Annotated in this window: 51 protein-coding genes (1 of these 51 cut by a window edge); 21 read left to right on the forward strand and 30 right to left on the reverse strand. The window is 65.4% G+C overall.

Annotation, left to right across the window (positions count from 1 at the left end; translation table 11 throughout):
* The 3 genes from AC1D02_RS21715 to AC1D02_RS21725 all read left to right on the forward strand — a co-directional run.
* A partial coding sequence (locus AC1D02_RS21715; protein ID WP_477320544.1) for an energy transducer TonB occupies positions 1–342 on the forward strand: 342 nt, incomplete at its 5' end.
* A gap of 73 nt (positions 343–415) precedes the next feature.
* The gene (gene bfr, locus AC1D02_RS21720; RefSeq protein WP_477320545.1) at positions 416–886 is read left to right on the forward strand and encodes a bacterioferritin; all 471 of its coding nucleotides are present in this window, start codon (positions 416–418) and stop codon (positions 884–886) included.
* A gap of 2 nt (positions 887–888) precedes the next feature.
* Entirely contained in the window at positions 889–1,815 is a 927-nt protein-coding gene (locus AC1D02_RS21725; RefSeq protein WP_477320546.1) for a DUF3616 domain-containing protein, read from the forward strand.
* Positions 1,816–1,860: 45 nt separating this feature from the next.
* Here the strand turns inward: AC1D02_RS21725 and AC1D02_RS21730 are convergent, their stop codons facing one another.
* Positions 1,861–2,805 (reverse strand): PfkB family carbohydrate kinase, encoded by a 945-nt coding sequence (locus AC1D02_RS21730; RefSeq protein ID WP_477320547.1) that lies wholly within the window; start codon positions 2,803–2,805, stop codon positions 1,861–1,863.
* Positions 2,802–3,410: a glutathione S-transferase N-terminal domain-containing protein gene (locus AC1D02_RS21735; protein WP_477320548.1), complete on the reverse strand. Its 609-nt coding sequence runs from the start codon at positions 3,408–3,410 to the stop codon at positions 2,802–2,804. Before AC1D02_RS21735 ends, AC1D02_RS21730 begins: the two co-directional genes overlap by 4 nt.
* Before the next feature lie 147 nt (positions 3,411–3,557).
* On the opposite strand from AC1D02_RS21735, the gene purB reads away from it, so the two are divergent.
* The 4 genes from purB to AC1D02_RS21755 all read left to right on the forward strand — a co-directional run bounded on the left by purB (position 3,558) and on the right by AC1D02_RS21755 (position 6,819).
* Positions 3,558–4,937: an adenylosuccinate lyase gene (gene purB / locus AC1D02_RS21740; RefSeq protein WP_477320602.1), complete on the forward strand. Its 1,380-nt coding sequence runs from the start codon at positions 3,558–3,560 to the stop codon at positions 4,935–4,937.
* A gap of 189 nt (positions 4,938–5,126) precedes the next feature.
* Positions 5,127–5,651 carry a cytochrome b gene (locus tag AC1D02_RS21745; protein WP_477320549.1) on the forward strand — a complete coding sequence of 175 codons (525 nt, stop codon included), beginning with the start codon at positions 5,127–5,129 and terminating at the stop codon, positions 5,649–5,651.
* Positions 5,652–5,668: 17 nt separating this feature from the next.
* Entirely contained in the window at positions 5,669–6,220 is a 552-nt protein-coding gene (locus tag AC1D02_RS21750; RefSeq protein WP_477320550.1) for a YceI family protein, read from the forward strand.
* Positions 6,221–6,246: 26 nt separating this feature from the next.
* Complete coding sequence (locus AC1D02_RS21755; RefSeq protein WP_477320551.1) at positions 6,247–6,819, forward strand: YceI family protein; 573 nt, start codon at positions 6,247–6,249, stop codon at positions 6,817–6,819.
* Between the two features lie 126 nt (positions 6,820–6,945).
* On the opposite strand, the gene AC1D02_RS21760 is transcribed toward AC1D02_RS21755, so the two are convergent.
* Entirely contained in the window at positions 6,946–8,445 is a 1,500-nt protein-coding gene (locus tag AC1D02_RS21760; RefSeq protein WP_477320552.1) for a hypothetical protein, read from the reverse strand.
* A 273-nt stretch (positions 8,446–8,718) separates the two neighbouring features.
* Between AC1D02_RS21760 and AC1D02_RS21765 the strand changes: the two genes are divergently transcribed.
* From AC1D02_RS21765 to AC1D02_RS21775, 3 genes are all read left to right on the forward strand, one after another.
* Positions 8,719–8,988, forward strand: a complete 270-nt coding sequence (locus AC1D02_RS21765; protein ID WP_305506869.1) for a GlsB/YeaQ/YmgE family stress response membrane protein — start codon at positions 8,719–8,721, stop codon at positions 8,986–8,988.
* A 61-nt stretch (positions 8,989–9,049) separates the two neighbouring features.
* Positions 9,050–10,327 (forward strand): phospholipase D-like domain-containing protein, encoded by a 1,278-nt coding sequence (locus tag AC1D02_RS21770; RefSeq protein WP_477320553.1) that lies wholly within the window; start codon positions 9,050–9,052, stop codon positions 10,325–10,327.
* 117 nt (positions 10,328–10,444) lie between these two features.
* A complete protein-coding gene (locus AC1D02_RS21775; RefSeq protein ID WP_477320554.1) occupies positions 10,445–12,604 on the forward strand; it encodes a S46 family peptidase in 2,160 nt (719 codons plus the stop codon).
* 214 nt (positions 12,605–12,818) lie between these two features.
* Here AC1D02_RS21775 and AC1D02_RS21780 read toward each other — a convergent pair whose 3' ends face one another.
* Positions 12,819–14,294 (reverse strand): amino acid permease, encoded by a 1,476-nt coding sequence (locus AC1D02_RS21780; protein ID WP_477320555.1) that lies wholly within the window; start codon positions 14,292–14,294, stop codon positions 12,819–12,821.
* Between the two features lie 229 nt (positions 14,295–14,523).
* On the opposite strand from AC1D02_RS21780, the gene AC1D02_RS21785 reads away from it, so the two are divergent.
* Entirely contained in the window at positions 14,524–15,714 is a 1,191-nt protein-coding gene (locus AC1D02_RS21785) for a globin domain-containing protein (protein WP_477320556.1), read from the forward strand.
* 33 nt (positions 15,715–15,747) lie between these two features.
* On the opposite strand, the gene AC1D02_RS21790 is transcribed toward AC1D02_RS21785, so the two are convergent.
* The 12 genes from AC1D02_RS21790 to AC1D02_RS21845 form a co-directional block, all read right to left on the reverse strand.
* Entirely contained in the window at positions 15,748–16,605 is an 858-nt protein-coding gene (locus tag AC1D02_RS21790) for a GIN domain-containing protein (protein ID WP_477320557.1), read from the reverse strand.
* Between the two features lie 106 nt (positions 16,606–16,711).
* The gene (locus AC1D02_RS21795) at positions 16,712–17,824 is read right to left on the reverse strand and encodes an NADH:flavin oxidoreductase/NADH oxidase (protein ID WP_477320558.1); all 1,113 of its coding nucleotides are present in this window, start codon (positions 17,822–17,824) and stop codon (positions 16,712–16,714) included.
* 46 nt (positions 17,825–17,870) lie between these two features.
* On the reverse strand, positions 17,871–18,848 hold the full coding sequence (locus AC1D02_RS21800) for a succinylglutamate desuccinylase (RefSeq protein WP_477320603.1): 978 nt from the start codon (positions 18,846–18,848) through the stop codon (positions 17,871–17,873).
* Positions 18,848–23,548: an NAD-glutamate dehydrogenase domain-containing protein gene (locus tag AC1D02_RS21805; RefSeq protein ID WP_477320559.1), complete on the reverse strand. Its 4,701-nt coding sequence runs from the start codon at positions 23,546–23,548 to the stop codon at positions 18,848–18,850. Before AC1D02_RS21805 ends, AC1D02_RS21800 begins: the two co-directional genes overlap by 1 nt.
* A gap of 169 nt (positions 23,549–23,717) precedes the next feature.
* Complete coding sequence (gene astB / locus AC1D02_RS21810; RefSeq protein WP_477320560.1) at positions 23,718–25,058, reverse strand: N-succinylarginine dihydrolase; 1,341 nt, start codon at positions 25,056–25,058, stop codon at positions 23,718–23,720.
* 12 nt (positions 25,059–25,070) lie between these two features.
* On the reverse strand, positions 25,071–26,540 hold the full coding sequence (gene astD, locus AC1D02_RS21815; RefSeq protein ID WP_477320561.1) for a succinylglutamate-semialdehyde dehydrogenase: 1,470 nt from the start codon (positions 26,538–26,540) through the stop codon (positions 25,071–25,073).
* Positions 26,524–27,567 (reverse strand): arginine N-succinyltransferase, encoded by a 1,044-nt coding sequence (gene astA, locus AC1D02_RS21820; RefSeq protein ID WP_477320562.1) that lies wholly within the window; start codon positions 27,565–27,567, stop codon positions 26,524–26,526. The genes astD and astA overlap by 17 nt, the downstream gene beginning before the upstream one ends.
* A gap of 10 nt (positions 27,568–27,577) precedes the next feature.
* Positions 27,578–28,609, reverse strand: a complete 1,032-nt coding sequence (locus tag AC1D02_RS21825) for an arginine N-succinyltransferase (RefSeq protein WP_477320563.1) — start codon at positions 28,607–28,609, stop codon at positions 27,578–27,580.
* 32 nt (positions 28,610–28,641) lie between these two features.
* Positions 28,642–29,886 (reverse strand): acetylornithine/succinylornithine family transaminase, encoded by a 1,245-nt coding sequence (astC, locus tag AC1D02_RS21830; protein WP_477320564.1) that lies wholly within the window; start codon positions 29,884–29,886, stop codon positions 28,642–28,644.
* Positions 29,887–30,070: 184 nt separating this feature from the next.
* Positions 30,071–30,757 carry a transposase gene (locus AC1D02_RS21835; RefSeq protein WP_477320565.1) on the reverse strand — a complete coding sequence of 229 codons (687 nt, stop codon included), beginning with the start codon at positions 30,755–30,757 and terminating at the stop codon, positions 30,071–30,073.
* Positions 30,758–31,100: 343 nt separating this feature from the next.
* Positions 31,101–32,042, reverse strand: a complete 942-nt coding sequence (locus AC1D02_RS21840; RefSeq protein WP_477320566.1) for a GlxA family transcriptional regulator — start codon at positions 32,040–32,042, stop codon at positions 31,101–31,103.
* Positions 32,043–32,051: 9 nt separating this feature from the next.
* On the reverse strand, positions 32,052–32,969 hold the full coding sequence (locus AC1D02_RS21845) for a DMT family transporter (RefSeq protein WP_477320567.1): 918 nt from the start codon (positions 32,967–32,969) through the stop codon (positions 32,052–32,054).
* 155 nt (positions 32,970–33,124) lie between these two features.
* On the opposite strand from AC1D02_RS21845, the gene AC1D02_RS21850 reads away from it, so the two are divergent.
* The 3 genes from AC1D02_RS21850 to AC1D02_RS21860 all read left to right on the forward strand — a co-directional run bounded on the left by AC1D02_RS21850 (position 33,125) and on the right by AC1D02_RS21860 (position 34,749).
* Positions 33,125–33,553 (forward strand): MarR family winged helix-turn-helix transcriptional regulator, encoded by a 429-nt coding sequence (locus AC1D02_RS21850; protein WP_477320568.1) that lies wholly within the window; start codon positions 33,125–33,127, stop codon positions 33,551–33,553.
* Positions 33,550–33,831 carry a hypothetical protein gene (locus tag AC1D02_RS21855; protein ID WP_477320569.1) on the forward strand — a complete coding sequence of 94 codons (282 nt, stop codon included), beginning with the start codon at positions 33,550–33,552 and terminating at the stop codon, positions 33,829–33,831. Before AC1D02_RS21850 ends, AC1D02_RS21855 begins: the two co-directional genes overlap by 4 nt.
* Positions 33,832–33,915: 84 nt before the next feature.
* Complete coding sequence (locus AC1D02_RS21860) at positions 33,916–34,749, forward strand: HDOD domain-containing protein (protein WP_477320570.1); 834 nt, start codon at positions 33,916–33,918, stop codon at positions 34,747–34,749.
* Positions 34,750–35,014: 265 nt separating this feature from the next.
* Here the strand turns inward: AC1D02_RS21860 and secF are convergent, their stop codons facing one another.
* From secF to queA, 5 genes are all read right to left on the reverse strand, one after another.
* On the reverse strand, positions 35,015–36,037 hold the full coding sequence (secF, locus tag AC1D02_RS21865; protein ID WP_477320571.1) for a protein translocase subunit SecF: 1,023 nt from the start codon (positions 36,035–36,037) through the stop codon (positions 35,015–35,017).
* Between the two features lie 19 nt (positions 36,038–36,056).
* Entirely contained in the window at positions 36,057–37,931 is a 1,875-nt protein-coding gene (gene secD / locus AC1D02_RS21870; RefSeq protein ID WP_477320572.1) for a protein translocase subunit SecD, read from the reverse strand.
* Between the two features lie 58 nt (positions 37,932–37,989).
* Positions 37,990–38,325 carry a preprotein translocase subunit YajC gene (gene yajC / locus AC1D02_RS21875; protein ID WP_477320573.1) on the reverse strand — a complete coding sequence of 112 codons (336 nt, stop codon included), beginning with the start codon at positions 38,323–38,325 and terminating at the stop codon, positions 37,990–37,992.
* A gap of 354 nt (positions 38,326–38,679) precedes the next feature.
* Positions 38,680–39,819 carry a tRNA guanosine(34) transglycosylase Tgt gene (gene tgt, locus AC1D02_RS21880; protein WP_477320574.1) on the reverse strand — a complete coding sequence of 380 codons (1,140 nt, stop codon included), beginning with the start codon at positions 39,817–39,819 and terminating at the stop codon, positions 38,680–38,682.
* A gap of 7 nt (positions 39,820–39,826) precedes the next feature.
* Positions 39,827–40,849, reverse strand: a complete 1,023-nt coding sequence (queA, locus tag AC1D02_RS21885) for a tRNA preQ1(34) S-adenosylmethionine ribosyltransferase-isomerase QueA (protein WP_477320575.1) — start codon at positions 40,847–40,849, stop codon at positions 39,827–39,829.
* A gap of 102 nt (positions 40,850–40,951) precedes the next feature.
* On the opposite strand from queA, the gene recG reads away from it, so the two are divergent.
* Positions 40,952–43,003, forward strand: a complete 2,052-nt coding sequence (gene recG / locus AC1D02_RS21890) for an ATP-dependent DNA helicase RecG (RefSeq protein ID WP_477320576.1) — start codon at positions 40,952–40,954, stop codon at positions 43,001–43,003.
* Between the two features lie 290 nt (positions 43,004–43,293).
* Positions 43,294–43,941, forward strand: a complete 648-nt coding sequence (locus AC1D02_RS21895) for a hypothetical protein (protein ID WP_477320577.1) — start codon at positions 43,294–43,296, stop codon at positions 43,939–43,941.
* A gap of 4 nt (positions 43,942–43,945) precedes the next feature.
* On the opposite strand, the gene AC1D02_RS21900 is transcribed toward AC1D02_RS21895, so the two are convergent.
* From AC1D02_RS21900 to pyrC, 4 genes are all read right to left on the reverse strand, one after another.
* A complete protein-coding gene (locus tag AC1D02_RS21900) occupies positions 43,946–44,143 on the reverse strand; it encodes a hypothetical protein (protein WP_477320578.1) in 198 nt (65 codons plus the stop codon).
* A gap of 208 nt (positions 44,144–44,351) precedes the next feature.
* Positions 44,352–45,338, reverse strand: a complete 987-nt coding sequence (locus AC1D02_RS21905) for a Gfo/Idh/MocA family protein (protein WP_477320579.1) — start codon at positions 45,336–45,338, stop codon at positions 44,352–44,354.
* A 15-nt stretch (positions 45,339–45,353) separates the two neighbouring features.
* Positions 45,354–46,139: a DUF3025 domain-containing protein gene (locus tag AC1D02_RS21910; protein WP_477320580.1), complete on the reverse strand. Its 786-nt coding sequence runs from the start codon at positions 46,137–46,139 to the stop codon at positions 45,354–45,356.
* A gap of 5 nt (positions 46,140–46,144) precedes the next feature.
* Positions 46,145–47,209, reverse strand: coding sequence for a dihydroorotase (gene pyrC / locus AC1D02_RS21915; protein WP_477320581.1), 1,065 nt, complete (start codon positions 47,207–47,209; stop codon positions 46,145–46,147).
* A gap of 124 nt (positions 47,210–47,333) precedes the next feature.
* Here pyrC and AC1D02_RS21920 point away from each other — a divergent pair, with 124 nt between their 5' ends.
* Positions 47,334–47,576 (forward strand): type II toxin-antitoxin system Phd/YefM family antitoxin, encoded by a 243-nt coding sequence (locus AC1D02_RS21920; RefSeq protein WP_477320582.1) that lies wholly within the window; start codon positions 47,334–47,336, stop codon positions 47,574–47,576.
* Complete coding sequence (locus AC1D02_RS21925; RefSeq protein WP_477320583.1) at positions 47,573–47,842, forward strand: Txe/YoeB family addiction module toxin; 270 nt, start codon at positions 47,573–47,575, stop codon at positions 47,840–47,842. Before AC1D02_RS21920 ends, AC1D02_RS21925 begins: the two co-directional genes overlap by 4 nt.
* Positions 47,843–47,845: 3 nt before the next feature.
* Here AC1D02_RS21925 and AC1D02_RS21930 read toward each other — a convergent pair whose 3' ends face one another.
* From AC1D02_RS21930 to AC1D02_RS21945, 4 genes are all read right to left on the reverse strand, one after another.
* Entirely contained in the window at positions 47,846–48,535 is a 690-nt protein-coding gene (locus AC1D02_RS21930) for an amino acid ABC transporter permease (protein WP_477320584.1), read from the reverse strand.
* Between the two features lie 3 nt (positions 48,536–48,538).
* On the reverse strand, positions 48,539–49,261 hold the full coding sequence (locus AC1D02_RS21935; protein WP_477320585.1) for an amino acid ABC transporter permease: 723 nt from the start codon (positions 49,259–49,261) through the stop codon (positions 48,539–48,541).
* Position 49,262: 1 nt separating this feature from the next.
* Positions 49,263–50,186 carry an amino acid ABC transporter substrate-binding protein gene (locus AC1D02_RS21940; protein WP_477320586.1) on the reverse strand — a complete coding sequence of 308 codons (924 nt, stop codon included), beginning with the start codon at positions 50,184–50,186 and terminating at the stop codon, positions 49,263–49,265.
* Positions 50,187–50,332: 146 nt separating this feature from the next.
* Positions 50,333–51,058, reverse strand: a complete 726-nt coding sequence (locus AC1D02_RS21945; RefSeq protein ID WP_477320587.1) for an amino acid ABC transporter ATP-binding protein — start codon at positions 51,056–51,058, stop codon at positions 50,333–50,335.
* A gap of 197 nt (positions 51,059–51,255) precedes the next feature.
* Here AC1D02_RS21945 and AC1D02_RS21950 point away from each other — a divergent pair, with 197 nt between their 5' ends.
* From AC1D02_RS21950 to AC1D02_RS21960, 3 genes are all read left to right on the forward strand, one after another.
* Positions 51,256–52,521, forward strand: a complete 1,266-nt coding sequence (locus tag AC1D02_RS21950; RefSeq protein WP_477320588.1) for a dicarboxylate/amino acid:cation symporter — start codon at positions 51,256–51,258, stop codon at positions 52,519–52,521.
* A 76-nt stretch (positions 52,522–52,597) separates the two neighbouring features.
* Positions 52,598–53,869, forward strand: coding sequence for a metal-dependent hydrolase family protein (locus AC1D02_RS21955; protein WP_477320589.1), 1,272 nt, complete (start codon positions 52,598–52,600; stop codon positions 53,867–53,869).
* 19 nt (positions 53,870–53,888) lie between these two features.
* The gene (locus AC1D02_RS21960) at positions 53,889–54,971 is read left to right on the forward strand and encodes a type II asparaginase (RefSeq protein WP_477320590.1); all 1,083 of its coding nucleotides are present in this window, start codon (positions 53,889–53,891) and stop codon (positions 54,969–54,971) included.
* Between the two features lie 87 nt (positions 54,972–55,058).
* Here the strand turns inward: AC1D02_RS21960 and AC1D02_RS21965 are convergent, their stop codons facing one another.
* Positions 55,059–56,806 carry the 3' portion of an ABCB family ABC transporter ATP-binding protein/permease gene (locus AC1D02_RS21965; RefSeq protein WP_477320591.1) on the reverse strand. The gene runs 100 nt beyond the window's last position, so 1,748 of the gene's 1,848 nt are visible here — the last part of the coding sequence; the start codon falls outside the window, past its right edge; its stop codon occupies positions 55,059–55,061.

Consider the following 56,806-nt stretch of genomic DNA (forward strand, 5'->3'; position numbering starts at 1 on the left):
GCCGTGCCTGGCGCAGGCGCCGCACCGGCCGCCGCGCCTGCCGCGGCGCCGGCCGCGCCGCGCACCATCACGTCCGGCGTCGAATACCTGAAGGCGCCCCAGCCCGAATACCCGGCCGCCGCGCGCCGCGCCGGGGAGCAGGGCCGCGTGGTGCTGCGCGTGCTGGTCAACGACCAGGGCCTGGCCGAGCAGGTGCAGGTGCAGACCTCGTCCGGCTCCGCCCGGCTCGACGAAGCCGCCCGCCAGGCCGTGCTGCGCGCCGTGTTCAAGCCGCACCGCGAAGACGGCCGCCCGGTCGCGGTGTACGTGATCGTTCCGCTCAACTTCAAACTGGGCGGCTGAGCGACGCAAATTCATCCGTGCCGGTCCCGTGGTTTGCTATGATGTTCTTAATCTCACCACACGAAAGCACTCCATGAAGGGCGATCCGAACATCATCCGTCTGCTCAACGCGCAGCTGACCAACGAGCTGACCGCGGTGAACCAGTATTTCCTGCATGCGCGCATGTACCGCCACTGGGGCCTGGAGAAACTGGGCAAGAAGGAATACGAGGAATCGATCGGCGAAATGAAGCACGCCGACAAGCTGATCGACCGCATCCTGATGCTCGACGGATTGCCCAACCTGCAGGCGCTGCACAAGCTGCTGATCGGCGAAAACACCGAAGAGATGCTCAGCCTCGACCTGCAGCTCGAGCGCGCCGCCCAGGTCACCGTCAAGGAAGGCGTGGCGGAGTGCGAGAAGGCCGGCGACTACGTCTCGCGCGAACTGTTCGTGGTCATCCTGGAAGACACCGAAGAGCACATCGAGTGGCTGGAAACCCAGATCGACCTGATCGCCAAGATCGGCATCCAGAACTACCTGCAGAGTCAAATGGGCGAGTAGCCGTGGACGAGCGCTACGCCGGCTTGTGCGACGCCTCCGCGGCGGTCGCCATCGGTCAGGGCTGCTTCGCGGTGGCCGACGACGAGCTGGACGTATTGCGCATCTATCGCCGCGGCACGGCCGAAGCGGTGGGATCGGTCGACCTCGGCGCCTACCTTGGCAACAGCGGTCCCGATGGCAAGCGCGACGAAGCCGACATCGAAGGCTCGGCCCTGCTCGGCGCGCGCATCTACTGGATCAGCTCGCACGCGCGCAAGGGCAAGAACGGCGCGCTGGCGCCGCACCGCTGGCGCTTCTTCGCCACCGACATTCTTGCCGCGTCGCCGACGCCGACCTTGCTGCCGGCGCCCGCGCCTCCTTACGAATTGCTGCTGGCCGAGATGCTGGCCGATCCGCGCTTCGCCGAGCTGAAGGAGGCGAGCACGCGCAATCCGGAAGCCGACGGCGGCCTGAACATCGAGGGGCTGAGCGCCACCCGCGTCGGCGGGCTGCTGATCGGCTTTCGCAATCCGCTGCCGATGGGCATGGCGCTGGCCGTTCCCTTGCTCAATCCAGCCGCCGTGCTCGAGGGCGCCAGGCCCGACTTCGGCGACCTGATCCGTCTCGACCTCGGCGCGCGCGGCTTTCGCAGCGTCGAGCTGGTGGGCGACGACTACCTGATCGTGGCCGGCCCCAGCGGCGAAGCGTCGGCCAGCACGGCGACGCCGCGGTTCGCGCTGTTCCGCTGGGCCGGGCTGGGCGGGCCGGCGCCGCGGCTGGTGCGCAGCCTCGACGCCGGCGGCTTCCGGCCGGAAGCGCTGTTCCACGATCCGGTGGCGGACGAGATCGTGCTGCTGAGCGACGACGGCGACGAACAGATCGGCGGGCGCAAATGCAAAAAACTGCCGGCGGCGCAAAAATCATTCCGCGCGATGGCGTTCAAGCTGTAATGCAAAGCCGGAGTCGGGTCCGGCGGACCTGATCCCAGTTTCCCGTCAGCGCCAGCGCGCGACCCACTTGTCGTAGAAGCCGATGTCGCGCGGCACCGCGCCCGACACGGCGCAGATCGCGCCGGCGAATTCGTTGGCCCGCGCCAGCGTCTGCTCGAGCGGCCAGCCGCGCGCGCGGCCCAGCAGGAAAATCGCCGAGAACGCGTCGCCCGCGCCCACCGTGTCGATGACGAATGGCGGCGCCGGATTGTCGCGGTTGACGATCAGCGCGCCGTCGGCGCCGAAGTACACCGAGCCGCGATGGCCCAGCGTGACGATCAGCGCTTCGAGTTCGAACATGTCGAGCAGCGCGCGGCACGACGCATGCACCTCGGCGGTCGTCAGCACGCTGCGCGGGTCGATCTGGAAGTACCACTGGAACAGCGCCTGCAGTTCTTCCTCGTTGACCTTGACGATGTCGGCCGCGTGCAGCGACTCGGTGGCGCAGCCGCGATCGGTCTGGCCCTCGCGCAGGTTGACGTCCAGGAAGCGGGTGGCGCCGGTCGCGTCGAGCAGCTTGTGCAGGGTGGCGTGCGAGCGCGCCGCGCGCTGCGCCAGGGTGCCGAAGTAAAACGTCGCCGGCGTCACGCCGGACAGCGCTTCCATCGCGTGGATCGGGTCGATGAAATCGTAGGCCTGCTTCGGCAGGATCACGAAGCGGTGCCCGCCGGGCGCGCGCTCGACCAGCACGCGGCCGGTTTCTTCCATGCGGTCGAGCTGCAGGCCGGCCTCGGACATCGCGAAGCGCTCGAACTCGCCGCGCACCACGACGCCATTGCGGTCGTCGCCGATGCGGGTGATCATCAGCTGCGGCTCCATGAACGCGGCCAGGTTGCGCGCCACGTTGAACGGCGCCCCGCCGACCTGCTGCTCGGTGACGAAGTCGTCGACCAGCGCCTCGCCGTAGACGACGATCGTGCGCGGGCTCTCGCGCTCCAGGCCCGGGATCACTGCGGCACGGATTCTTTGAACGATGCGCGCTCGGACAGCTTGTCGAACAGCCGCGCGAGGTTCGGGTAGTCGCCGCGCCAGCCGATTTCCGGAAAGCGGAACAGCAGCCAGCCGAGGCAACAGCCGACGGCGACGTCGGCCAGCGTGTAGTGGTTGCCCTTGCAGAAAGGCGACTCGCCCAGGTCGGCCGACATCACCGCCAGGCCGGCCTGCACCTTGCCCATCTGGCGCGCGATCCAGTCGGGGCTTTGCTGCTCGGCCGGGCGCAGGGTCTTCTCCAGGCGCACCAGCACGGCGGCATCGAGCACGCCGTCGGCCAGCGCTTCCCACACCTTGACGTCGGCGCGGTCGCGGCCATTCGGCGGCAGCAGTTTGCACACCGGCGTGAGCGTGTCGAGGTATTCGGCGATCACGCGCGAATCGTACATCGGGCTGCCGTCTTCCATCACCAGGCAAGGCACCTTGCCGAGCGGGTTGGCCAGGTGGATGGTGGTCTCGGAGGCCCAGACGTTTTCCAGCTCGAAGGTGTAGTCGAGCTTCTTTTCCGCCAGGACGACACGCACCTTGCGGACATAGGGACTGGTAACCGATCCGATGAGTTTCATGGGCACTTTTTATGAATGATTGGAGGCCAGTATAGCATCGGCCAGATGGCCGATGGCGGGCTGGCGGCGCGATTTCGGTATGCCCGCAACATCGGCGGCGAACAGCGCCCGGTGGTAAAATCGCTGTTTTGCCCAGCCCCTCGCGCCATGACCTCCACCGCCCCGTACTCCACGCTGTCCGCCCTGTCCCCGCTCGATGGCCGCTACGCCGCCAAGACCGACAAGCTGCGCCCGATCCTGTCCGAAGCAGGCTTCATGCACCATCGCGTGAAGGTCGAAATCGCGTGGCTGCAGGCGCTGTCGCAGGCCGGCTTCGCCGAGATCAAACCGTTCTCGAAAGACGCCACCGCGCTGCTCGACAAGATGGCGGCCGACTTCACCGAGGCCGACGCGGCGCGCATCAAGGAGATCGAAGCGGTCACCAACCATGACGTCAAGGCGGTCGAGTACTGGCTCAAGGAACAGGTCAAGGACGTGCCGGAACTGGTCGCGGCGACCGAGTTCATTCACTTCGCCTGCACCTCGGAAGACATCAACAACACCTCGCACGGCATGATGCTCAAGGCCGCGCGCGATGGCGTGATCGTGCCGGCGCTAAAGTCGCTGATCGACAAGCTGCGCGAGATCGCCCACGCCAATGCGGCGCTGCCGATGCTCTCGCGCACCCACGGCCAGACCGCCAGCCCGACCACCCTGGGCAAGGAATTCGCCAACGTCGTCGCCCGCCTCGAGCGCGCGGTCAAGCGCATCGCCGCGGTCGAAATCCTCGGCAAGATGAACGGCGCGGTCGGCAACTACAACGCCCACCTGTCGGCCTACCCGCAGTTCGACTGGCCGGCGTTTTCGAAGGACGTGATCGAGCAGCGCCTCGGCCTGACCTTCAACCCGTACACCATCCAGATCGAGCCGCACGACTACATGGCCGAGATGTTCGACGCCATCGCGCGCGCCAACACCATCCTGCTCGACCTGAACCGCGACATCTGGACCTACGTCTCGCTGGGCTACTTCAAGCAGCGCCTGAAGGCCGGCGAGATCGGCTCGTCGACGATGCCGCACAAGGTCAACCCGATCGACTTCGAAAACTCGGAGGGCAACCTGGGCCTGGCCAACGCCATGCTCAAGCACCTGTCCGAGAAGCTGCCGGTATCGCGCATGCAGCGCGACCTGACCGATTCGACCGTGCTGCGCAACATCGGCGTCGGCTTCGGCTACGCGCTGCTGGCCTACGACAGCTGCCTGCGCGGCCTGAACAAGCTGGAAGTGAACGCGGCGCGCCTCGAGCAGGACCTGGACGCCAACTGGGAAGTGCTGGCCGAGCCGGTGCAGACCGTGATGCGCCGTTATGGCGTCGAGAACCCGTACGAGCAGCTCAAGGAACTCACGCGCGGCAAGGGCATTTCCAAGGATGCGCTGCGCGAGTTCATCCTGACCCTGGCGGTGCCGCAGGAAGCGAAAGACCTGCTGCTGGCGATGACACCGGCGAACTACGTCGGCATCGCCGCCAAGCTGGCCGCGGAGATTTGATATTGGGAGGTCAGGTCCGCCGGACCTGACCCCGGTTTTGTTGCCGCGGCAAGAAAAGTCGCGATAATTTCCGCTGCGCCGGCAACGGCGGGGTCAGGTCCGGCGGACCTGACCCCAAATTCACACCAGCAACACTTCATCCCAAATTGCGGTACTATTAGTCCTAACACGTACTAATTGGACTCGCCGATGCAGCGCTACACCCGTCCCGCCATCCTGCTTCACTGGCTGATCGCCCTGCTGATCATCGGCGCCTTCACGCTCGGCCTGGTGATGACCGACATCCCCGGCATCACCCCGACCAAGCTCAAATACTATTCCTGGCACAAGTGGGCGGGCGTGACCGTGCTGCTGCTGGCGACCCTGCGCCTGCTTTGGCGCCTGGCCAACGCCGCGCCGCCCTACCCGGACAGCATGAAGCGCTGGGAAAAGCAGGCCGCGCACCACCTGCACCTGCTGCTCTACGTGCTGATGTTCGCGGTGCCGCTGTCGGGCTATTTCTACACCCTGGCCGCCGGCGTGCCGGTGGTATATTTTGGCGTGCTGTCGCTGCCGGTCCTGATCGACGCGAACCCGGAGCTGAAGCCGCTGCTGAAAGAAGTACACTTCTGGCTGAACATGGGCCTGGCCGGCGCCGTCGGCCTGCACGTCGCCGCCGCCCTGAAGCACGTCTTCATCGACCGCGACGGCGTCATGAAGCGCATGCTGCCCTGATTTATTAGGAGAACAAGATGAACAAAAAGTACCTGATCCCCGCCGCCCTGCTTGGCGTCGCGCTGGCCGCCGGCGCCATTCCGCTTAAGGCCGACCTGGCCCACAGCAGCGTGGCCGCCGTGTTCAAGCAGATGAACGTGCCGGTCGAAGCGAAATTCAAGAAGTTCAGCGCGCAGGTCGACTACGACGCGGCCAAGCCGGAGAACGGCAAGGCCACCGTCGACATCGACACCGCCAGCCTCGACCTGGGCGACGCCGACATGAACAAGGAAGTGGCGAAGAAGGACTGGTTCAATTCGGCCCAGTTCCCGAAAGCGACGTTCACTTCGTCCTCGATCAAACCGAACGGCGCCGGCAAGCTGACCGTGGCCGGCAAACTGGCGATCAAGGGCAAGACCCAGGACGTCAGCTTCCCGCTGACCGTCAAGGCCGAAGGCGGCAAGCAGGTATTCGAAGGGACGCTGCCGATCAAGCGGCTGGCGTTCAATATCGGCGAAGGCGAATGGAAGGACACCAGCATGGTCGCCGACGACGTCGTCATCAAATTCCGCGTCACCGCGGCGCAGTAATCACCATCTCACACAAAGGAAACCGCATGAAAATGAAGCACCTGATCGCAGTCCTGCTTGCCGCCAGCGCCGCATCGGCGTTCGCCGCCCCGGAAACCTTCAACATCGACCCGAGCCACACGTTCCCGAGCTTCGAAGCCGACCACGCCGGCATGTCCGTGTTTCGCGGCAAGTTCACCAAGACCAGCGGCACCGTCGTGCTCGACCGCGCGGCCAAGACCGGCGCGCTGGACATCACGATCGACGCCAACACGCTCGATTTCGGCATCGAAAAGCTGAACAACCACGCCAAGGGCAAGGACATGTTCGACGTCGCCCAGTTCCCGACCGCGACTTACAAGTCGAATTCGATCAACTTCAAGGGCGACGTGCCGGTCTCCGTCAACGGCGAGCTGACCCTGCACGGCGTCACCAAGCCGGTCACCCTGGCGATCAACAAGTTCAAGTGCATCCAGCATCCGATGCTCAAGCGCGAATGGTGCGGCGCCGATGCGTCGGGCGAATTCAACCGCGCCGACTTCGGCATCGGCTTCGGCGTGCCGAAGTTTTCGCCGGAAGTGAAGCTGGCGATCCAGATCGAAGCGGTCAAGGCCAACTGAAGTCGACACCAGGGTCTGACCCGGAATTCGGGTCGTACCCACGAAAAAAAGCCTCGCGAAAGCGAGGCTTTTTCATTACTGCCAAGGGTCTGACCCGGTGTTCGGGGTCAGACCCCGGCTTGCTGCTTAGCGGCCGTCGCCGTCAAAGTCGCCTGGCATTGCGCGCTCGACCTTGTCCCATGCGGCGCGGGAAGCGGCCTTCGCTTCGTTCCAGGTCAGGCGCGACGAGCCCTTGACCGAGTTCCACTCGTTCGCCAGGTCGTTTTCGACGCTGTCGAAGCTCTGGCCCACATAACGGCCGCGGCTGTTGTAGCCCAGCTTGTAAGCCGGACCGTAGTCGTCATAGGTGTACTGCGACGAGTAGTAAGGCGCCTTGGTGTACGAATCGCGCCAGTAGCTGTCTTCCGCAGCAGGGTTGACCAGCGCGCCGGCCGCATGGCCTGCGGCACCGCCAGCCATGGCGCCGATTGCCGCGCCAGCGGCCATGCCGATCGGGCCGCCGACTGCGCCGACCGCCGCACCGGTTGCCGCGCCCGCGCCGGCGCCAACGCCGGTCGACAGGTTGTGCTCGCCCAGTTCATCGCCCGGTTTTGGATTGGCGACTTCAGCCGCACCGTGGCCAGCCATGCCGCCGGCGATGCCGCCGATGGCCGCACCAGCAGCCATGCCGATCGGGCCGCCGACTGCGCCGATGGCCGCGCCGGTAGCCGCACCGGCGCCTGCGCCGACACCTTTGGCCAGGCCGTGGTCGGCCAGGTCATCGCCAGCCTTTGGATTGGCTACTTCAGCCGCACCGCGACCAGCCAGGCCGCCGGCGATGCCGCCGATGGCCGCACCTGCCGCCATGCCGATCGGGCCGCCGACCGCGCCAGCGGCCGCGCCCATCGCAGCGCCGCTGCCGGCGCCAACGCCCTTGGCGAGGTGGTGCTCGGACAGGTCGTCGCCAGCCTTCGGATTGACCACTTCAGCCGCGCCTTTGCCAGCCAGGCCGCCGGCGATGCCGCCGATTGCCGCGCCAGCCAGGGTGCCGACAGGACCGGCAACCGAGCCGATCGCCGCGCCGGTGGCAGCGCCGCCAGCCGCGCCGACGCCGGTGCCGATGATGTGCTCGCCGGCGCTTTCGGTCCAGCTGCGCTCGATGTGCAGCGCATCCTCGTCCGAACGTGGGGTCACGCCCATCAGGATGCCGCCGTTCTTGATGCCCTCTTCATAGTGCACCACGCGCTCTTCCGGAATGCCGGCGCCGATCAGCGCGCCAACCAGGCCGCCAGCCACGCCGCCGGCGCCGGCGCCAGCCAGTGCCGCAGCGATAGGGCCGGCGACGACCAGGCCGATGCCTGGCAGGACCAGCGTGGTGCCGACGGCAGCGATGCCGGCCAGCACGGCGCCGATGGTGCCGCCGATGCCGGCGCCGATGCCCGCGCCTTCAGCTGCTTTGCTGCCCAGCTCGGTGTCGGTGTCGGCGAAATGGGTCTTCCGGGTGTCGTCCGACATCATCAGGGTGACGTCGTCCTTGTTGTAGCCGCGGTCGGCCAGCGAGCTGTAGGCGCGTTCGGCGCTGTCGCGATCACGGAAAAGGCCGGTAACCATACGGGAATTTTTGGCGTTCGAATCGTAGTTGCTCATTTTGTATTTCCTTTCGAATTATCGGTGGGGTCCCGCAAAAAACAGTGAGAAGTTAATTGCCAGTGCTGCAACATTAAGGCCGACGGCAAAAGCGCTCTGTTCGTTGACGCACCGAGTCGGCGACATTCCTAGCGGCATGTTTTTTTGATAATTTTGAATCGTCGTCGTTACGTTCGTTGCCGCACCGACCAAGGCATTTCCGACGACTAGACTTTTTAACAAGGCCAGCGATATTCAATGGTCTCGGGCTAAATTTATTTAAGGAGAATCACCATGTTATTCATCATCTGGATCGTCGTTGGCGGCATCTTGGGTTGGCTTGCAAGCCTTGTCATGAAAACGGACGCAGAGCAGGGCATGATCCTGAACGTCGTCGTCGGTATCGTCGGTTCTTTCCTGGGTGGCTGGTTGCTGTCCCCGCTGTTTGGCACCGGAACCATCAATTCGGACGACTTCAGCGTGACTTCGCTGCTGGTGTCGTTCCTCGGCGCTGTGATCCTGCTGGCCATCGTCAATCTGTTCCGCCGCGGCCGGACCCGTTAATATGCAGCACACCAAAATAACCAACGCTTCGGCGTTGGTTTTTTTGTTTTTGGACTAAACAATGAGAACCAAACCCGTGGTCATCGCCCTCGTCACCTGCGCCCTCACCCTGATTGCCGGCTTCCTGGCACTCAACCTGATGCCGAGCGAAAAAAAAATCGAACACCAGCTGGTGCGCAAGTACGACCTGGAAGATCCGCAGTTCCGGCGCTCGATGGGCGTGCTGCTGGGACCTCCTATCGTCGAGGGCAACAAGGTCGAGGTGCTGCTTAACGGCGACCAGATCTTCCCGGCCATGCTCGACGCCATCAAGAAGGCCGAGCGCACCATTACATTCGAAACCTATATCTACTGGTCCGAGACCATCGGCAAGGAATTTTCCGACGCGCTGATCGAGCGCGCCAAGGCAGGCGTCAAGGTCCACGTGCTGCTCGACTTCATCGGCAGCATCAAGATGGACGAGGCCAATGCCAACGCCATGAAGGCGGCCGGCGTGCAGCTGCAGCGCTATCACAAGCCGGTGTGGTGGAAGCTGACCCGCCTGAACAACCGCACCCACCGCAAGCTGCTGGTAGTCGACGGCAAGGTCGGCTTCACCGGCGGCGTCGGCATCGCCGACAAATGGCGCGGCGTGGCGCAGGACGCGGACCACTGGCGCGACACCCACTTCCGCATCGAGGGGCCGGTGGTCGGCCAGATCCAGGCCGTGTTTACCGACAACTGGACCAAGTCGACCGGGCGCGTGCTCGACGGCGACGCCTATTTTCCGCCGCTCGAATCGAAGGGCGTGCACCCGGCGCAGATGTTTTCCAGCTCGCCCACGGGCGGCAGCGAGAGCATGCACCTGATGTACCTGATGGCGATCACCGCCGCGCGTCACTCGATCCAGCTGTCGAACGCCTACTTCGTGCCCGACGAACTGACGATCAAGGCGCTGGTGGCCGCGGCCAAGCGCGGCGTGAAGATCCAGATCATCACGCCGGGCCCGATCATCGATTCGGACGTGGTGCGCTCGGCCTCGCGCGAGCAGTGGGGGCCGCTGCTGCAGGCGGGGATCAAGATGGCCGAGTATCAGCCCACCATGTTCCACGTCAAATCGCTGGTGGTCGACGGCCTGCTGGTATCGGTCGGCTCGACCAACTTCGACAACCGCTCGTTCAGCCTGAACGACGAGGCGAACCTGAACGTATTTGACCGCGCATTTGCCGAGTCGCAGCAAAAGGTGTTCGACGCCGACTGGGCCAAGGCCAAGCCGATCACGTACGCGGCGTGGGAAAACCGGCCGTGGAAGGACAAGGCGCTTGGCAAGGTCGCGTCGCTGATCGGGGCGCAGCTGTAAAGACGAGGCCCGTGAAATCCGAAATTCAGGTTGACTAATAAGTAGGCGGTGAGGATACTCTTGAACGCTCCGGCAACGATCCGGAGCAGTTCGATCACTCTAGAGAGACCACCGCGAATGAAAAAGACCCTCCTGACGCTCGCCATCCTGAGCACCTCCGCCGCGTACGCCGACGAAGGCATGTGGATGCCGCAGCAGCTGCCACAAGTAGCCAAGCAACTCAAAGCCGCGGGCCTGAAGCTCGATCCGGCCACCCTGACCAAACTGACCGAATTCCCGATGGGCGCGATCGTCAGCCTGGGCGGCTGCTCGGCGTCGTTCGTCTCGCCGCAAGGCCTGGTCGCGACCAACCACCACTGCGTCTACAACAGCGTGGCCGTCAACTCGACGCCGCAGCGCGACTTGCTGGCCAACGGCTTCCTGGCCAAGAGCTTCGGCGAAGAACTGCCGGCATCGCCGGGCAGCCGCATCTTCGTGACCAAGGAAGTGACCAACGTCAGCAGCAAGGTCGTCACCCCTGAAGTGGCCAAGCTGTCCGGCAAGGCGCGCGTCGATGGCATCGAAAAGAACGAGAAGAGCATCGTCGCCGAGTGCGAAAAGGATCCGGGACACCGCTGCACCGTGGCCAGCTACTACGGCGGCCTGGAGTTCTACCTGCTCAAGCAGCTGGAAATTCGCGACGTGCGCCTGGTGCACGCGCCACCGGCCGGCGTCGGCAAGTTCGGCGGCGACACCGACAACTGGATGTGGCCGCGCCACACCGGCGACTACGGCTTCTACCGCGCCTACGTGAGCAAGGACGGCAAGGCCGCCGACTACTCGAAGGACAACGTGCCGTACCAGCCGAAGCACTTCCTGAAGATCGCCAAGGAAGGCGTCAAGGAAGGCGACTTCATCATGGCGCTGGGCTACCCTGGCCGCACCAACCGCCACCGCCTGCCGTCGGAAGTGGCATCGACCTTCGACTGGAACTACCCTGCCTTCATCAAATCCTCGGCCGAATCGCTGGCGATCATCGACCGCGAGACCAAGACCGATCCTGCGCTCAAGCTGAAGTACGCCGGCCAGGTCGCGGGCATCAACAACTACTACAAGAACCGCAAGGGCATGCTGACCAGCTACGAAGGCAGCGATTTCCTCGCGCGTAAAACCAAAGAGCACGCGGACCTGAAGGCATGGGTCAACGCCAATCCGGCGCGCCGGAAGGAATACGCCGGCGACATCGAGAAGATCGAGCAGCTGATCGCCGAGCGCGATGCGCAGATGAAGCGCGACTACTACCTGATGTCGTCGTCGCCGCGCCTGCTGTCGACCGCGCGTTCGATGTACCGCCTGGCCAACGAAAGCACCAAGCCGGACACCGAGCGCAAGTCGGGCTACCAGGAACGCGACCTGAAGCGCTTCCAGTCCAGCGTCGAGGGCTTGGACCGCACCTACGACGCCAAGGTCGACAAGGCGCTGGTGATGAACAGCCTGACCAAGTACGCCGCGCAGCCGGCTGCTTCGCGCAACGCCAACTTCGACGCCGCAATGGGCATCAAGGACGGCATGTCGGCGGCCGACCTGTCCGCCCTGCTCGACCGCATGTACGCCGGCACCACGCTGGGCGACAAGGCGCAGCGCACCGCTTGGCTGAAAAAGTCGCCGGCCGAATTCAAGGCCAGCAACGATCCGTTCATCAAGGCCGCGGTCGCGATGTACGAAGGCGGCTTGAAGCGTGAAGCGGAAGACGAGGAACTGGGTGGCAAGATCCAGGAATCGTACGCCAACTACATGAAGGCGAAGATCGCCTACATGAACAGCAAGGGCCAGGCAGTCTACCCTGACGCCAACGGCACGCTGCGCGTCACGTTCGGCAAGATCGCCGGCCGCGATCACGGCGCCGACGGCACCGGCGCATGGACCGCGTTCACCACGGTCAAGGGTGTGGTTGCGAAGGCGACCGGCGAAGGCGAATTCAACGCGCCTGAACCGCAGCTGGCGGCGATCCGCGCCAAGGACTTCGGCAAGTACGTCGATCCGAAGCTCAAGACCGTGCCGGTCAACTACCTGGCGACCTTGGATATCACGGGCGGCAATTCGGGTTCGGCTGCATTGAACAGCAAGGGCGAGTTCATCGGCCTGGCGTTCGACGGCACGCTCGACTCGATCATCTCCGACTGGGACTTCAACAAGGCCAACACGCGCGACATCCAGGTCGACGTGCGCTACATCCTGTGGAACATGAAGCACGTGGACCACGCCGACAACCTGCTGAAGGAAATGGGCGTCGAATAAACGTCCGCAGCAGCCGGGGTCTGGTTCTGCGAACCTGACCCCATTTTAAAAGAATCCACGCATCGTGAGGCTGCGTGGATTTTTTTTGCATGGCTATTTGCGTCGGCCGCTGACAAAGACGGGGTCAGGTCCGGCGGACCTGACCCCAGGTATTGGGCAGCGGCTCAAAAAAAGCCACGCAAACACTTGGCCGCGTGGCTTTTCCAAGATGGGGTCAGGCGAGGGATTTGTTCAGGCGCGAATTGCGGATGCCGTAGAAGAAGTAGGTCAGCACCGCTATCGTCATCCAGATCGCGAACACGCGGTAGGTGGTCATCGACAGTTCGTGCATCAGGTACAGGCAGGCGGCGATGCTCAGCGCCGGCACCACGTACGGTCCGAACGGCACGCGGAACCCCTTGGTGATCGCGTCGCCTTCCTTCTTGCGCAGCACCGGCACGGCGATCGACACGACGATGAAGGCCGTCAGCGTGCCCATGCTGACCATATCCCACAGGAAGGTAGCATCGACCAGTCCCGCGACGATACCCACCGCCACACAGACGATGATGGTGTTGTGCACCGGCGCCAGCGTGCGCGGATGCACCTGCTGGAACGCTTTCGGAATCAGGCCGTCGCGGCTGATCGCATACAGGATGCGGGTCTGTCCGTAGATCGTCACCAGCGTCACGCTGAACACCGAGATGACCGCGCCGGCCGACAGCACGATCGCCGGCCACGCTTTGCCGGTGACGTTTTGCAGGATCACCGACAGGCCGGCTTCCTGCCCCTCGAACATGCGCGCCGGCTGCGCGCCGACCGCCGCCACCGCCACCAGCATGTAGAACACGGTGACGATGGCCAGCGCCGTCAGGATCGCCTTCGGCACGTTGCGGGTCGGGTCGCGCACTTCCTCGCCGGCGGTAGCCACCGTGTCGAGCCCGATGAACGAGAAGAACACCGTCCCCGCCGCCGCCGCCACACCGGCCATACCGCCCGCGGTCTTCTCCGACGCAGCGAAGAAAAACGGATGGAAGTTGTTGATGTCGAATCCGGTCAATGCAATCGCGACAAAGAAGATGAGGATCGCGAGCTTGATCAGCACCATGACGGCATTGGTGGTCGCCGACTCCCGCGTGCCGCGGATCAGCAGCACGCCGCACAGAATCACCAGCAGCACCGGCGGCAGGTTGATGTGCCCGGCATGGATTTCGACCCCGTTCGCGCCCGACACCACCATCGGCGAGCGCAGCGCCTCGGGGATCTGCCAGCCGACCGCGTTGGTCAGGAAGTTGTTCAGGTAGCCGGACCAGCCGATCGACGTCGCACTGGCCGCCAGCCCGTACTCGAGCAGCAGGCAGAACGCCATGATGAAAGCGGCGAACTCGCCCACCGTGGCGTAAGCGAACGAGTAGGACGAGCCGGCCGCAGGAATCCGGAACGACAGTTCGGCGTAGCACAGCGCGGTCAGGCCCGCCGTAATCGCAGCCATCAGGAACGACAGGACCACTGCGGGCCCCGCCTTCGGCACCGCCTCGACCATCGTGAAGAAAATGCCGGTGCCGATGGTCGCGCCCACGCCAATCATGGTCAGCGGAAACAGGCCGATGCTGCGGCCCAACCCGCCGGTGGCCGGCGCACGGCCGTGCTCAGATTCCTTGCGGTCGGTCGGTTTGGTGCGGATCAGCTTCTGGCCGAGTGTCAGGTTCACGGTAGTCCTTTGTTTTTACAGGATAATGTTGGCCGCCGCGGGTGCCCGACGCCAAAAACCAGACGATTATAGGGCCAGAGCTTTATCTCAGGCACATCTTTTGTCGGCCGAATTAAAGATGTATTTTAGTTACATGTATAGTAGAATGGCGCTGACATCAGGCACATCACGCCAGTGCTGCCGGCAATAACATGCATTTAAAATACTTGAAATAAGCAAAAGGAATATCATGATCTCCGCCGCATCCCGTCCCTACATCGACGCCAGTGTCGGCGTCCTGCGCGAACATGGCCTGACCATCACCACCGAATTCTACAAGCGCATGTTCGCCGCCCACCCGGACCTCTCCAACCTGTTCAACATGGGCAACCAGGCCAGCGGCGTGCAGCAGCAGTCGCTCGCCTCCGCCGTGTTCGCGTACGCCGCCAACATCGGCGCGCCCGAAGCGCTCGGCCCGGTCGTCACCCGCATCGTCCACAAGCACGTCTCGGTCGGCATCCGCGCCGAACATTACCCGATCGTCGGCCAGCACCTGCTTGGCGCTATTGCCCATGTTTTGGGCGATAGCGCCACACCGGAACTGATCGCCGCCTGGGCCGAAGCGTATGGTTCGCTGGCCAAGCTGTTCATCGAAGCCGAAAAGAACATGTACGAGCAGGCTGGCATCGAGCCGGGCCAGACCCGCGCGATGCGCGTCACCGAAGTCACGCAGCAGGGTTCGCAGGTGAAGTCGATCCGCTTCGTCGCCGACGACGGCGCGCCGCTGCCCGCGTTCAAGGCCGGCCAATACCTCAGCGTCACCGTCAATTTCGGCGACGGCCGCACCCAGCTGCGCCAGTACAGCCTGTCCGACGCGGCCGGCGACAGCCTGCGCATTTCGGTCAAGCGCGAGCCGGCCGGCCAGGCCACGCCCGCGGGCGAAGTGTCGAACTGGATCCACGATAATGTCGTCGCCGGTAGCACGCTGCTGGTGTCCCCGCCATGCGGCGAATTCACCATCGACACCGAATCGGACGAGCCGGTGGTGCTGCTGTCGGCCGGCGTGGGCATCACGCCGATGATCGGCGCGCTCAATCGCATCGCCCAGGTCAACCCGTCGCGCCACGTGATCTTCGGCCATGCCGCGCGCGACGCCGACCACCAGGCGCACAACGCCGATATCGCAGCGGCGAAGGCGGCGATGCCCAACCTGCAGGTGGTGAAGTTCTACGAGAATCGCGCTGGCGCAAGCGATGCGCTGGAAGGGCTGATGACGCTGAACGCCATGCCATCGTGGCCGTATGCCGAGACCGACGTCTACATGTGCGGCCCGCTGCCGTTCATGCAGGCGCAGTGGCTGGCGCTGGTGAAGGCGGGCGTGCCGCCGGCGCGCCTGCATCGCGAGGTGTTCGGGCCTGACCTGCTCGACCACCTGCTGTAAAAATCAAAGGCCGGCCGCAAGGACCGGCCGCTTTTAGTTCAGCACCGTCACGTTCTTGCCGGTGACCGAGCGCTGCGCAGGATTGCCGTACACCGTGATGCGGCCGGAGCCGTTGCCCTGGGCCAGAAGCATGCGCTTGACGGTGGCGATGATCTCGCCCGAGCCGTTGTTGGACAGATCTGCCTGTTCGCTGACGAGCCCGATCAGGTTGACACTGCCGGAACCGCTTGAGCGGGCGCTGACGGACGCCACGGCGCCGCCGATCTGCACCGTCCCGGAATTGTGCAGGTCCACGGTCAGCGCATTGCCTTTTACCTGGCCGAGGCTCATGCGTCCCGAACCGCTCAGGGACACATTGGCGTCGCCGGCATGAAGCGCGCTTGCGTTGACCTGGCCCGAACCGTTACTGCGCAGGTCCAGCCGGCCGACCCGCCCCGCCAGGTTCGCCACACCCGAGCCGCTCTTGCTGAAATCGAGCGGTGCGCCATTCAGTTCGCTGATCGACAGCCGTCCCGACCCGCTGGCATTGACGTAGCTCAGCGACGGCAGCGTGTAGGTCACGCGCATGCTGTTGTTGCTGCGCGCGCTGCCCTGCACCCACATGCGCATCACACCTCCGACCACTTCGGTGCGGATCAACGGCAGGAGGTTGCTGTCGGCATCGACTTCCAGCGAAGGCGCGACGCCGACGCGCACATTCACCTCCAGCGGGCCGCTGACATCGATGGCGCTGACGTTGCCGACCGCGCGCACGTCGTGGGCCAGCACGCCGTTTCCGGTCACGGTGTCGCTGCTGAAAACGGATTTGACCTGGACGTCGTCGTTGCCGGTGACGATGACGGCGCAGCCGGACAAGGCGATGAGGCAGCCGACGGTAAGCAATGAACGCATGATTTGGACCTGTCTATTGTTGTTGGTAGTGCGCGGACGATATCAGCCGCCCCGCCGGCCGGCATCCGGCGTGCGACGAACTGCAAGAATCGCGGTATGGACGGGATCAGCGCTGGCCGAGGCGGGTCTCGCCGAACAGCTGCTTGTACTCGCGCGGCTGCGAGCGCCAGTACTGCGGCGGCGCCTGCACCTGCGCGCCCAGCGCCGCGGCGGCGTGCCACGGCCAGCGCGGATCGAACAGCATCGCGCGCGCCAGCGCCACCATGTCGCACTGCCTGCTGACCAAAATCTGCTCGGCCTGCACCGGCTCGGTGATCATGCCCACGCCGATCACCGGCATGCCGGTCTCGCGCTTGATGCACTCGGCGAAGCCGACCTGGTAGCCCGGCCCGACCGGGATCTTCTGCAGCGGCGACACGCCGCCGCTGGACACGTGCATGAAGTGGCAGCCGGCCTGCTCCAGCTCCTGCGCGTACGCCACGCTCTGCTCGACGTCCCAGCCGCCGTCGACCCAGTCGTAGGCCGAAATGCGCACGCCCACCACCATCTCCGGCGGCACCGCGGCGCGCACTGCGCGAAACACCTCGAGCGGAAAGCGCATGCGGTTGGCAAGCGATCCGCCGTAGTCGTCGATGCGCTTGTTCGACAGCGGCGACAGGAACTGGTGCAGCAGGTAGCCGTGGGCCGAATGGATCTCGATGGCGTCGAAGCCGAGCGCGTGGCTGCGCTTCGCCGCGTCGACGAAGCCGTCGATCACGCGCCGCATGCCGGCCGCATCGAGTTCGTGCGGCACGCTCTCTCCTTCCCCGTGCGGCAGCGGCGATGGCGCCACGGTCTGCCAGCCGCCGTCGCCCGGCGCGATGTTGGCGCCGCCTTCCCACGGCACCGCCGACGAGGCCTTGCGCCCGGCATGGCCAAGCTGGATCGCCAGCTTGATCGGCGAATGGCGGCGGATGCTCTGCACGACAGGCGCCAGCGCGGCCGCGTGCTGGTCCGACCACAGGCCCAGGTCCCGGGGCGAGATCCGGCCTTCCGGCACCACGGCGGTCGCTTCGAGGAACAGGATGGCGGCGCCGGAGAGCGCCAGGTGGCCGAGGTGGATCATGTGCCAGTCGGTGGCCAGGCCTTCGTCGGCCGAGTACTGGCACATCGGCGCGATGGCGATGCGGTTGTCGAGTTGAAGGGGTCCGAGCGAAATGGGCGAGAACAGTTGACTCACGGCGGCTCCAGCAAATGGGCGAGCCGCCAGTCTACACCGCTGCCGGTCAGGAGGTGCGCACCACCATCAGGCCGGCGCGCAGGCCCGCGCGCACGTCGGGATTGGGGAACACCACCAGTTCTTCCTGCGCGCCGACGCGGTACACGGTGGCGCCGTCGGTGGCGATCACCGCGCCGGCAGGGATCGCGGTGAAGTTCTGCGTCTCGCGCCCGAACGCCATCTTGAAATCGTCGGACAGCTTGACGATCTCCTGGGCGACCTTGAACACGTGCGGACGCGCCTTCGCCGCTGCCGGCTCCCTGCCGCGCAGCAGGTCGTCGAGCGCGCAATCCACGTCGGCGAACAGGGACAGGTCGTTCTGGCCCAGCGTGCCGACACGGCCCAATTCGACCGTGCTGGCGGCGGCGCCGTGATGCTCCGCCGAGTAATAGCTGTAGGTGCCCGCGGACTGCGGGTTCATGATGATGGCGCCGATGGCGGCCTGGCCGAGCCAGTCCACCAGCTTTGCCTTCGGCTGCTCGGCCACAAGGTCGGGCACCACCGCGAAGGTGGGGTAGACCGAAGGCCGGATCGCCGTGTGCAGGTCGAGGTGCCAGCGCACCGGCCCCGCGCCGGCGAAGAACGCCGTGGTTGCAGTGATCATGGCGTCGGCACGCGCCGCTTCCGCGGTACCTGCCAGCGATCCACGCTGCGCGCGGAACATGCGATTGAGGTCGGCGTCGATGAAACGCTTGCCGGCCGCGATGGCGTCGATATTGCCGACGCAGACCATCAGGTCGACCGCCAGCGCGGCCGGCGCGAGCCGGTCCAGCACTTGCGCCAGCACTTCGATCGGCCCAGTTTCGTCGCCGTGCACGCCGACCGAGACCACGACGCTTGCGCGCGCGGTGCCGTCCGGCGCCTTGATGGTGACGATCCCGGGCGCCGGCAGCGCGACACTGAATCCCGCCTCAGTGAAGCGCCGCGCGAGCGCGCTGAAGTCCGCCGATGCGAGCTGGCGGACCGCTGGCGACAGTGTCGCCATCAAGCCGGGACGGCGTTGGCCGCCTCGGACAGCGCCCACACGTCCAGCATCGCCTGCTCGAGGTCAGCCGGCGCGGCATAGCCGGACAGGCCCATGCCGGCGGTGACCGAGCCGACCGCGTCGAGCGGCTTGGCGCCGCCGTTCGACCTGGCCAGCACCTGCATCAGCAAACGCTGCTGCGTGCGGCGCAGCGCCTGCGTCGCGTAGTTGCGCAGCTGCTCCTGCGACTTGCTGTGCGGCGCCAGCTTCAGGCCGCGCTCCAGCGTGTCGATGCCGGCCTGGCCGCGCAGCGCCATGCCAACCTGCAGGAACTGCGCCAGCGTCATGCCGGCCGGACGCTGCACCGACACCGCGGCGAACAGGAAGGTGGCAACCGATTCGATTGCATCGACGGCCTTCCAGGCTTGTGCGAACGACGCAGGCAAGCCCGCGACGCTGTCGGCTTCGGCCTGGGCAGGCATCAGCTGCTGCAGCATCGCCGGATCGGCGAACAGGCGCGAAAGTTCCTCCATGCCGCCCCCCTGCTCGTTCGCGGCGACCGACAGCACGCCTTCGAGCACCGCCTTGAACAGCACGCGGGTGCGCTCGTCGACCTTGATCGACACTTCACGCGGCACCTTCAGCGCATCGGCGTCGAGTGCGGTGAAGACCGGCGCCAGGTGCAGCGCGGACCATGCCTGACCCCATGCCTTGACCACTTCGGTCTCGTCGACCTTATGTTCGACGGCGAGGTCGCGGATCATCAGCGGGCCGCAACGGTTGACCGACTCGTTGGCCAGCACGGTTGCCAGGATCGTGTTCGCCAGCGGATGCGCCAGCGGATTGCGGGTAGCGACCAGCTGCGCCGGGAAGTACGGCCGCAGCACCGACTCTGCCCACGGCAGTTCGGTCAGCGGCAGCGCGGCCATCAGGCGCTTGAAGCGGTTCTTGGCGTTGGCGATGACGACGGCCAGTTCCGGCGTGGTCAGGCCGATGCCGTTGGCCTTGCGGCGCGCCAGCTCGGCGTCGGTCGGCAGCTGCTCCAGCTCGCGCGACAGGGCGCCCTCTTTTTCGAGGCTGGTGATCAGCGCGGCGTAGCCGTCGACCACGGCGGCGTCGGACTGGGCCTGCACTTCACGCACCAGCAGGTGCGTCTGCAGTTCGTTGTCGCGCAGGACCAGGTCTTCGACGTCGAGGGTCATCTCGTTGAGGATGCGGTTGCGGTCCGCTTCCGGCAGCTCGCCGGCATTGACTTCGGTATCCAGCCAGATCTTGATGTTCACTTCATGGTCGGAGCAGTCCACGCCGGCCGAGTTGTCGATCGCATCGGTGAAGATGCGCCCGCCCGCCAGCGCGAATTCGATACGGCCGTTCTGGGTCGCGCCCAGGTTGCCGCCTTCGGACACCACCTTGCAGCGCAGCTGGTTGCCGTCGACGCGGATGTTGTCGTTGGCGCGGTCCTTGACCTGCGCGTGGGTTTCGGTCGACGCCTTGATGTAGGTGCCGATACCGCCGTTGTAGAACAGGTCCACTGGCGCGAGCAGGATGCGGTGCATCAGTTCTTCAGGCGACAGCGCGGTCTCTTCGATGTCGAGCGCCTGGCGCACTTGCGGCGACAGCTCGATCGAACGGGCGCTGCGCGGGAACACGCCGCCCCCAGGCGAGATCAGCTCCTTGTTGTAGTCTTCCCACGACGAACGCGGCAAGGCGAACATGCGCTCGCGCTCGGCGAACGACACGGCGACGTCCGGAGTCGGGTCCAGGAAGATGTGGCGGTGGTCGAACGCGGCCAGCACTTTCAGCTGGCGCGACAGCAGCACGCCGTTGCCGAACACGTCGCCCGACATGTCGCCCACGCCGACCATGGTGATCGGGGTGGTGTTCATGTCGTGGCCCAGTTCGTAGAAGTGGCGCTTGACCGCTTCGAACGCGCCCTTGGCAGTGATGCCCATCTTCTTGTGGTCGTAGCCGTTCGAGCCGCCCGACGCGAAAGCGTCGCCCAGCCAGAAGCCGCGCTGCACGGCGATGCTGTTGGCGATGTCGGAGAACGTCGCGGTGCCCTTGTCGGCGGCGACCACCAGGTAAGGATCGTCCTGGTCGTAGCGAACCGTGTCGGCTGGCGGCACGATGGCGCCACGCACGCGGTTGTCGGTCACTTCCAGCAGGCTGGCGATGAACAGGCGGTAGACTGCTTCGCCTTCAGCTGCGATGGTCTCGCGCACCGCGTCCTTCGGCATCTGCTTGCAGACGAAGCCGCCCTTTGAGCCAGCCGGCACGATGACGGCGTTCTTGACCATCTGCGCCTTGACCAGGCCGAGCACTTCGGTGCGGTAGTCTTCCATGCGGTCCGACCAGCGCAGGCCGCCGCGGGCGACCGGGCCACCGCGCAGGTGCACGCCTTCGAAGCGGCGCGAGAACACGAAAATCTCGCGGTACGGACGCGGCTCCGGAACCAGCGCAAGGTTGCTGGTGTCGAACTTGAAGATGATCTTGTCGCCCTTCTGCTCATTCTGGAAGTAGTTGGTGCGAACGGTCGCCAGCACCAGGTCGATCAGCGCGGCGAGGATTTCCTCGGTGTCGGCGTGATTGACAGAAGCGAGCTTCGACTTCATCGCCTTCAGCTTTGCGCTGCCGGCTTCGTGGTCGGCTTGCGACAGCTTCGGATCGAAGCGCTGGACGAAGGCGTCGACCAGTTCCTTGACCATCATCGGCTGGCCGCGCAGGATTTCGGCCATGTAGCGCACCGAGAACTTGCTGCCGGTCTGGCGCCAGTAGCTGATGTAGGCGCGCACCAGCTGCACTTCGCGCATGCGCAGGCCGCCTTCGATGGCGAGCCCGTTCAGGCGGCCGTCTTCGGCTTCGTCGTTGAACAGCGAGGCAAACAGTTCTTCGGCGACGGCGATGACGTTCGGCTTGGCCAGCTTGGCCGCGCTGTCGGCGTCGACCGCCAGGCTGGTGACGAAGTGGCGCGAGCCGTCGGCCATGTTGATGCCGTAGGTCTGCTCGCGGTCGATCGTGACGCCGGCGTTGTGCAGCGCCGGCAGAATGCGCGACAGCGACGGCACCGAGCCGGTCGAGTACAAACGCACGGAGGAGGCGCCGGCGTCGTCGGCTTCGACGCGCACCGACACGTGGCCAGGCTGGCCGTTGCGCAGCAGCGCGCCGAGGTCGCGGAAGGCGACGGCAGGCGCGGTCGCGGCGATGTAATTGACCGGCAGCGTGGCGCACAGCTTGCGAAGGTTAGTGCGGAACGGCGTGTCGGTCAGGTTGTCGGTCAGCGAAGCGAAGGTGTCGTGCCAACCGTCCAGCACGGACAACAGCGGACGCTGGATATCGGACTCGAGGTCGAGCGGATAGCGCGCGGCGTGGGCGATCAGGTAGACGCGGGCCAGCGGGCCGTCGGCGACCAGGGTCTGCGAGCGCACGTCGCTGGCGCCCGAGCTTTCCTTCAGTGCGGCGGCCAGCGCGGCGGCGACGGCGGCGCTGTAACGCTCGCGCGGCATGTAGACCAGCACGTTCAGGTGGCGGGCGTAGACGTCGCGGCGGGCGAACACGCGGGCGCGCGGCTGCTTGTACAGCGAGACGACCGAGCTGCATACCTGCGCCAGCCATTCAGGATCGGCTTCCAGCGCTTCGGTGCGCGGCAGCGATTCGAGGATCTCGAGGAATTTCTCGGCGCGGAAGCCTTCCTGGCGCACGCCGGCCAGGGAGAGGACCTTGGCGACGCGGCCGCGCGCGAACGGCAGGCGCGCCAGCGGGGTCGAGGTGGCGGCGCGGGTGAACAAGCCGACGAAGCAGTGCTCGCCGAGGATGTTCCCTTGCGCGTCGGTGTTGCGCACGCCGATGAAGTCGAGCGGCTGGTCGCGGTGCAGCGTGCCTTCCACGTCGGCCTTGACGATCGACAGCGCGTCGGCGCGGCCGGACAGGGTGACGAGGTCGCCCGGGATGTTGGCCAGGCAGGTGCCGTAGACCGGGTGCGAAGTATCCTGCAGCACGCCGATGCGGCTCGGGATGTCGCGTTCGAGTTCGCGCACGCCCGGCTTGACGACGTAGTAGGCGTAGCCGAAAGGCTCGAAGCCTTCGTTCTTGGCCCACTCGAGGAAGGCGGCCACTTCGAGGCCGGCGCCGCCATGCGCGGCGGCTTGCGCGGCGACGGCGGTCAGGCGGTCGCCCATCGCGACGGAATCGTGGCGCACCACGGCAGCGTCGCGCGCCACCATCTGCAGGCGCGCGGTCAGCGCGGCCAGTTCGTCGGCGCCGAGGTCTTCCGACAGCAGGCACAGGACGTACGATTCGAGCGGCGCGCCGGCTTCGCCGACGGCGACCACGGCGCCGCTGGCGTCGCGCTGCACCGGCAGCACGGCGTTCATCACGCCCGAGACGCCGACGCGCAGTTTGCGCATCGCCATGACGATCGAGTCGACCAGGTAAGGCATGTCGTCGTTGAGGATCAGCAGCGCGGTGGCCATGCCGCCGCGGCCGTCGGAGTAGCGCATCTGTTCGATTTCGCAGCCGGGCGCTTCGCGCTTCGCGGCCTGCGTGAAGCCATCCCACAAGACCGGCGCGAGGCTGGCCGGCGCGGTGCCCGCGAGGTCCTCTTCGTCCAGCGATTTGATCCAGGCGCTGATCAGCGCGGAAACCTGGCTGCCGGCAGCCGACGGCTGGTTGGCGTTGACCATCTCGAGTGTCTTCGAGCGCAGGTCTTGTGGCGTTTGTGTCATCGTTACATCTCCAATACGAGTTTGTAGTGCATCGTTCCCGCGCCGGCTTGTGGCCTTGCGGTTGCGATCTAAGGCAGACCGGGGTGGCCGGTCCAAAATTCAGTCAAAAATCGACGCTGGCGGTATTAGAACAGCTAACGCCAGCGTAATCAAACGCCGCGAGGCGCCGTTACGACAGGTCGTACAATCCTGGCAACCCGAGGATCCGCTCCAGTTCTTCCAGCGCTTGCGCGCACTCGATGGCCAGCTGCGGATCGGCCAGGTCTTTCGGTTCGAGGCGGTCGCGGTAATGGGTCTCGACCCAGCCGGCCAGCCGCGCGTACAGCGTCTCGGTCATGATCACGCCCTGGTGCATCGCTTGCGCCTCGGCTTCGGTCAGGGCCACGCGCAGGCGCAGGCACGCGGGGCCGCCGCCGTTGCGCATGCTCTGGCGCAGGTCGAACTCGATCAGTTCGTCGACCGGGCTTGCACCGGCCAGCCGTTCGAGATAGCGCGACACCGCGACGTTCTCGCGGCATTCGTGCGGGATCACCAGCGCCATTGCGCCATCGGGCTTGGACAGCAGCTGGCTGTTGAACAGGTAGCTGGTCACCGCGTCGGCCACCGGCACGTCGCGCGTATCGACGCGCACCGGCGCCAATTGTGCGCCGATGCCGTCCAGCGCAGCGCGCAACTGGTTCAGCACCTGGGATTCGTTGGCGAAGGCCTGCTCGTGATAGAACAGCACATTTCCGTTACCGACCGCGATGACGTCGTTGTGGAACACGCCCTGGTCGATCACGTCGGGATTCTGCGAGGCGAACACGGTGCGGCCGGCGTCGAGCTGGTGAAGGCGCGCGATCGCCTGCGAGGCTTCGAGCGTCTGGCGCGCCGGATAGCGTTTCGGCGCCGGCGCCGACGGGTCGAATTCGACGCGGCCGTAGACGAACAACTGCACGCCCTTGTCGCCGTGGCTGACCGCCAGGCGGGTGTGGTTGGCCGCGCCCTCGTCGCCGAAGGTCGGCGTCGACGGCAGCGCATCGTGCACGGCGAAGTGGCGCTCGTCGCCGAACAACGCGCGCAGGGTGCGGGTGGACTGCAGGTGTTCGCGGGCGCGGTGCAGCTTGTTGTTCAGGTTCGCCGCGGTGAAGTGCGTGCGGCCGTCGAAGCCGTCGGCGGACGGGCTGACGGTGGCTGCGTTGGCGGTCCACATCGGAGAGGCGGAATAGGCGCAGGCCAGGATGACGGGCGCTTCGCGATACGCGCGCGCCAGCACGTCGGCGTCGGAGCCGCCGAAGCCGAGGCGGCGCAGCATGCGGAAATCGGGACGCGCGTGCGGCGGCAGCACCGCCTGCGCGAAGCCGCGGGCGGCCAGCGCGCGCATCTTGGCCAGTCCCTGCAAGGCGGCCTGCCTTGGGTTGGACGCGCTCTTGACGTTGCTGAACGAAGCGACATTGCCGAACGAAAGCCCGGCATAGTTGTGCGACGGGCCTACCAGGCCGTCGAAGTTATATTCGCGTGCGGATGGCATCGAGCGTCCGTATCAGATAGAGAGGCCAGGCGACAGCTTGGCCGGCAGCGCGAGTTCGCTGGTTTCGATCGAGGCGACCGGATAGGCGCAGTAGTCGGCCGCGTAGTACGCGCTCGGGCGGTGATTGCCCGATTTGCCGACGCCGCCGAACGGCGCCGAGCTGGCGGCGCCGGTGGTCGGGCGATTCCAGTTGACGATGCCGGCGCGGGCCTGCACCGAGAAGCGCTTCCACAGCGCCTCGTCGTTCGACAGCAGCGCGGCGGCCAGGCCGAATTCGGTGGCGTTGGCGACCTTGATCGCCGTGTCGAAGTCCTTCACGCGGATGATCTGCAGCAGGGGACCGAACCATTCTTCGTCGGGGATGCCTTTCGCATCGGTGACGTCGACGATGCCGGCGGTGACGAAGCCGGCGTTGGGGTCGGGCTGGCGCATCTGCAGCAGGTTGATGCCGCCCTTGGCGACCATCTCGGCCTGGGCCTGCACCAGCATCGAGGCGACGGCGTTCGAGACGACCGGCCCCATGAACGGCTGCGGCTCGGCGTTGGACGGGCCGACGGTGAGTTTCGACGCGACGTCGACCAGGCGTTTGACGAAGGCGGCGCCGGCGGCGTTGTCCTGCACGATCAGGCGGCGCGCGCAGGTGCAGCGCTGGCCGGCCGAGATGAAGGCCGACATGACGGCGTGGTGCACGGCGGCGTCGACGTCCTGCACGTCCCACACGACCAGCGGGTTGTTGCCGCCCATTTCAAGCGCCAGCATCTTGCCGGGCTGGCCGCCGAACTGCTTGTGAAGCGCGACGCCGGTCTGGCAGCTGCCGGTAAACAGCACGCCGTCGATGCCCGGCTGCTTGCCGAGCGCGATACCGGTGTTGCGGCCGCCGTTGACCAGGTTGATCACGCCGGCCGGCAGGCCGGCCTTCTCCCACAGCTGCACGGTCTTGACCGCGGTGCGCGGGGCGTATTCGCTCGGCTTGAACACCACCGTGTTGCCGGCGATGAGGGCCGGGACGATATGCCCGTTCGGCAGGTGGCCGGGGAAGTTGTAAGGACCGAACACGCCGAACACGCCGTGCGGCCGATGGCGCAGTACCGCGTTGCCGTCGGCGACCTTGGCGGCCGTCTCGCCGGTGCGGGCAGCGTAGGCCTGCACCGAGATGTCGACCTTGTTGGCCATGGTTGTCACTTCGGTGCGCGCTTCCCACAGCGGCTTGCCGACTTCTTCGGCGATGATTGCGGCCAGCTCCTCGGCGTCCTGTTTGAGCAGGTCGCGGAAGCGCGTGCACACGGCGATGCGCTCGTCGAGCGGCGTGAGAGCCCATGCTTCGAACGCGGCGCGCGCGGCCTGCGTTGCGCGATCGACGTCGGCCGGGGTGGACTCGTTGCTGGACCAGGTCTGCTTGCCGCTGGACGGATCGATCGTCACGAGTTCGGCGCCGCTGCCGGCGGACCATGCGCCGCCAATGAAATTACTGAGGTGTGGCATTCGTGTTCTTCCTTGAATTGAGTGGCAGCGTGCGCACCTGGTCGCCGTGCGCGCAATGCAGCAGTTCGAGTTGCGCGGTGGTGAGCGCGATGGAGTCCGACGACGGGGCGGCGCAGGCGACGATCATGCGGAAGTCCTGCATCACTGTGTTAGACACCAGCGTATGGTCCGAGTTCGGCGGCGCGACGCCTTCGGTCACCGTTACCAGCTCGCTCTGGCGCACCGCGCGCAGTTCGGACACGCGGCCCTGCAGCACCGGGCCGGCGTCGAAGATGTCGACGTAGCCTTCGAAGTGCATGCCCTCCTGCTCGAGCATCTTGCGGGCGGGCTGGGTGTTGCGGTGGACTTTGCCGATCACTTCCTGCGCTTCGGCCGGCAGGTAATCGACGTACAGCGGCTGGCGCGGCATCAGTTCGGCGATGAAGGACTTTTTGCCGAGCGCGGTCAGTTCGTCGACGTGGTCGAAGTCCATCTTGAAGAAGTGGCGGCCGAGGCCTTCGTAGAACGGCGAGCGGCCGTCGTCTTCCTGGAAGCCGCGCATTTCGGCGATCAGCTTTTCGGTGAACAGGTGCGGGAACTGGGCGATGAACAGGAAGCGGCTTTTCGACAGCCACTTGCCGTTGTGGCCGAAGCGGTAGTCGGGGTGCAGGAACAGCGAGCACAGTTCGGTGGAGCCGGTCAGGTCGTTCGACAGGTACAGCGTCTCCATGCGCGTGAAGATATCGAGTTCGCGGCTGGAGTGCACCAGGGTGCCGATGCGGTAGTTGTAGAACGGCTCGTTCAGGCCGACCGCGCCCTTGATGGCGCACACGCCGGCCATGCGGCCGGTGGAGGTGTCCTCCATGACGAACATGTAGTCGCGCTTTTCGGGGGCGATGGTCTGCGCGAACGAAGCGACGGCGACGGCGACCCGGTCGCCCAGCATCTGGCGGTCCGGCTTGAGGGTGGTCATGCCGCTGCCGACCTGCGATGCCATGTCGAGCAGGGCGTCAAGGTCCGAGGTTTTGATTGCGCGTACGACTAACATGGATTTTCTCTCAGATTCTGACGCAGATGACGCTGTCGCCGGGGGCCACCATCAGCGCATCGAGCGCGTCCTGCGCCAGGTACACCACCTCGCCCGCTTCGACCGATGGGCAGGTGGCGGTGATGGCGCGGAAGTTCTGCTCGCTGCTGGCGGCGATCGCGTAGGTCGCCAGCGCGTCGCAGGCGGCGCCCGGGTCGGCCATCGCCACCTGGCGAATCACCGAACCGGTGAACGAGCGCAGCGAATTCTTGTGCGCCTGCAGGATCGGGCCGCCGTCGAAGATGTCGATGTAGTCGTCGGCTTCGAAGCCTTCTTCGGTGAGCAGGTCGAAGGCGAGCTGGCCGTCGGGATGGATCTGGCCCATCGCCGCCTGGGCGTCGCCGGGCAGCAGCGGCACGTACACCGGGTAGTGCGGCATCAGCTCGACGATCAGGGTGCGGTTGCGGGCGCCGCCGATGACGCGTTCGGCGTCGAGGAAATCCATCTTGAAGAACTTGCGGCCCAGCGCATCCCAGAACGGCGAGGAACCCTGGTCGTCGGTGACGCCGGCCAGCGGGACGAAGAAGCGGTCGCCGAAGCGGTGCGGCGCGAGGACGGCGAACAGCAGGCGGGCGCGCGACAGCAGGGCCGCTTCGGGGCCGGCGCTGTCGCGCTCCTGCACGTAGAAGCCGGACAGCTGCGAGTAGGCGGTCAGCTCGGAGCACAGCGTGAGCGCGTGGACGCTGTGGCTGATGTTCAGGTCGCGCGAAACCTGCTGGATCACGTCGTTACGGAAGGAGAAGTAGGTGCCGTTGGAACCGGCCGAGGCGTGGATCGCGGCAGTGCCGACGATCTCGCGCGTGGCCTGGTTCTCGAGCACGAACAGGTAGGACTCTTCGCTGGGGATGTCGACGTGCGCGGCGAACGAGGCGATCGAGCGCTCCACCGAAGCGGCGATTTTTTCGCGCGTCTTCGGCAGCGTGTGGACACCCGGCATCGTCACCGCCGCCAGCGTTTCGAGGGCGGCGATGTCGGACAGCTCTACCGGACGGACAACATGCATGGGGACTCCCTTGGAAGGTCCGGCGTGGGCGGTCAGACGGCGGCCAGGATGGCGTCGGCGGCGGCGCGCATGATGCGGTCGGCGTCGGCGATCTGCTCGTCGGAGACGATCAGCGCGGGGGCAAGGCGGATCACGTCGGGGCCGGCGATCAGCAGCATCAGGCCGAGGGCTTCGGCGGCTTTGGTGTAATCCTTGGCGCGGCCCTTGAAGGCATCGGCGACCGGCAGGCCAATCAGCAGGCCCTGGCCGCGCACCTTGCCGAACAGCTGGGGGTAGTCGGCGGCGAGCTTCTCGAGGTTGGCGAACAGCTTGGCGCTGGCTTGCTTCACGCGCGCCAGGAAGGCCGGGGTGTTGATGGTCTCGACCACGTTCAGCGCGACGGTCGCGGCGAGCGGGTTGCCGCCGTAGGTGGTGCCGTGCGAGCCGACGCCGAAGTGTTCGGCGATCGCGGTGGTGGTCAGCATCGCGCCGATCGGGTAGCCGTTGCCGAGGGCTTTGGCGGTGGTCAGGATGTCTGGCGTGACGCCGGTTTCCATATACGCGTACAAGGCGCCGGTGCGGCCCACGCCCGACTGGACTTCGTCGAACACCAGCAGCGCGCCGGTTTCGTCGCAGCGTTCGCGCAGCGCTTTGAGGAAGGCCGGGTCGCCCGGGATCACGCCGCCCTCGCCCTGAATCGGCTCGACGATCACGGCGGCGACATCGTCGGTGATCGCGGCGCGCGCGGCGGCGATATCGTTGTACGGGATGTGGTTGATCTCTTGCGGCAGCGGCTCGAAGCCTTCGGTGTATTTCGGCTGGCCGCCGACCGAGACGGTGAACAGGGTGCGGCCGTGGAACGACGACAGGCAGGACACGATGCGCGACTTGTGGGCGCCGAACTTGGTGTGGGCGTATTTGCGGGCCAGCTTCAGGGCCGCTTCGTTGGCTTCGGCGCCGGAGTTGCAGAAGAAGGCGCGGTCGGCGAAGGTGGCGTCGGTCAGGGCCAGGGCCAGGCGCAGGACCGGCTCGTTGGTGTAGCCGTTGCCGAGGTGCCAGAGCGTGTTGATCTGCTTGGTGAGGGCGTCGACCAGGATCGGGTTGGCGTGGCCGAGGCTGGTGACGGCGATGCCGGCGGTGAAATCGAGGTAATGCTTGCCGTTCTGGTCCCACAGGTCGAGGCCGGAGGCGCGCACCGGCACCATCGCGGCGGGCGCGTAGGTGGGGATCAGTACTTCGTCGAAAGTCTGGCGTGTGACAGGCCGCGTGGTGACACCCGATTCAAGCTTAGCGTTCATGGCAAATCCTCATCCAATGTTAGGGTCGCCCGGGCTCGGACAGCTGGGCGGATGGCCAATTATAGGAAAGGACGCCGTTGAGTTCTTTTCAATGTGCGACAGGCATTTTCATTTTTCGTCCTTGCCATTTCCCACCATCGGGGTCAGACCCGGTTTTTGTTCGGTTCTGGCGCGATTCGCGAAATCATCGCTTGCCTTGGGGGGGCGCGCGCCGCGGTGTGAGCGTGCGCCCCGCCAATTGCGAGAACTGGGCTGAGAACTCCGGTGAGCCAAAGGCAGTATTGCCATGCGTCGCCTTACGCACCTGGCAAAGTGCTTCGCTGCCGAGAATTTCGTCAAACAGCGCCCGATAGGCGCTCTGCCGGGAAGCGAAATCGTTGCCCAGTCGGTTGTAAAGCTCGTGCGGCGTTACCAGCTTGCCAGGTCCGCCGTGGGCGTTATGGTGGTAGCTTGACCAAGGGTAATCGGAAGGCTTGCTCACCAGGCTCGCGCGAACCGGATTCAGTTCCACATACCGCTGACAGGCCATCAGGTACCGTTCGCTTTGGACCAGGCATGAGTGATAGCGCCCTTCCCACAGGGTGCCAGTTCGGGAGTGGCGGCGGTTCACATATCGCACGTAGCGCTCGCCGAGCGATTTCATCAGCACAGCCGGCCCTTGTTCGTCGGTGGGAGACACTACCAAGTGGACATGATTGCTCATCAACACATATGCGTGTATTCGACAATCGGCGCGGATCGAGGCCGAGCGAAGCAGCTTGAGGTACATCTGGAAATCGGCCTCGTCAAAAAAACACCGAAGCCGGTTGTTGCCGCGCTGAGTGATATGAAGCGGGACTTCGGGGATGACCAGACGTAATCGACGTGGCATGGGTAGCTCGCGAAAATCGGTGACGGAAAGCTCCCACGCTAGCCCGATAAAGTGATCCGGATTCGATCAATCGCAACTGACGGCAAAACAGCTTCCCCCCCCGGGGTCAGACCCGTTTTATTGACGGCGTTCGGACGGTTTCGCGATAGAAAAAGCGGGTCTGACCCCAGGGGTTTGAAACAGCTTTGCCCCTCGGGGTCAGACCCGTTTTGCCCCCGGGGTCAGACCCGTTTTGCCCCCGGGGTCAGACCCGTTTTATTGACGACGTTCGGGCGGTTTCGCGAGAGAAAAAGCGGGTCTGACCCCGGGGGGGGTTGGTCTGACCCCAGGGGTTTAAGCGGATTTACGAACTCAGCTTGCGCTGGCGCTCCTCGCGCGGGGTGTTCCCAAAGAGTGCGCCGAAAGCAGTCGAAAAATGCGAGCCCGACGAAAAGCCGCACATCAAGCCCACCTGGACGATCGAGTAGTTGGTGTCGAGCAGCAGCTGGCGCGCACGCTGCAGGCGCAACTCGAGGTAGTAGCGCGACGGCAGGCTGCCCAGGTACTGTTTGAACAGGCGCTCGAGCTGGCGCCGCGACAGCCCCACCAGCCCCGCAATGTCGTCCGTCGACAGCGGCTCTTCGATGTTGGCTTCCATGAGCGTCACCGCTTCGCTCAGCTTCGGCTGCAGCACTCCGAAGCGCGCCTGCAACGCGACCCGCTGCCGCTCTTCCTTCCCGCGCACCCGGTCGATGCACAGCGCTTCCTTGATGTGCGCCTGCACCGTGGCGCCGAAGATGATGTCGACCAGCGCCAGCGCGAAGTCGATGCTGGCCGCCCCCCCGCAACACGTGAGCCGGTTGTCGTCGAACTCGTACAGGTGCGGCGTGATCACGGCATGGTCGCCACTGGTGTCGACCTCGGGATACAGCGCCCACGGCAAGGCAGTGCGCACGCCATTGAGCATGCCGCCCTCCGCCAGCCACAGCACGCCGGCGCCGACGCCGCCCCAGAACGGCGCCGCGCGCACCCGCGAAAACACGGTGCGGCTGTTCGCCGGCTTCAGCCCGGCCTCCGATTCGTCCGCCACCAGCAGCACCAGGTGCCAGTGGCGAACCGCGTCGGCGCCGAACTTGTCGGGCGTGCGCACGTCCACATGCAGGCGCTCGGGCCCGAGCAGCTTGGCCGCCAGCCGCAGCGGCTGATACAGCCCGGACCAGCTCAACGAGTCCGGTTCGCCGGCATTGACCAGCAGGACGCGCAGCGGCTTTTCATGCGCCAGGCGGGAAAGATCGGACAGCGGCATCGCCTGGCGTTATTCGGGCGCCAGCGCGGCCGCCGGACGCGGCGTCGCCGCATTCCATTGGCTGACGATCATGCCGGCGATCAGCAGCGCCGCGCCGAACCAGCCGCGCGCCGTCATCGTCTCGCCCAGCCAGAAGTAGGCGAAGAAGGCAGCCGCCGCCGGCTCGAACGAGTAGATCACCGCCGCTTCGTTGGCCGTCGCCCGCGACTGCCCCCAGCTTTGCAGCGAGATGATCGCCGCCGTCGCCACCACGCCCAGGTACACGAGGTTGACCGTGTAAGTCGCCAGCCCTTGCCCGATGTATTCCCAGTAGTTGGCGAAGTCCTGGCCGGCGTCGATCGTCGTGCGCGGCACTTCGCGCGCCAGCAACCAGATCGCCGCGCACAGCGCCACCGTCAGGATCTGCATCGCGGTCAGCGTCATCAATCGCGACGCGCGCCGCGTGCGGAAGGCCATCATCTTGATGTACAGGCCGAAGGCGAACGCGCTGCACAGCGCCAGCGTGTCGCCGCGGCTCCACGCGCCGCCGTCCCAGCACAGCGCCGCCAGGCCGGCCAGCGCCAGCACCAGCGCCAACACGATGCGTTTTTCCGGCAGCTTGCCCGACACGAGGCCGAGCAGCGGCACCACCAGCACCGACAGTCCGCACATGAAGGCGTTGCGGTTCGACGTGGTCAGCGCCAGCCCTTCGACCTGGAACACGTAGCAGAAAAACAGCAGCACGCCGAGCAGGCCGCCCGAGACCAGGTCGTCGCGCCCCGGTTTCCACAGGAAGGGCGCGAGCAGCACCGCGGCAATCGCGAAGCGGATGAAGATGATCCATTGCGCCGAAAAATACAGCGTCAGCCCTTTCATCGCGGGGAAAGTGGTCCCCCACACAAGGGTGACGAGCAGCAGGGCGAGGATGCCGCGGAACTGGTGGGTCATGGAGGTCTCGGCGTTGATTTGATAATAATAGGCGTATGGTAACTGCCTCGGCCGCAAAACGCGAACGCACCGCGCCGGCAATGGCGCGCGGCCAGCTATAATCACCGCTTATGGGGGAACGATACTTACGGAGTGTCCGCTTGCTGGCGGAGTGCATGCAGGGCTTCGAACGCTTTTCGGGCGAGTCGGTGCGCCAGTGCGGGCTCACGCACGCCCAGTTCGACATCATCGCCACGCTCGGCAATACGGCCGGGATGACGTACAAGCAACTGGGCGAGCGCACCCTGATCACCAAGGGCACCCTGACCGGGGTCATCGACCGCCTCGAACAGAAGGGCCTGGTCGCGCGCACCCGCAGCGGCGACGACAAGCGCTCGTTCTTCGTCAGCCTGACCCCGAGCGGCGAGGCGCTGTTCCACGAGGTATTTCCGACCGTGGTGGCGCACGGCAAGCAACTGTTCGCCGGCTGCAGCGACGCCGAGTTCGACGCCATCGACCAGGCCTTGTCCAAGCTCAAGCAGCTGATCCTGCACGCCGGCGCCGCCCTTCCCCCTTCCACCTCACCATTAAAGGAAGAACATTGAAAACCGCCCTGATCGACGGCATCGCGCCGGCCCAAATCGATAAACAAATCATCGCCAATCTGCTGCTCGACGTCGCTTCGGTCGACGAAGTGCGCCAGGAAAAGCTGCTGGTCGGCGTGCGCAACGAAGCCGGCCAAATCTACCGCCTGATCGGCGCCCCGAAGGCCAACAACTACACCAACGCCGTGGAAGAATTGGAAGACCTGGGCCTGGTCGACGAGCTGCAAGGCACCGAAGGCACCGAGGAAGGCTGCGACGCGATCTTCTCGGCGCCTTGATCCACGCCAGGCCTGTGGTAAAAAGATGCTTTTGAGCACGTTTTATCGCAGGGCGGTATGTTTATTGGGAGTATAATTTTTCCCATGGACAGACTCGACACCTTCAAAAGCATCGCCGCCGAGGCGGGACGCGGCGAACTCAGCTTCCCGACCAACGTCGACGCCACGCTCAAACTGCAGCGCGCGCTGAGCGACCCGGACCTGCACGCGGACGAAGCCGCCCGCCTGGTGCAGGCCGAGCCCTTGCTGGCCGCGCGCACCGTGGCGATCGCCAACTCGGCCGCCTACAAGCGCTCCGGCAGCGACGTCACCAACGTCCGCGCCGCCGTGCAGCGGGTCGGCTTCCGCACCCTCAACGCGCTGGCCGCGGCCGTCATCGTCCGCCAGCTCGACAGCAAAATTACCCAGCCGGACCTGCGTGCCAAGGCCGACCAGCTGTGGAAGCATTCGGCCCACGTCGCGGCGCTGGCGCAAGTCATTGCCAGGCGCGTCACGCATGTCGATCCGGAAACGGCCATGTTCGCCGGCATCGTGCACGAAGTCGGCGGCTTCTACCTGCTGTCGCGCGCGGCCGAGTTTCCCGGCCTGCTCGATGGCGATCCGGAGGAATGGATCGAATTCGGCGAAGTCGAGATCGGGCGCGGCGTGCTGAAGAAGCTCGGCGTGCCGCCGGCCGTGATGGATGCCATCGAGGCGATGTGGAACGGCATGCGCGCGCTGCCGCCGGAAACCCTTGGCGACACCCTGATGCTGGCCAACGACCTGGCGCCGCTGCCGTCGCCGCTGCACGTGCGCCCCGGCGCCACCACGCAGCAGTCGGCGGCGACGATCGATTTCGTCACCGGCGAGGGCACCCTCGCCTCCATTTTGGAAGAATCCGCCGACGAAGTCAGCAGCCTGAGCGCGGCGCTGTTCTAAGCGCAGCACGCGCACACGCAGGGGACTGGTCGCGCGGACCTGTCCCCGTTTTTTCGTCCGGACAAAAAAAATGCCCACTCTCGGAAGAGCGGGCCTAAGTCCAAAACTAGGGATGTCCTGAAAGAGACAGTTCCACTATAGTTTCCGGGCGCCGGTCCTTCTGTGCGTTGGCCCACACAAACAGAAAATAGTTAACAACGCCTGCGCTGGCGCGATAAAAAAGGGCAGCCTCGGCTGCCCTCTTCTGCGATCGCTGCGGCCGCGCTTACACCACAGCGCCGTCCGTCTCGTCCTTTTCCTTGACCGGCTTGATCAGGTCTTCACGCTTGACGCCCAGCCACATGGCGATCGCCGCGGCCACGAACACCGACGAGTAGATGCCGAAGCAGATACCGATGGTCAGCGCAATCGCGAAGTAGTGCAGCGTCTGGCCGCCCAGGAACAGCATCGACAGCACCATCATCTGGGTGCAGCCGTGGGTGATGATGGTGCGCGAAATCGTGCTGGTGATCGCGTTGTCGATCACTTCGGTCACCGGCGCCTTGCGCTGCTTGCGGAAGTTTTCGCGGATCCGGTCGAAAATCACCACCGATTCGTTGACCGAGTAACCGAGCACCGCCAGCACCGCGGCCAGCACGGTCAATGAGAATTCCCACTCGAAGAAGGCGAAGAAGCCGAGGATGATGACCACGTCGTGCAAGTTGGCGATGATCGCCGCGACCGCGAATTTCCATTCGAAGCGCACGGCCAGGTAAATCATCACGCCGACGATCACCATGATCAGTGCGTTCAGGCCGTTCTGCGCGAGTTCGTCGCCCACCGACGGACCGACGAAGTCCTTCGACTGCAAGGTCAGCACTTCAGCGCCGGCCGCGTTCACGCAGCCTTGTTTCGACACCGGCTGGCCGCCGGGGCCGACGCCGTCGATCTGCTTCGGCGTGCCGCTCTCGGCCGCGCACAGGGCGTTGAACACCCTGGTCGAGCTGTCGGCGCCGGCCTGGCCCTTGAGTACCGGCAGGCGCATCAGGATGTCCTGCGCGGTGCCGAAGCTGGTCACGTCAGGCTGCTCGTAACCGAGCTTGACGAGGTTGGCGCGGATCTTTTCCTGGTCCGCGGCATGCGGATAGCGCAACTCCAGCTTGGTGCCGCCGGTGAACTCGACCGACAAATGCAGGCCCTTGTGGGCGATGAAGAACACCGCCGCCACAAAGGTCAGCGCCGACACGATGTTGAAAATCAACGCGTGGCGCATGAACGGGATGTCCCGTTTGATCTTGAAAAATTCCATCTCGAATCCTCTTTCTTAATTATTTCTTGATGGAGACCACGCCGGGCGTCCATACGGTGCCGATGGCAATCTTGCCCAGCTTCTTCTTGCGGCCGTACCAGAGGTTGACCACGCCGCGCGACACGAACACCGCCGAGAACATCGAGGTCAGGATGCCCAGGCAGTGCACGACGGCAAAGCCGCGCACGGCGCCCGAACCGAACAGCAGCAGCGCCAGGCCGACGATCAGCGTGGTGACGTTGGAGTCGAGAATGGTGGCCCAGGCGCGGTCGAAGCCGGCCGAGATCGCCGCCTGCGGCGAGGCGCCGCCGCGCAGTTCTTCGCGGATGCGCTCGTTGATCAGCACGTTGGCGTCGATCGCCATGCCGAGCGCGAGCGCGATAGCGGCGATGCCCGGCAGGGTCAGGGTCGCCTGCATCGTCGACAGCAGCGCCAGCAGCAGGAACAGGTTGCAGGCCAGCGCCAGCACGCTGAAGAAACCGAACAGCTGGTAGTAGATGATCATGAAGATGGCGATCGCGATGAAACCGTACACGGTCGAGTACAGTCCCTTGGCGATGTTTTCGGCGCCCAGCTGCGGCCCGATCACGCGCTCTTCGACGAATTCCATCGGCGCCGACAGCGCGCCGGAACGCAGCAGCAGCGCCAGTTCGCTGGCGCGCTCGGCCGTGCCCATGTTCGAGATCTGGAACGTGCTGCCCAGTTCGCTCTGGATGGTGGCCACCGAAGCGACCATGTACTTGCCTTTTTCCTTGAGCAGGATGGCCATCTTCTTGCCGACGCGCTCGCGGGTCGCTTCGCGCATCTTGCGGCCGCCGTCGCCGTTCAGGTCGATGCTGACGGCCGGCTGCTGGTTCTGGTCGAAGCTGGCGGACGCGCCGGAAATGTATTCGCCGGTCAGGTTGACGTCCTTATACAGCACGACGGGCGCGCCGGTGCCGACGGTGAACAGTTCCGAGTTCAGCGGAATCGCCGCAGTGGTTTCGGTGCCCGGGGTGATGGTCTCGTCGACCATGCGCATTTCCAGCGTCGCGGTGCGGCCGATGATGTCCTTGGCGCGCGCCACGTCTTGCACGCCCGGCAGCTGAATCAGGATGCGCGAGGCGCCCTGCTGCTGGATGATCGGCTCGGACACGCCCAGCTCGTTGATCCGCTTGGACAGCGTGGTGATGTTCTGCTTGACGCCTTCTTCGACGATGCGCTTGAGCGCGTCCGGCTTGAGCGAGACCAGCAGGTTCTGGTCGGCGCCGTTGGTGGCGTCGGCGAACGCCAGGTCGGCGACCTGGCTGGCCAGCACGTCGCGGGCGCGCGCCCGGGTTTCGGCGTCGCGGAATTTGATCTGGATGGTGTTGCCCTGGCGCTCGATGCCGGCGTGGCGGACGTTCTTGTCGCGCAAGGCGCTGCGGGTGGTGGCCAGCAGGCCCTTGATCTTGTTGTCGAGCACGCCGTTGGCGTCGACCTGCATCAGGAAGTGGACGCCGCCGCGCAAGTCAAGGCCCAGGTTCATCGGCTTGGCGAGGATCGCCAGCATCCAGGCCGGGGTGTTCTTCACCAGGTTGACGGTGACGATATAGTCCGGGTCGGTCGGATCGCGGTTCAGGTCGCGTTCCAGCGCCAGCTTGGCCTTGAACTGGGCGTCGGTGGTGGGGAAGCGCACCCGCACCGAGGTGCCGGCGCCCTGGCCGTCGAGGCTGATGCGGTCGGGCGCGATCCCCTCCTGTTTCAACGCCGCCGCGACCTGGGTGGCGGTGGCGTCGTTCACCTTGATGGTGGTCTTGCCGGTCGTCACTTGCAGCGCCGGCGATTCACCGAAGTAGTTCGGCGCCGTGTACAGCGCGCCGAACAGCAGCGCGATGACGATCACAATGTATTTCCAGAGGGGATAGCGATTCATAATGTTCCAGCGGGTGATGGTGAGCAGGCGGGAGCGGCGCGCACGCCGCCCGGCAGGCTTACAGCGACTTCAGGGTGCCCTTCGGCAGCAGCGTGGTGATCGCGCTCTTCTGGACCACGATTTCGGTGTTGGCCGCGATTTCCACGGTGACGTAGGTGTCGTTGACCTTGGCGACCTTGCCCAGGATGCCGCCGGCGGTGATCACTTCGTCGCCCTTGGTCAGCGCGTCCATCATCAGCTTCGTCTCTTTTGCGCGCTTCTGCTGCGGGCGGATCATCAGGAAATACATGACCACGAACATCAGCACCAGCGGTGCGACGGTCGTCAGGCTGGCCATCGTACCGGCGTCCGCGGCGGTGCCGGCGGTTTGTGCATAAGCGTTAGAAATGAACACAGGTTACTCCAGTTGTTAGTTTTACTTGGTTAAAAAAGCAGCGCTGTATTCTAGCACCGGGCGCAGATGGCTAGTCATTTTCGCCATGTGGGACCTGTAATTGTTTTTGCAAGGCAGGGGTCTACCCCGCGGGGTCAGACCCGTTTTTTCTTCGGCGCCGCGCAAATCGTCCGAATAACAACCGGGTCTGACCCCGATTGTTTTTAAGGGTCAGATCCCACGCGCCCGTTTCGGATTGAACTTCAAACGGAAGGCATGACACGCGGGGTCAGACCCGTTTTGTCTTTGGCGCCGCGCCAATCGTCCGAATAATAAGCGGGTCTGACCCCGGTGGGTTCCGATGGTCTTTGCGGGTCAGATCCCGCGCGCCCGGTCCGCATTGAACTTCAGGCGGAACGCATGGAAGCCGTCCGCGTCGATCGCATCGCGCATCTCCTGCATCAGCTTGAGGTAGTAGTGCAGATTGTGGATGGTGTTCAGGCGCGCGCCCAGGATCTCCTGCGAACGGTGCAGGTGGTGCAAATACGCGCGCGAGAAGTTCTTGCAGCAGTAGCAGTCGCAGCTCTCGTCGAGCGGCGCCGTGTCTTCCTTGTAGCGCGCGTTCTTGATCTTGACGTCGCCGAAGCGCGTGAACAGCCAGCCGTTGCGCGCATTCCGGGTCGGCATGACGCAGTCGAACATGTCGACGCCGTTCGCCACGCCCGCCACCAGGTCTTCCGGCGTGCCCACGCCCATCAGATAGTGCGGCTTGTTGGCCGGCAGTTTCGGGCCGACGTGCGCCAGCATGCGCATCATGTCTTCCTTCGGCTCGCCCACCGACAGGCCGCCGATCGCGATGCCCGGAAAGTTGATGTCTTCGAGTCCCGCCAGCGACTCGTCGCGCAGGTGCTCGTACATGCCGCCCTGGACGATGCCGAACAGCGCGTTCGGGTTTTCGCCCTCCTTGAATTCGTTCATCGAGCGCTGGGCCCAGCGCAGCGACATGCGCATCGACTTGGCCGCTTCTTCGGTGGTGGCGGGACGGCCGTCGATTTCGTACGGCGTGCACTCGTCGAACTGCATCACGATGTCCGAATTCAGCGCGCGCTGGATCTGCATCGAGATCTCGGGCGACAGGAACAGTTTGCTGCCGTCGATCGGCGAGGCGAATTTGACGCCCTCCTCCGTGATCTTGCGCATCGCGCCGAGCGAGAACACCTGGAAGCCGCCCGAGTCGGTCAGGATCGGGCCGTCCCAGCCCATGAAGCCGTGCAGGCCGCCGAACTTGTTGAGCACTTCGGTGCCCGGGCGCAGCCACAGGTGGAAGGTGTTCCCCAGGATGATCTGCGAGCCGACCGCCTTCAGTTCGTCCGGATCCATCGCCTTGACCGAGCCGTAGGTCCCGACCGGCATGAAGATCGGCGTCTCGATGGTGCCGTGATTGAGTTTCAGGCGGCCGCGCCGCGCGTGCGACAGGCCGCTGGTGTCGGTCTTCAGAAGAGTAAATTCGAGCATGGGAGTCTTAGCGTGATTGGGTCGTGAGCAGCATGGCGTCGCCATAGCTGAAGAAGCGGTATTCGTTGGCGATCGCGTGCGCGTAGGCCTTGCGGATCGGCTCGTAGCCGGCGAAGGCGGACACCAGCATCAGGAGGGTCGACTTCGGCAGGTGGAAGTTGGTGATCAGGCGCGTCACTGTCTTGAAGGCGTAGCCCGGCGTGATGAACAGCGCGGTGTCGGCGCTGCCGGCCACCAGTTCGCCCGACTGCGACGCCGATTCGAGCGCGCGCAGGCTGGTGGTGCCGACCGCGACGACGGCCTTGCCGGCAGCCTTGGCGGCCTTCACCGCATCGACAGTCTCCTGCGGCACGGTGTACCACTCGGTGTGCATGTTGTGCTTGGTGAGGTCTTCGACCCGCACCGGCTGGAAGGTGCCGGCGCCCACGTGCAGCGTGACATAGGCGAAGTTGACGCCCTTCGCGGCCAGCTTGGCCAGCAGCGCGTCGTCGAAGTGCAGGCCGGCGGTCGGCGCGGCGACAGCGCCCGGCTCCTTCGAGTACACCGTCTGGTAACGCTGCTCGTCGAATTCGTCGGCGGCGTGGTCGATGTACGGCGGCAGCGGCAGGCGCCCGTGCGCTTCGATCAGCTCGAACACGTCGCCTTCGAACGTCAGGGTGAAGAACTCGCCCGCGCGCTCGCCGGCGACGACGTCGAACGCGTCGGCGAGGCGGATGCGGTTGCCCGGCTTGGGCGACTTCGACGCGCGCACTTGCGCAAGCACGGTGCGGTTGTCGAGCACGCGCTCGACCAGCACTTCGACCTGGCCGCCGGACTCCTTGACGCCGAAGAAGCGCGCTTTGAGCACGCGCGTGTTGTTCATGACCAGCAGGTCGCCCGCCTCCAGCAAGTCGACGATGTCTGAAAAGTGGCGGTCGACGATGGTGTCGCCGTCGAGCTGCAGCAGGCGCGAGGCGCTGCGGTCGGGCAGCGGGGTCTGCGCGATGCGCTCGGGCGGCAGGTCGAAATCGAAATCGGAAAGCGAGTACATTCTGCTAATTCTGGAAAAATGGGGTTCAGGGGCCTTACAATAGGGCTTACAAGCGCAAGGCAACCCTCTATTTTACGCCACTTGCCCCGCAAAATCGCCACAATGCCCGCATCCAAACCGAAACCTGCGCCAAAAACCAACGAAAGCAAGCTCGCCAAGCTGGGACTGCGCACCGACATGGACCTGGTGCTGCACCTGCCGATGCGCTACGAGGACGAGACCCAGGTGGTGTCGATCCGCGAAGCCTGCCTGCGCGGCGGCCACGTGTCGCAGGTCGAAGGCGTCGTCACCAGGAACGAGATCAGCTTCCGGCCGCGCCGCCAGCTGCTGGTGACGATCGCCGACGAAACCGGCGACCTGCTGCTGCGCTTCATGAACTTCTACGGCAGCCAGGTCAAGCAGCTGGCCGAAGGCACCCGGGTGCGCGCCCGCGCGGAGCTCAAGCACGGCTTCTTCGGCGCCGAGATGGTCCACCCCGCCTACAAGGTCATCAACGAGGGCGCGCCGCTGCCCACCGTGCTCACGCCAGTCTACCCCTCCGGCGAAGGCTTGTCGCAGGCGATCCTGCGACGCGCGATCTCCGATGCGATGAAGCGCGTGAACTGGCAGGACACGTTGCCGCCCAAGCTGCTGGCGTCGATGAATCTGTCGAACTTCGAGCCCTCGGTGCGCCTGCTGCACACGCCGCCGCAGGAGATCGACGAGAACGCGCTGATGGACCGCTCGCACCCGGCCTGGGTGCGCATGAAGTTCGACGAGCTGCTGGCCCAGCAGCTGTCGCTCAAGCGCGCGCAGCGGGCCCGCCGCGCCAAGGGAGCGCCGGTGATCAAGACCGTCGGCACGCTGAGCGAGGCGTTCACCGCCATCCTTCCGTTCACACTGACCGGCGCCCAGGCCCGCGTGCTGAAAGAGATTCGCGCCGACCTGCGCCATCCGTATCCGATGCAGCGCCTGCTGCAGGGCGACGTCGGCAGCGGCAAGACCGTGGTCGCCGCGCTGGCGGCCGCGCAGGCGATCGACAGCGGCTACCAGGCCGCGCTGATGGCGCCCACCGAGATCCTGGCCGACCAGCACTTCCGCAAGATCGCGGCGTGGATGGAGCCGCTCGGCGTGAAGGTCGCGTGGCTGACCGGCAGCCTGAAAAAGAAGGACAAGCTGGCCGCGACCGCGCTGGTCGAATCGGGCGAGGCACAGCTGGTGATCGGCACCCATGCGCTGATCCAGGACACGGTCAGCTTCGCGAAGCTGGGACTGGTGATCGTCGACGAGCAGCATCGCTTCGGCGTCGGCCAGCGCCTCACCTTGCGCAACAAAGGCAGCAACGGCAAGACGCCGCACCAGCTGATGATGTCGGCCACGCCGATCCCGCGCACCCTGGCGATGACGTATTACGCCGACCTCGAAGTCTCGATCATCGACGAGCTGCCGCCCGGCCGCAGTCCGATCGTCACGCGCGCGATCGACCAGAACCGGCGCGACGAAGTGATCGAGCGCGTGCACGCGGCGGCGCTCGAAGGCCGCCAGGTGTACTGGGTTTGCCCGCTGATCGAGGAATCCGAAGCGCTGCAGCTGCAGACCGCGACCGACACCCACGCGATGCTGGCCGAGGCGCTGCCCGACCTGCAGGTGGGCCTGGTGCACGGGCGCCTCAAGCCGGCCGAGAAGCAGGAAGTGATGGACGCGTTCACCGCCAACGAGGTTCAGGTGCTGGTGGCGACCACGGTGATCGAGGTCGGTGTCGACGTGCCGAATGCGTCGCTGATGGTGATCGAGCACGCCGAGCGCTTCGGCCTGTCGCAGCTGCACCAGCTGCGCGGGCGCGTCGGTCGCGGCTCGGCGGCCAGCGTCTGCCTGCTGCTGTATCAAAGTCCGTTGGGCGGCGTGGCCAAGCAGCGCCTGATGACCATGCGCGAAACCACCGACGGCTTCGAGATCGCGCGGCGCGACCTAGAGATCCGCGGCCCCGGCGAATTCCTCGGCGCGCGCCAGTCGGGCCAGGCCATGCTGCGCTTCGCCGACCTTGAAACCGACCAGTGGCTGGTCGAGCAGGCGCGCGACGTCGCCCACAACCTGCTGCACGAATCGGACCACGACGTGGTCGAAGCCCACCTGGCCCGCTGGCTCGGCGGCAAAGAGGAATTCCTGAAGGTCTGACTAGCCGTTGTCGCAGCTGCCCGCGCAGGCAGGATGAATCAGGTGTAAACACTTCTGCGCCTCGTGTCTTGTCACAGAAATAACTACAACGGGCATTCCGCACAGTGTGAATATTCAATAGTTTTCAACTAAAAATAACGGGTATGCTTGTCGGCAATTTAAGTGTCGTCATTACAACAGGTAATCGCATGCCCATTTTCGGAATTGGACTTCACCTTATCGTCGCCCTGTTTTTCGCGATCCATGCCGTGCGCTCGGGCCGCGAGCTCTATTGGCTGGTTATCCTGTTCATGTTTCCTCTGTTGGGCAGCATCGTCTATTTCGCGGTGGTGTTCCTGCCGCATTCGCGCCTTGAGCGCGGCGCGCGCCAGGCCGGCGCGGCGATCCAGAAAGGCCTGAACCCCGGCCGCGACCTGCGCGAGGCCCAGCAGGCTTTCGACCTGACGCCGACGGCGCACAACCAGATGCGCCTGGCGCAGGCGCTGCTCGCCGCCGGCAAGACGGAACAGGCGGTCGAGCAGTACGACGCCTGCCTGCACGGCCCGTTTGCCAGCGATCCCGAGATCAACCTGGGCGCGGCGCGCGCCAAGCTGGCCAACAATCAGCCGCGGCCTGCGATCGGCCTGCTGGTGTCGCTGCGCGCGGCGCAGCCCAACTTCCGTCCCGAAGAAATCGGCCTGCTGCTGGCCCGCGCATATGACGCCGCCGGCCGCAAGGAAGAAGCCGGCGGCGAGTACCAGATGCTGGTGCAGCGCTTCGCCAGCATCGAGGCGCGCTCCGGCCTGGCGCTGTGGGCGATCGAACATGGCGAGCGGCAGATGGCCGAGCGCGAGCTGAAGGAACTCGATCACGCGCGCAAGCACATGACCCGCCACGCCCGCGGCCAGCACCAGGACCTGTTCCGGCGCCTGGATGCGGCGCGCGCTAACTTCGGCTAGGCGTTCAATCGGCGCTGCGGCCACGCGGCGCCTTGATGACGACAACCGCCATGCTGGTCGGCGTGGCGATGCTGCGTTCGACGACCAGCGGCTTGTTGGTCACCGCCTGCGCGGCCGGCAGGCTGTCCAGCAGCCAGCTTCCCAGGCTCACGGCAGCCAGCGCGGTCACGAAAATCACTTCCATGTTTTTGTGGACGTTCACGATAATTCCTTTCGGGTCGGGTTTCGGAGGCGCGGGCTTCGATGCCCACATCTGCGATACAGCAGGACCCGTGCCAGCGCGACGGAATCTCCCTAAGTATTTGAATTAACGTGATTTTTTCGCACGCGCCCAGTTGCGCGAAGCAGGGTGTCCGCCGGGCGCCAACAGGTTTGCAGGCGCCTGTTCGACGCCGTGCAACAGGTTCGTATCAGCTGCGGTCCGCTGGGTAGCGCAGGCCGATTTGCGCCCGGATCTCGTCCATCACACCCATCAGCGCCAGCGTTTCGCCGTGCGTCATGCCGGGACTTTCGATCAGGCCGGCCCGGAAGCAGCGTTGCGCTTCGATCGCTTCATGCGCGTAGCCGTTGCCGATGAACGGCGTGTCCACCGTGCGCACAGTGCCGTCGGCCGGCGCCACCGTAATGGTTTTCGCGCGGTGGAACATGGTGTTCATCCGCACATGGCCCAGCTCCCCGGACACCGTCAGCTCGCCCGGCGTGCGCGCGCGCAGCGAACAGCTGCAGGCCGACAGCGCGCCGCCTTCGTGACGCAGCGTGAAGGCGGTCTGGATGTCGACACCGGTCGGGCCCATTTCCGACACGGCGCGCACCGACTCGACGGGGCCCAGCAATGCCGCCGCGATCGACAGCGGGTAGATGCCCAGGTCGAGCAGCGCGCCGCCGCCCAGCGCCGGATTGAAGATGCGGTGCTCCGGCCCTTGCGTCGCCAGGAAGCCGAAATCGGCGGTCACCTGGTGCACGCGGCCGATCTCGCCGGACGCGATGATGCGGCGCACTTCGGCCAGCGCAGGCATGAAGCGCGTCCACATCGCCTCCATCAGGAACAGCTTCTTCGCGCGCGCCAGCGCCACCACTTCCTCGGCCTCGCGCCGGTTCATCGTGAACGCTTTTTCGCACAGCACGCCCTTGCCCGCGCGGAGCGCCATCAGCGCGTTCTCGGCGTGCATCGGGTGCGGCGTGCCGATGTAGACGATGTCGACATCGTTCGCGTCGGCCAGCGCCTGGTAGGAACCGTAGCCGGCCGCGGCGCCGAATTCGCGCGCGAACGACTGCGCGCCGTCGATGCCGCGCGACGCCACGGCGGCCAGCAAGGCGCCAGGCGTATCCTTCAGCGCCTCGGCGAACTGGCGCGAAATCTTGCCGGTGCCGAGAATCCCCCAGCGCACTTCATCCATCGTTTGACTCCTCGTTCAGGCAGCTCGCTTCGGTCGGAACACGCTGGTGTCGGCATAAAAATCTTCGTCCTGCTGCGGCCACCAGCCGGGCACGCCCAGGACCTGCAGCGGCGTGAAGCCGGCGGTGGTGAGCGCTTCGCCAGCCAGCGCCAGCGCTTCGTGCCGGTCGATCCATTCGCGCTGCGCTTCGGGCGCCAGCGCGAAATAGTCGTCGCCGGCATGGATCACGCGGGTGTGCGCGGTGATCGCCTTGCGCGGGACGACCAGCTTTTCCATCAGCGCGTGGCCGAACAGCCAGACCTGCGCGTCGGCGCCGAACTGGGCGCGCCGCTGGCAGAAAGCTTCCTGCCAGCGATGGCCGCGCAAGGCGTCGACCAGCGCGCGGCCTTCGTCGCCATCGCGCACCACCAGCAGCGCCGAATTCTCGTCGTAGATGGTGGCGGCGTCGCGCGCCGGCCCGCGCGATTTGCCGACCCCGGCCAGCGCGATCTGCGCCGACTGCAAGGCGTTGAGCTGGCGTTTGATGCGCGGGAACGTCAGCCACACCAGCGCGTTGAAGAAATCGTGGAGGTTCTCGCGCGTCGGCACGCAGCCGGTGGCGCCGATGAATTCTTCGTAGGCGCGCCCTTCCGGCAGCGCGGACTGGGGCACGAAACGCAGCGGCTGGCCGGCGGCGTTGGTCAGGCCTGCCGCGCCGGCATTGAAGGCGGCGATCAGGTCGCCGTCCGCCAAGTCCAGCCGCTCGAAAGCCGGCCGCACCGTGTCGTACCACGGGCGGCTCCAGTCGATCTCGGGCAGCATCGGCGTTACAGCATCTTCCAGTTAATCTGCTCGCCGCCGTTGAGCGGCACCAGCGCGGCTTCGCCCAGCGCCACCGTGGCCGGCAGGGTCCACGATTCGCGCGTCAGTGTGACCGTGCCTTCGTTGCGCGGCAGGTCGTAGAAGTCCGGGCCATAGAAGCTGGCGAAGGCTTCGAGCTTGTCGAGCGCGCCGGCGCGGTCGAAGGCTTCGGCGTACATCTCCATCGCGTGCAGCGCGGTATAGCAGCCGGCGCAGCCGCAGGAGGTTTCCTTGGCGCCGATCGCGTGCGGCGCCGAATCGGTGCCGAGGAAGAAGCGCTCGTCGCCGCTGGTGGCGGCCGTCATCAGCGCCAGGCGATGCTCTTCGCGCTTCAGCACCGGCAGGCAGTAGTAGTGCGGTCGGATTCCGCCCTTGAAGATCTCGTTGCGGTTGTACAGCAGGTGGTGCGCGGTGATGGTGGCGGCGATCGGGCCTTCGGCTTCGGCCACGTATTGCGCGGCGTCCTTGGTGGTGATGTGCTCGAACACGATCTTCAGCTCGGGCATGTCGCGGCGCAGCGGGCGCATCACGCGTTCGATGAACACGGCCTCGCGGTCGAACAGGTCGATGTCCTGGTCGGTCACTTCGCCGTGCACCAGGAATGGCATGCCGATTTCCTGCATCGCTTCGAGCGTCTTGTAGCACTTGGCCAGGTCGGTGACGCCGGCGTCGGAGTTGGTGGTGGCGCCGGCCGGGTACAGCTTGACGGCGTGGATGAAGCCCGTGTCCATCGCGCGGCGGATCTCGTCCGGCTCGGTGTTGTCGGTCAGGTACAGCGTCATCAGCGGCTCGAAGCGGTTCGCCGCACCGTGCATGCCGGCCGGGAGCGCCGCCAGAATGCGGTCGCGGTAGGCGCTGGCCATCGCGGTGGTGGTCACAGGCGGCTTCAGGTTCGGCATCACGATCGCGCGGGCGAACTGGCGCGCGCTGTGCGGCAGCACGCTGGCCATCGCCGCGCCGTCGCGCAGGTGCAGGTGCCAGTCGTCGGGGCGGGTGATGGTCAGGGTCTGGGGGGATTCGATGATGGACATGGAGGCTTTCAAGGAGCAAGTGGCGTTATTTTACCCGTTGCAGGCGCTGCACGATTCTTGCGCCAGCCGTTTGACATCACGTACGTGAAAGCGTACGTTATGAGCTCGAAATGCGGAGGCGTGAATGAAAACGATATCGGCAACCCAGGCTCGCGACGAGCTCTACCATTTGATCGATGAGACCGCCGAAACGAGCACGCCGATAACTATTACGGGCCGGCGGCACGACGCGGTGCTTGTCTCAGCAGCAGATTGGGACGCTATACAGGAAACCGTGTATTTGCTGTCTATCCCGGGCATGGCTGAGTCGCTTAAGGAGGGGCACGACACGCCGCTGGAGGAGTGCGATACGGAACTTCCCTGGTGAGCTGGCATCTGGTGTTCAGCAAGCAGGCGAAAAAAGACTCCCTGAATCTCGCCAGCGCCGGATTGAAAGCGAAAGCCCAGGTTCTTCTCGACCTCCTGAGGCAAGACCCTTTCCGCTCTCCCCCGCCTTATGAGAAGCTCATTGGCGGTCTCGCGGGTTACTATTCTCGGCGGATCAATATTCAGCACAGACTCGTATACGAGGTCGAGGTCGAGCGGCAAACGGTTAAAGTCTTGTGCATGTGGGGCCATTACGGCCGCATCTAGGCGTCACGCAATGGCCACGCGACGTTGCAGGCGTCGCACCATGCGCGACAGCGCGAAGCACATCACAAAATAGACCAGCGCCACGAACGAATACATCTCGACCAGCCGGCCGTCGCGCTGGGCGACCTTGCTGGCGGCGCCGACGAAGTCCGGAATTGACAGCACGTACACCAGCGACACGTCCTGGAACAGCACGATGGTCTGCGTCAGCAGCACCGGGATCATGTTGCGAAACGCCTGCGGCAGCACCACCAGCCGCATGGCCTCCCAATATCCCATGCCCAGCGCCTGCGCCGCGGCGGCCTGTCCGCGCGGGACCGACAGGATCCCGCCGCGGATGATCTCGCAGTAGTACGCCGCTTCGAACAGCATGAAGGTGATCAGCGCCGACCAGAAGGGCCCGACCTCGACCGGCTCGGGCGCGCCGATCGCCCACGCGGCCAGGTAGGGCACCAGGAAGTAGAACCAGAAGATCACCAGCACCAGCGGCACCGAGCGCACCAGGTTGACGTAGGCGCCGGCGATCGGCGCGACGATCTTCAGGTCGGACTGGCGCATCAGCGCCAGCAGCGTGCCGAGCACGATGCCGCCGGCCATCGCAAACACCGTCAGCTGCAGCGTGAACACCATCCCGACGCGGAACAGGTAGCCCCACGAGCGCTCGATGACGTCGAAGTCGAAGGCGCCGAGCATCGCTCATGCTCCGCCCACCAGCGCCGTGCGGCGCTCGATCGCGCGCATCAGCGAGACCGTCGCCAGGTTCACCAGCAGGTAGATCACGGTGGCGGCGGTGAAGGCCTCGAATACCTGGAACGAGAACTCCTGCACCGCGCGCGCGCTGGCGGTCAGCTCCATCACGCCGATGGTCAGCGCGACCGAACTGTTCTTGATGATGTTGAGGAATTCGCTGGTCAGCGGCGGCACAACGATGCGCAGTCCCAGCGGCAGCAGCACGAAACGATAGACCTGCGACAGGCGCATGCCCAGCGCGCGCGCGGCCAGCCTCTGGCCCGCCGCCACCGAATCGATTCCCGCGGCCACTTGCACCGCCACCCGCGCCGACGTGAAGAAGCCGAGGCAGATGGTCGCGGTGAGGAAGGAAGAGTTCGGCAGCGCCTTGAGCGCATCGCCCGCTGCGAGCGGCAGCAGCTCGGGCAGCACGAAAAACCACAGGAACATCTGGACCAGCAAGGGGATGTTGCGAAACAGCTCGATGTAGCCGGAGGCCAGCAGCCGCGGCCCGGCGCCGGGCAGGCTGCGTGCGGTGCCGACGGCCATGCCCAGCACCAGCGCCATCAGCCAGGCCGACAGCGCGGTCGCCAGCGTCCATCCCAGTCCCGCCAGCAGCGTGTCGAGGTAGGTGTGGGCGCCATCGGGCGAGAGCTGGAAGAATATCCCCCAGTTCCAGTGGTAGTTCACGCTATTTCGTGATGCGGTAAGCGGCCGGGTCGCCCGAGTCGGTCGGATTGGCGATCACGGCCCTCAGACCGGCCGGCATCGGGAAGCGCAGGTTGATGCCGCGCGGCGGAATCGGCTGCATGAACCACTTGGCGTAGATCCTTTCGAATTCTTCCGTCTTGTAGACCTGCTTGAGCGCAGTGTCGACCGCCTTCTTGAAGGCCGGGTCGCCGCGCCGCATCATGATGCCGTAGGGTTCGACCGACAGCGCTTCCGGCGATGTCTGGTAGTCGGCGGGATTCTTCGCGCTGGCGACCTGCGCGGCCAGCAGGATGTCGTCGTTCGCTTCGGCCGCCGCACGCCCGGTATCCATCATCAGGAACGATTCCGGATGGTCCTTGGCGACGACGATGTTCATGCCCAGTCCGCGCTCCTGGTTAAGCGAGGTCATTTGCTTGAGCGTGGTCGTGCCGGCAGTGACGACCAGCGTCTTGCCCTTCATGTCGGCCAACGAGACGATGCCGGACGACTTCTTCGACAGCAGCCGGGCCGATATGATGAACATGGTCGGCGCGAAGGCCACCTGCTGCTGGCGTTCGAGGTTGTTGGTGGTGGAGCCGCATTCGAGGTCGATGGTGCCGTTGGCCATCAGCGGGATGCGGTTGGCCGACGTGACCGGGTTCATCGTCACCTTCAAGGTCGGCAACGCCAGCTGCTTTTTCAGCGCATCGACCACCCGCATGCACAGGTCGACCGAATAGCCGATGTAGCGCTGCTTGTCGTCGAGATAGGAAAACGGCACCGAGCCGTCGCGTACGCCGAGGGTGATGGCGTTGGTGCGCTTGATCTTGGCCAGCGTGCCCGTCAACTCCTGGGCGCTGGCCGGGAAGGCAAGGCCGGCGTATGCGGCGCACGCAAATATTACTGTTAACCGAGCAGTCTTCATGATGACCTCCGTTGCCATCATTCTGCGCTCAGTAGGCGTTCACTGCAAATCGCTGGCGGGCAACAGAGTTGCAGACTTGATTGCAGGCTCGAGCGCCACTCCGGAGCCTGCGTGGTCCAGGCCGGACGGCCCCGACCCGGCTTTTGCTAGTGGATGATTCGCGCCAGGAAATCGCGCGCCCGCTCGGCGCGCGGCGCGGCGAAGAATTCTTCCTTCGGGCTGTCTTCAACGATCTTGCCGTGGTCCATGAAGACAATGCGGTCGGCCACCTTGCGCGCAAATCCCATCTCGTGGGTCACCACCATCATCGTCATGCCGTCCTGCGCCAGCCCGACCATCACGTCGAGCACCTCGTTGATCATCTCTGGATCGAGCGCCGACGTCGGCTCGTCGAACAGCATCGCAATCGGATCCATCGCCAGCGCGCGCGCGATCGCCACCCGCTGCTGCTGACCGCCCGACAGCTGGCTCGGGAACTTGTCCTGCTGCGCCAGCAGGCCCACGCGATCGAGATACTTCAGTCCGCGCGCCGTCGCTTCGTCGTCGCTGCGCTTGAGGACCTTGACCTGGCCGAGCGTGAGGTTCTGGCGCACGGTCAGGTGCGGGAACAGTTCGAAATTCTGGAACACCATGCCGATCCGCGCGCGCAGCGCCGACAGGTTGGTCTTCGGGTCGCCCACCGACACGCCGTCTACCACGATCTGCCCCTGCTGGAACGGTTCGAGCCCGTTGACGGTCTTGATCAGGGTCGATTTGCCCGAGCCGGACGGGCCGCAAATGACCACCACGTCGCCCTTGTCGACGCGGGTGCTGCACCCATCGAGCACCTGGAAGGCGCCGTACCACTTGCTGACGTTATTCAGTTCGATCATGTTGTCCGTTGTTCGTAGGGGCAGGCGAGCTTGACAGCACCGGGAATGCTTAGGATACTGCGGAACTTGCAATTCTCATCAGTAACTGTCCTGGCGCGCCCACAAAATAGCGTGTGTGGCCTGAGAACGCAAGGCTACAGTATTTAATCACGAGTCCATCGGCACACGGATCGCCACTCTCACAGGAAGCGCCCTTTATGAATAATCGCAACCGCCTGACTACCTATATCCTGATCGGCCTCGTGCTCGGGATCGTGGCCGGCTACTTCGCCAACACCAACCTGGCCAATCCGGGCGGTTTCGCCGACATCATGTCGCTGGTGACCACGCTGTTCCTGCGCCTGATCAAGATGATCATCGCGCCGCTGGTGTTCTCGACCCTGGTGGTCGGCATCGCGCGCATGGGCGACACCAAGGAAGTGGGCCGCATCGGCATCAAGGCGCTGGGCTGGTTCGTCATCGCATCGGTAATCTCGCTGTCGCTCGGCCTGATCCTGGTGAACCTGTTCCGTCCGGGCGACGCGATCCACGCCGCCAACCTGATGCCGGCGGCCGGCACCGCTTCGGGCATCGCCACCAGCAGCCTGACGCTGAAGGAATTCATCACCCACCTGGTGCCGTCGTCGATCATCGACGGCATGGCCAAGAACGAGATCCTGCAGATCGTGATCTTCTCGATCTTTTTCGGCACCGCGGCCGCCGCGGTCGGCGAGCGCAGCAAGCCGCTGATCGACGCCATCGACGGCGTCGCCCACATCATGCTCAAGGTGACGGGCTACGTGATGAACTTCGCGCCGTACGCGGTGTTCGCGGCCGTCTCCGGCATCGTCGCCAAGAGCGGCCTGGCCGTGCTCAAGACCTACGGCGTATTCATGGGCGAGTTCTACCTCGGGATCATCCTGCTGTGGATCGTCCTCACTATCCTGGGCTTCATGTTCCTCGGTCCGCGCGTGATCAAGCTGCTGGCCGAACTGCGCGAGCCGACCCTGCTGGCCTTCTCGACCGCGTCGTCCGAAGCCGCCTTCCCGAAAACCCTGGAAGGCCTCGAGCGCTTCGGCGTGCGCAACCGCATCGCCGCATTCGTGCTGCCGATCGGTTACTCGTTCAACCTCGACGGCTCGATGATGTACTGCACCTTCGCCACCGTCTTCATCGCCCAGGCCTACGGCATCGAGATGTCGCTCTCCGCGCAGATCACCATGATGCTGGTGCTGATGCTGACGTCGAAGGGCATGGCCGGCGTGCCGCGCGCCTCGCTGGTGGTGATCGCCGCCACGCTCACGCAATTCAACATCCCCGAGGCGGGCCTGCTGCTCCTGCTCGGCATCGACCACTTCCTCGACATGGCGCGTTCGGCCACCAACGTCATCGGCAACGGCATCGCCACCGCGGTCGTGGCCAAATGGGAGAACGAACTGGCCGTCCCGGTCAAGCAGGACTGGGCCGCAGCCGAACTGCCATAAGGCGCCGGCGCTCGATCACGAAGGGCTTTCCAGCGATGGAAGGCCCTTTTTTGTAAGCACTCTTCAGGAGCACGCAATGCAAAAATTCACACTGGCGGGATTGATCATGATGGCCGGCGCCGCCCAGGCCGCGCCGCAGGTTGTCGATTGCGGCCGCCTGTTGGACGTCAAGGCCGGCAGCTGGCGCGAACGCGTCAGCATCACCGTCGACAACGGCGTCGTCACGGCGATCGGGCCGATGGCGCCGGCGCCCGGCCACATCGACCTGTCGGCCTATTCCTGCCTGCCCGGCCTGATCGACATGCACGTGCACCTGACTGGCGAAACCCAGCCGCAGGTGGCTTCGCTGCGCGAGGCATTAAGCTCGAATCCCGCCGACGCCGCCTACGCGTCGGTGCCGTACGCCGAGCGCACCCTCAAGGCCGGCTTCACCACCGTGCGCGACCTGGGCGCGGGCGAAAATCTGAACATCGCGCTGAAACGGGCGATCGACAGAGGCTCGGTGGTCGGCCCGCGCATGTTCACCGCGGGTTCGATCATCTCGACCACCGGCGGCCATGGCGACCCGACCAACAACCTGTCGGAACAGTTCGGCCATGCGGTCCACGCCTCCTCGGTCGTCAACAGCCCCGAACAGGGCCGCCAGGCCGTGCGCGCCCACTACAAGGACGGCGCGGACCTGATCAAGGTGACGGCGACCGGCGGCGTATTGAGCCAGGCGCGCAGCGGCCAGAACGCCCAGTTCACCGAGGACGAGCTGCGCGCGATCGTCGCCACCGCCAAGGACTACGGATTCCGGGTCGCGGCGCACGCCCACGGCGCCGAGGGGATGAAACGCGCGCTGCGCGCCGGCGTCGACTCGATCGAGCACGGCACCCTGATGGATGACGATACGATCGCGCTGTTCAAGAAACACGGCGCCTGGTATGTGCCGACCATTTCGGCCGGCCGCTACGTGGCCGACAAGGCCAAGATCGACGGCTACTATTCGGCGCTGGTGCAGCCCAAGGCCGCCGCGATCGGCCCGCAGATCCAGGCCACCTTCGGCCGCGCCTACCGCGCCGGCGTGAAGATCGCCTTCGGCACCGACGCCGCCGTCTACCCGCATGGCGACAACGCGAAGGAGTTCGCTTACATGGTGGAAGCCGGCATGCCGCCGCTCGCGGCGATCCGTTCTGCCACCCTCGGCGCCGCCACCCTGCTCGACCAGTCCGACAAGCTCGGATCGGTCGAACCGGGCTACGCCGCCGACATCGTCGCGGTCAGCGGCGATCCGCTGCGCGACATCGCCACGCTGCAGCAGATGAAGTTCGTCATGAAGGCCGGCACGGTCTATAAACAGCCTTAATTCTTAACCTGGAGGTCCCATGCTGCACCAAGCAAAACGCCGTTCGATGATGGCGCTGTTCGTTTCCCTGTTCCTCGTCTCGGGCGTCCACGCCGAGGCGCCGGCGCCACGCCTGGCCAATGTCGTCATCCTGGCGACCGGCGGCACCATCGCCGGCACCGGCGCGACCAGCACCACCACGGTCGGCTACACCGCCGCTACCGTCGGCGTGCAAAGCCTGATCAAGGCGGTGCCTGAACTGGCGAAGGTCGCCAACGTCAGCGGCGAGCAGGTGTTCCAGATCGCCAGCGAGAACATGAGCAACGAGCACTGGCTGACCCTGGCCAGGCGCGTCAACGCGCTGCTGGCGCAGCCGAACGTCGACGGCATCGTCATCACGCACGGCACCGACACGCTGGAGGAGACCGCGTACTTCCTGGACCTGGTGGTCAAGAGCCGCAAGCCGGTGGTGCTGGTGGGCGCGATGCGGCCATCGACCGCGCTGTCGGCCGACGGCCCGATCAACCTGTATAACTCGGTGCTGCTGGCCGCGAGCCCGGAGGCGGTCGGCAAGGGCGTGCTGGTGGCGATGAACGACCAGATCCAGGCCGCGCGCGACATCACCAAGGTCAACACCTCGACGCTCGATTCGTTCCGCACGCCGGAGCTGGGCATGCTGGGCTACATCCAGGGCAGCAAGCCCTTCTTCTATCGCGCCTCGACCCGCAAGCACACCGTGGACACGGAGTTCGACGTGAGCGCGCTGAATGCGCTGCCGGCGGTGGAAATCGTGTACGGCCACGCCAACGTCGGTCCGGTGGCGGTCGACGCGTTCGTCGCGGCCGGCGCCAAGGGCGTCATCCACGCGGGCGTGGGCGATGGCAGCCTTGCGGCCAAGGTGGTGCCGGCACTGAAATCGGCGCGCCAGAAGGGTGTGATTATTGTGCGTGCCAGCCGCGTCGGCCAGGGCATCCTGGCGCGCAACGGCGAGGCGAATGACGATGAACTGGACTTCGTGGTGGCCGATACGCTGAACCCGCAGAAGGCGCGCATCCTGCTGATGCTGGCGCTGACGAAGACCACCAGCACCAAAGAGATCCAGCGGATGTTCTACACCTACTAAGTCAGAGGGAAATTCAACCCGCGGCGCCAGGCCCGGGGTCAGGTCCGGCGGACCTGACCCCATGTTTTGACGCCGGCGCTCGAAGCATCAGTCCTGCTCCAGCTCCACAGGCGGCGAGGCCAGCGATTCATCCTGCCTCGCCTGCTGCCTTTCCCACATCTGCGCGTAAAGCCCTTTGGCGGCCAGCAGCGCGTAATGCGTCCCCCGTTCGACAATGCGGCCGTGATCCAGCACCAGGATCTGCTGCGCGTCCGCCACCGTCGACAGCCGGTGCGCAATCACTAGCGTGGTGCGGTTCTTCGCAATCTCCTTCAGCTGCGCCTGGATCGCCTGCTCGGCCTTCGAGTCGAGCGCCGAAGTGGCCTCGTCGAAGATCAGGATCGTCGGATCCTTGAGCAGCGTGCGCGCAATCGCCACGCGCTGCTTCTCGCCGCCCGACAGCTTCAGCCCGCGCTCGCCGACCATCGTGCCGTAGCCGTCCGGCAGGCTTTCGATGAAGTCGTGGATCGAGGCCGCGCGCGCAGCGGCCACGATGTCGGCTTTATCGGCGCCCGGCTTGCCGTAGGCGATGTTGTACTCGATGGTGTCGTTGAACAGCACCGTATCCTGCGGCACGATGCCGATCGCGGCGCGCAGCGATTCCTGCGTCACGTCGCGCACGTCCTGGCCGTCGATCGTAATGGCCCCGCCGTTGACGTCGTAAAAGCGAAACAGCAGGCGCGACATGGTCGACTTTCCCGAGCCGCTGTGGCCGACCACCGCGGTGGTCGTGCCGGCCGGGATGGTGAAATCGACGTCGAACAGGATCTGCCGCTTGGACTCGTAGCTGAATTCGACGTGGCGGAACGCGACCTTCGCGCCTTGCGTGACGAGCGGCTTCGCGTCGGTGCTGTCGGCCACTTCGCGGTTCTGGTCCAGCAGCGCGAACAGGCGCTCCATGTCGGCCAGGCTTTGCTTGATCTCGCGGTAGATCACGCCGAGGAAGTTGAGCGGGATGTACAGCTGGATCATGAAGGAGTTGACCAGCACCAGGTCGCCCAGGCTCATGCTGCCGTCGATGACGCCGACCGTCGCGCGCCACAGGATCAGCGTGACCGCCGTGGCGATGATCAGCGACTGCCCGGTGTTCAGCACCGACAGCGAAGTCTGCGACTTCACCGCGGCGTTCTCGAAGTGCTGCAGGCCTTCGTCGTAGCGCGCCGCCTCGTACTTCTCGTTGCCGAAGTATTTCACCGTCTCGTAGTTGATCAGCGAGTCGATGGCCTTGGTGTTGGCCTTCGAATCGAGGTCGTTCATGGTGCGCCGGAAGTGGGTGCGCCAGTTGGTCACCATGACCGTGAAGGTGATGTAGGTGACCAGCGCGACCGCCGTGATCACGCTGAACCACTTGTCGTACTTCGTAATCAGGTAGCCCAGCACCAGCGTGATCTCGACCAGCGTCGGCAGGATATTAAACAGGGTGTAGGAGATCAGCGAGCTGACGCCGCGCGTGCCGCGCTCGATATCGCGCGTCATGCCGCCGGTCTGGCGGTTCAGGTGGAAGCGCAGCGACAGCGCGTGCAAATGGCGGAACACCTGCAGCGCGATGGTGCGCACCGCGCGCTGCGTGACGCGCGCAAACAGGAATTCGCGCAGCTCGGTGAAGACGGTGGTCGACAGGCGCAGCGCGCCGTACGCGATCAGGGCGCCGATCGGCAGCACCACCAGCGCCTGCGGGCTCGATGGGCTGATGGTGAGCGCGTCGATCAGGTGCTTCATCACCACCGGGATGCCGACGTTGGCGACCTTGGCGCCGATCAGGCAGCACAGCGCGGCCAGCACGCGCCACTTGTAGA

Source organism: Massilia sp. P1_C10 (genome assembly GCF_056406475.1).

Bases quoted from the DNA above. Each gene is read 5' to 3' on its own strand.
- bfr (WP_477320545.1), top strand. From the start codon at position 416: ATGAAGGGCGATCCGAACATCATCCGTCTGCTCAACGCGCAGCTGACC.
- AC1D02_RS21735 (WP_477320548.1), bottom strand. From the start codon at position 3,410: ATGAAACTCATCGGATCGGTTACCAGTCCCTATGTCCGCAAGGTGCGT.
- purB (WP_477320602.1), top strand. From the start codon at position 3,558: ATGACCTCCACCGCCCCGTACTCCACGCTGTCCGCCCTGTCCCCGCTC.
- AC1D02_RS21745 (WP_477320549.1), top strand. From the start codon at position 5,127: ATGCAGCGCTACACCCGTCCCGCCATCCTGCTTCACTGGCTGATCGCC.
- AC1D02_RS21750 (WP_477320550.1), top strand. From the start codon at position 5,669: ATGAACAAAAAGTACCTGATCCCCGCCGCCCTGCTTGGCGTCGCGCTG.
- AC1D02_RS21755 (WP_477320551.1), top strand. From the start codon at position 6,247: ATGAAAATGAAGCACCTGATCGCAGTCCTGCTTGCCGCCAGCGCCGCA.
- AC1D02_RS21760 (WP_477320552.1), bottom strand. From the start codon at position 8,445: ATGAGCAACTACGATTCGAACGCCAAAAATTCCCGTATGGTTACCGGC.
- AC1D02_RS21765 (WP_305506869.1), top strand. From the start codon at position 8,719: ATGTTATTCATCATCTGGATCGTCGTTGGCGGCATCTTGGGTTGGCTT.
- AC1D02_RS21770 (WP_477320553.1), top strand. From the start codon at position 9,050: ATGAGAACCAAACCCGTGGTCATCGCCCTCGTCACCTGCGCCCTCACC.
- AC1D02_RS21775 (WP_477320554.1), top strand. From the start codon at position 10,445: ATGAAAAAGACCCTCCTGACGCTCGCCATCCTGAGCACCTCCGCCGCG.
- AC1D02_RS21785 (WP_477320556.1), top strand. From the start codon at position 14,524: ATGATCTCCGCCGCATCCCGTCCCTACATCGACGCCAGTGTCGGCGTC.
- AC1D02_RS21790 (WP_477320557.1), bottom strand. From the start codon at position 16,605: ATGCGTTCATTGCTTACCGTCGGCTGCCTCATCGCCTTGTCCGGCTGC.
- AC1D02_RS21800 (WP_477320603.1), bottom strand. From the start codon at position 18,848: ATGGCGACACTGTCGCCAGCGGTCCGCCAGCTCGCATCGGCGGACTTC.
- AC1D02_RS21805 (WP_477320559.1), bottom strand. From the start codon at position 23,548: ATGACACAAACGCCACAAGACCTGCGCTCGAAGACACTCGAGATGGTC.
- astB (WP_477320560.1), bottom strand. From the start codon at position 25,058: ATGCCATCCGCACGCGAATATAACTTCGACGGCCTGGTAGGCCCGTCG.
- astD (WP_477320561.1), bottom strand. From the start codon at position 26,540: ATGCCACACCTCAGTAATTTCATTGGCGGCGCATGGTCCGCCGGCAGC.
- astA (WP_477320562.1), bottom strand. From the start codon at position 27,567: ATGTTAGTCGTACGCGCAATCAAAACCTCGGACCTTGACGCCCTGCTC.
- AC1D02_RS21825 (WP_477320563.1), bottom strand. From the start codon at position 28,609: ATGCATGTTGTCCGTCCGGTAGAGCTGTCCGACATCGCCGCCCTCGAA.
- astC (WP_477320564.1), bottom strand. From the start codon at position 29,886: ATGAACGCTAAGCTTGAATCGGGTGTCACCACGCGGCCTGTCACACGC.
- AC1D02_RS21835 (WP_477320565.1), bottom strand. From the start codon at position 30,757: ATGCCACGTCGATTACGTCTGGTCATCCCCGAAGTCCCGCTTCATATC.
- AC1D02_RS21840 (WP_477320566.1), bottom strand. From the start codon at position 32,042: ATGCCGCTGTCCGATCTTTCCCGCCTGGCGCATGAAAAGCCGCTGCGC.
- AC1D02_RS21845 (WP_477320567.1), bottom strand. From the start codon at position 32,969: ATGACCCACCAGTTCCGCGGCATCCTCGCCCTGCTGCTCGTCACCCTT.
- AC1D02_RS21850 (WP_477320568.1), top strand. From the start codon at position 33,125: ATGCAGGGCTTCGAACGCTTTTCGGGCGAGTCGGTGCGCCAGTGCGGG.
- AC1D02_RS21860 (WP_477320570.1), top strand. From the start codon at position 33,916: ATGGACAGACTCGACACCTTCAAAAGCATCGCCGCCGAGGCGGGACGC.
- secF (WP_477320571.1), bottom strand. From the start codon at position 36,037: ATGGAATTTTTCAAGATCAAACGGGACATCCCGTTCATGCGCCACGCG.
- secD (WP_477320572.1), bottom strand. From the start codon at position 37,931: ATGAATCGCTATCCCCTCTGGAAATACATTGTGATCGTCATCGCGCTG.
- tgt (WP_477320574.1), bottom strand. From the start codon at position 39,819: ATGCTCGAATTTACTCTTCTGAAGACCGACACCAGCGGCCTGTCGCAC.
- queA (WP_477320575.1), bottom strand. From the start codon at position 40,849: ATGTACTCGCTTTCCGATTTCGATTTCGACCTGCCGCCCGAGCGCATC.
- recG (WP_477320576.1), top strand. From the start codon at position 40,952: ATGCCCGCATCCAAACCGAAACCTGCGCCAAAAACCAACGAAAGCAAG.
- AC1D02_RS21895 (WP_477320577.1), top strand. From the start codon at position 43,294: ATGTTTCCTCTGTTGGGCAGCATCGTCTATTTCGCGGTGGTGTTCCTG.
- AC1D02_RS21905 (WP_477320579.1), bottom strand. From the start codon at position 45,338: ATGGATGAAGTGCGCTGGGGGATTCTCGGCACCGGCAAGATTTCGCGC.
- AC1D02_RS21910 (WP_477320580.1), bottom strand. From the start codon at position 46,139: ATGCTGCCCGAGATCGACTGGAGCCGCCCGTGGTACGACACGGTGCGG.
- pyrC (WP_477320581.1), bottom strand. From the start codon at position 47,209: ATGTCCATCATCGAATCCCCCCAGACCCTGACCATCACCCGCCCCGAC.
- AC1D02_RS21920 (WP_477320582.1), top strand. From the start codon at position 47,334: ATGAAAACGATATCGGCAACCCAGGCTCGCGACGAGCTCTACCATTTG.
- AC1D02_RS21930 (WP_477320584.1), bottom strand. From the start codon at position 48,535: ATGCTCGGCGCCTTCGACTTCGACGTCATCGAGCGCTCGTGGGGCTAC.
- AC1D02_RS21940 (WP_477320586.1), bottom strand. From the start codon at position 50,186: ATGAAGACTGCTCGGTTAACAGTAATATTTGCGTGCGCCGCATACGCC.
- AC1D02_RS21945 (WP_477320587.1), bottom strand. From the start codon at position 51,058: ATGATCGAACTGAATAACGTCAGCAAGTGGTACGGCGCCTTCCAGGTG.
- AC1D02_RS21950 (WP_477320588.1), top strand. From the start codon at position 51,256: ATGAATAATCGCAACCGCCTGACTACCTATATCCTGATCGGCCTCGTG.
- AC1D02_RS21955 (WP_477320589.1), top strand. From the start codon at position 52,598: ATGCAAAAATTCACACTGGCGGGATTGATCATGATGGCCGGCGCCGCC.
- AC1D02_RS21960 (WP_477320590.1), top strand. From the start codon at position 53,889: ATGCTGCACCAAGCAAAACGCCGTTCGATGATGGCGCTGTTCGTTTCC.